The 57,671-nt window shown below is 63.1% G+C and carries 50 protein-coding genes (2 of these 50 only partly in view); 31 read left to right on the top strand and 19 right to left on the bottom strand.

Annotation, left to right across the window (positions count from 1 at the left end):
- From dnaA to FJ977_RS28455, 5 genes are all read right to left on the bottom strand, one after another.
- Positions 1-992, bottom strand: the 5' portion of a protein-coding gene (dnaA, locus tag FJ977_RS28475; protein WP_140775480.1) for a chromosomal replication initiator protein DnaA. The gene continues 553 nt to the left of window position 1, outside the view; the window shows 992 of its 1,545 coding nt (coding positions 1-992); it begins with the start codon at positions 990-992; the stop codon falls past the left edge of the window.
- Between the two features lie 852 nt (positions 993-1,844).
- On the bottom strand, positions 1,845-2,111 hold the full coding sequence (gene rpsT / locus FJ977_RS28470) for a 30S ribosomal protein S20 (RefSeq protein ID WP_056569958.1): 267 nt from the start codon (positions 2,109-2,111) through the stop codon (positions 1,845-1,847).
- Between the two features lie 181 nt (positions 2,112-2,292).
- Entirely contained in the window at positions 2,293-3,066 is a 774-nt protein-coding gene (locus FJ977_RS28465) for an enoyl-CoA hydratase (RefSeq protein WP_140775479.1), read from the bottom strand.
- Positions 3,067-3,160: 94 nt separating this feature from the next.
- Positions 3,161-4,051, bottom strand: coding sequence for a bifunctional DNA-formamidopyrimidine glycosylase/DNA-(apurinic or apyrimidinic site) lyase (mutM, locus tag FJ977_RS28460; RefSeq protein ID WP_140775478.1), 891 nt, complete (start codon positions 4,049-4,051; stop codon positions 3,161-3,163).
- Positions 4,044-5,285: a phosphopentomutase gene (locus FJ977_RS28455; protein WP_140775477.1), complete on the bottom strand. Its 1,242-nt coding sequence runs from the start codon at positions 5,283-5,285 to the stop codon at positions 4,044-4,046. Before FJ977_RS28455 ends, mutM begins: the two co-directional genes overlap by 8 nt.
- 393 nt (positions 5,286-5,678) lie before the next feature.
- Between FJ977_RS28455 and FJ977_RS28450 the strand changes: the two genes are divergently transcribed.
- Entirely contained in the window at positions 5,679-6,602 is a 924-nt protein-coding gene (locus FJ977_RS28450; protein ID WP_140775476.1) for a phosphate/phosphite/phosphonate ABC transporter substrate-binding protein, read from the top strand.
- Positions 6,603-6,608: 6 nt separating this feature from the next.
- Here FJ977_RS28450 and FJ977_RS28445 read toward each other — a convergent pair whose 3' ends face one another.
- The 3 genes from FJ977_RS28445 to FJ977_RS28435 all read right to left on the bottom strand — a co-directional run bounded on the left by FJ977_RS28445 (position 6,609) and on the right by FJ977_RS28435 (position 8,419).
- Positions 6,609-7,232 carry a TadE/TadG family type IV pilus assembly protein gene (locus FJ977_RS28445; protein WP_140775475.1) on the bottom strand — a complete coding sequence of 208 codons (624 nt, stop codon included), beginning with the start codon at positions 7,230-7,232 and terminating at the stop codon, positions 6,609-6,611.
- Positions 7,233-7,266: 34 nt separating this feature from the next.
- Positions 7,267-7,857, bottom strand: a complete 591-nt coding sequence (locus FJ977_RS28440) for a TadE/TadG family type IV pilus assembly protein (protein WP_140775474.1) — start codon at positions 7,855-7,857, stop codon at positions 7,267-7,269.
- 139 nt (positions 7,858-7,996) lie between these two features.
- A complete protein-coding gene (locus tag FJ977_RS28435; protein ID WP_140775473.1) occupies positions 7,997-8,419 on the bottom strand; it encodes a pilus assembly protein N-terminal domain-containing protein in 423 nt (140 codons plus the stop codon).
- Between the two features lie 358 nt (positions 8,420-8,777).
- On the opposite strand from FJ977_RS28435, the gene FJ977_RS28430 reads away from it, so the two are divergent.
- From FJ977_RS28430 to FJ977_RS28390, 9 genes are all read left to right on the top strand, one after another.
- Positions 8,778-8,954 carry a Flp family type IVb pilin gene (locus FJ977_RS28430; protein ID WP_056569967.1) on the top strand — a complete coding sequence of 59 codons (177 nt, stop codon included), beginning with the start codon at positions 8,778-8,780 and terminating at the stop codon, positions 8,952-8,954.
- A 186-nt stretch (positions 8,955-9,140) separates the two neighbouring features.
- Complete coding sequence (locus FJ977_RS28425; protein ID WP_140775472.1) at positions 9,141-9,659, top strand: prepilin peptidase; 519 nt, start codon at positions 9,141-9,143, stop codon at positions 9,657-9,659.
- Between the two features lie 222 nt (positions 9,660-9,881).
- Positions 9,882-10,697, top strand: a complete 816-nt coding sequence (gene cpaB / locus FJ977_RS28420; protein WP_140775471.1) for a Flp pilus assembly protein CpaB — start codon at positions 9,882-9,884, stop codon at positions 10,695-10,697.
- Positions 10,694-12,211 carry a type II and III secretion system protein family protein gene (locus FJ977_RS28415; protein WP_140775470.1) on the top strand — a complete coding sequence of 506 codons (1,518 nt, stop codon included), beginning with the start codon at positions 10,694-10,696 and terminating at the stop codon, positions 12,209-12,211. Before cpaB ends, FJ977_RS28415 begins: the two co-directional genes overlap by 4 nt.
- A gap of 14 nt (positions 12,212-12,225) precedes the next feature.
- A complete protein-coding gene (locus FJ977_RS28410) occupies positions 12,226-12,963 on the top strand; it encodes a CpaD family pilus assembly protein (RefSeq protein ID WP_140775469.1) in 738 nt (245 codons plus the stop codon).
- Positions 12,964-13,013: 50 nt separating this feature from the next.
- Positions 13,014-14,303, top strand: a complete 1,290-nt coding sequence (locus FJ977_RS28405) for a CpaE family protein (RefSeq protein ID WP_140775468.1) — start codon at positions 13,014-13,016, stop codon at positions 14,301-14,303.
- Positions 14,304-14,326: 23 nt separating this feature from the next.
- Positions 14,327-15,829, top strand: coding sequence for a CpaF family protein (locus tag FJ977_RS28400; protein ID WP_140775467.1), 1,503 nt, complete (start codon positions 14,327-14,329; stop codon positions 15,827-15,829).
- Between the two features lie 23 nt (positions 15,830-15,852).
- A complete protein-coding gene (locus FJ977_RS28395; protein WP_140775466.1) occupies positions 15,853-16,866 on the top strand; it encodes a type II secretion system F family protein in 1,014 nt (337 codons plus the stop codon).
- A 9-nt stretch (positions 16,867-16,875) separates the two neighbouring features.
- Positions 16,876-17,901: a type II secretion system F family protein gene (locus FJ977_RS28390; RefSeq protein WP_056569991.1), complete on the top strand. Its 1,026-nt coding sequence runs from the start codon at positions 16,876-16,878 to the stop codon at positions 17,899-17,901.
- 81 nt (positions 17,902-17,982) lie between these two features.
- On the opposite strand, the gene FJ977_RS28385 is transcribed toward FJ977_RS28390, so the two are convergent.
- Positions 17,983-18,804, bottom strand: coding sequence for a tetratricopeptide repeat protein (locus FJ977_RS28385; RefSeq protein WP_140775465.1), 822 nt, complete (start codon positions 18,802-18,804; stop codon positions 17,983-17,985).
- Between the two features lie 132 nt (positions 18,805-18,936).
- On the opposite strand from FJ977_RS28385, the gene FJ977_RS28380 reads away from it, so the two are divergent.
- From FJ977_RS28380 to pdeM, 5 genes are all read left to right on the top strand, one after another.
- The gene (locus FJ977_RS28380; protein WP_140775464.1) at positions 18,937-20,301 is read left to right on the top strand and encodes a M17 family metallopeptidase; all 1,365 of its coding nucleotides are present in this window, start codon (positions 18,937-18,939) and stop codon (positions 20,299-20,301) included.
- A 71-nt stretch (positions 20,302-20,372) separates the two neighbouring features.
- Positions 20,373-20,723, top strand: a complete 351-nt coding sequence (locus FJ977_RS28375; RefSeq protein WP_027054488.1) for a MarR family winged helix-turn-helix transcriptional regulator — start codon at positions 20,373-20,375, stop codon at positions 20,721-20,723.
- 27 nt (positions 20,724-20,750) lie between these two features.
- Entirely contained in the window at positions 20,751-21,611 is an 861-nt protein-coding gene (locus tag FJ977_RS28370; protein WP_140775463.1) for an NlpC/P60 family protein, read from the top strand.
- 226 nt (positions 21,612-21,837) lie between these two features.
- Positions 21,838-24,372 carry a ligase-associated DNA damage response DEXH box helicase gene (locus FJ977_RS28365; protein WP_140775462.1) on the top strand — a complete coding sequence of 845 codons (2,535 nt, stop codon included), beginning with the start codon at positions 21,838-21,840 and terminating at the stop codon, positions 24,370-24,372.
- A complete protein-coding gene (pdeM, locus tag FJ977_RS28360; protein ID WP_140775461.1) occupies positions 24,369-25,085 on the top strand; it encodes a ligase-associated DNA damage response endonuclease PdeM in 717 nt (238 codons plus the stop codon). Before FJ977_RS28365 ends, pdeM begins: the two co-directional genes overlap by 4 nt.
- Before the next feature lie 3 nt (positions 25,086-25,088).
- Here the strand turns inward: pdeM and FJ977_RS28355 are convergent, their stop codons facing one another.
- Genes FJ977_RS28355 through FJ977_RS28345 form a run of 3 tightly spaced genes read right to left on the bottom strand, consistent with a single transcriptional unit; the run spans position 25,089 to position 29,691 of the window.
- Entirely contained in the window at positions 25,089-26,024 is a 936-nt protein-coding gene (locus FJ977_RS28355; RefSeq protein ID WP_140775460.1) for a dimethyl sulfoxide reductase anchor subunit family protein, read from the bottom strand.
- 5 nt (positions 26,025-26,029) lie between these two features.
- A complete protein-coding gene (locus FJ977_RS28350; RefSeq protein WP_140775459.1) occupies positions 26,030-26,764 on the bottom strand; it encodes a 4Fe-4S dicluster domain-containing protein in 735 nt (244 codons plus the stop codon).
- Positions 26,761-29,691 carry a molybdopterin oxidoreductase family protein gene (locus FJ977_RS28345; RefSeq protein ID WP_140775458.1) on the bottom strand — a complete coding sequence of 977 codons (2,931 nt, stop codon included), beginning with the start codon at positions 29,689-29,691 and terminating at the stop codon, positions 26,761-26,763. The genes FJ977_RS28350 and FJ977_RS28345 overlap by 4 nt, the downstream gene beginning before the upstream one ends.
- Positions 29,692-29,960: 269 nt before the next feature.
- On the opposite strand from FJ977_RS28345, the gene FJ977_RS28340 reads away from it, so the two are divergent.
- Positions 29,961-30,863, top strand: coding sequence for a LysR family transcriptional regulator (locus tag FJ977_RS28340; RefSeq protein ID WP_140775457.1), 903 nt, complete (start codon positions 29,961-29,963; stop codon positions 30,861-30,863).
- Here the strand turns inward: FJ977_RS28340 and FJ977_RS28335 are convergent.
- From FJ977_RS28335 to FJ977_RS28320, 4 genes are all read right to left on the bottom strand, one after another.
- Positions 30,855-32,120 carry an Hsp70 family protein gene (locus FJ977_RS28335; RefSeq protein ID WP_140775456.1) on the bottom strand — a complete coding sequence of 422 codons (1,266 nt, stop codon included), beginning with the start codon at positions 32,118-32,120 and terminating at the stop codon, positions 30,855-30,857. The two genes, FJ977_RS28340 and FJ977_RS28335, sit on opposite strands and share 9 nt — an antisense overlap.
- Before the next feature lie 174 nt (positions 32,121-32,294).
- On the bottom strand, positions 32,295-33,086 hold the full coding sequence (locus tag FJ977_RS28330) for a TIGR02186 family protein (protein WP_056570014.1): 792 nt from the start codon (positions 33,084-33,086) through the stop codon (positions 32,295-32,297).
- The gene (locus FJ977_RS28325; protein WP_140775455.1) at positions 33,086-34,009 is read right to left on the bottom strand and encodes a sulfite exporter TauE/SafE family protein; all 924 of its coding nucleotides are present in this window, start codon (positions 34,007-34,009) and stop codon (positions 33,086-33,088) included. The genes FJ977_RS28330 and FJ977_RS28325 overlap by 1 nt, the downstream gene beginning before the upstream one ends.
- Before the next feature lie 192 nt (positions 34,010-34,201).
- The gene (locus FJ977_RS28320) at positions 34,202-38,275 is read right to left on the bottom strand and encodes a peptidoglycan-binding protein (protein ID WP_140775454.1); all 4,074 of its coding nucleotides are present in this window, start codon (positions 38,273-38,275) and stop codon (positions 34,202-34,204) included.
- A 458-nt stretch (positions 38,276-38,733) separates the two neighbouring features.
- Between FJ977_RS28320 and FJ977_RS28315 the strand changes: the two genes are divergently transcribed.
- The 8 genes from FJ977_RS28315 (at position 38,734) to FJ977_RS28280 (ending at position 48,253) form a co-directional block, all read left to right on the top strand.
- The gene (locus FJ977_RS28315) at positions 38,734-39,195 is read left to right on the top strand and encodes a MerR family DNA-binding transcriptional regulator (RefSeq protein ID WP_140775643.1); all 462 of its coding nucleotides are present in this window, start codon (positions 38,734-38,736) and stop codon (positions 39,193-39,195) included.
- Positions 39,196-39,469: 274 nt separating this feature from the next.
- Complete coding sequence (locus tag FJ977_RS28310) at positions 39,470-41,260, top strand: acyl-CoA dehydrogenase (RefSeq protein WP_140775453.1); 1,791 nt, start codon at positions 39,470-39,472, stop codon at positions 41,258-41,260.
- Between the two features lie 102 nt (positions 41,261-41,362).
- The gene (locus FJ977_RS28305) at positions 41,363-42,532 is read left to right on the top strand and encodes an acyl-CoA dehydrogenase family protein (protein WP_140775642.1); all 1,170 of its coding nucleotides are present in this window, start codon (positions 41,363-41,365) and stop codon (positions 42,530-42,532) included.
- A 33-nt stretch (positions 42,533-42,565) separates the two neighbouring features.
- Positions 42,566-43,774 carry an acetyl-CoA C-acetyltransferase gene (locus FJ977_RS28300; RefSeq protein WP_140775452.1) on the top strand — a complete coding sequence of 403 codons (1,209 nt, stop codon included), beginning with the start codon at positions 42,566-42,568 and terminating at the stop codon, positions 43,772-43,774.
- A gap of 13 nt (positions 43,775-43,787) precedes the next feature.
- A complete protein-coding gene (locus FJ977_RS28295; RefSeq protein WP_140775451.1) occupies positions 43,788-46,007 on the top strand; it encodes a 3-hydroxyacyl-CoA dehydrogenase NAD-binding domain-containing protein in 2,220 nt (739 codons plus the stop codon).
- Positions 46,008-46,072: 65 nt separating this feature from the next.
- Positions 46,073-46,618, top strand: coding sequence for a thioesterase family protein (locus tag FJ977_RS28290; RefSeq protein ID WP_140775450.1), 546 nt, complete (start codon positions 46,073-46,075; stop codon positions 46,616-46,618).
- A 125-nt stretch (positions 46,619-46,743) separates the two neighbouring features.
- Positions 46,744-47,382 (top strand): helix-turn-helix transcriptional regulator, encoded by a 639-nt coding sequence (locus FJ977_RS28285; protein ID WP_056570027.1) that lies wholly within the window; start codon positions 46,744-46,746, stop codon positions 47,380-47,382.
- Between the two features lie 10 nt (positions 47,383-47,392).
- Positions 47,393-48,253, top strand: a complete 861-nt coding sequence (locus FJ977_RS28280; protein WP_348643235.1) for a thermonuclease family protein — start codon at positions 47,393-47,395, stop codon at positions 48,251-48,253.
- Here FJ977_RS28280 and FJ977_RS28275 read toward each other — a convergent pair.
- A complete protein-coding gene (locus FJ977_RS28275; protein WP_140775448.1) occupies positions 48,219-49,865 on the bottom strand; it encodes a lysine--tRNA ligase in 1,647 nt (548 codons plus the stop codon). The genes FJ977_RS28280 and FJ977_RS28275 overlap by 35 nt on opposite strands.
- Positions 49,866-50,038: 173 nt before the next feature.
- Between FJ977_RS28275 and FJ977_RS28270 the strand changes: the two genes are divergently transcribed.
- Positions 50,039-50,452, top strand: coding sequence for a tellurite resistance TerB family protein (locus FJ977_RS28270; RefSeq protein WP_056570030.1), 414 nt, complete (start codon positions 50,039-50,041; stop codon positions 50,450-50,452).
- Positions 50,453-50,517: 65 nt separating this feature from the next.
- Here the strand turns inward: FJ977_RS28270 and FJ977_RS28265 are convergent, their stop codons facing one another.
- On the bottom strand, positions 50,518-51,369 hold the full coding sequence (locus tag FJ977_RS28265; RefSeq protein ID WP_140775447.1) for a transporter substrate-binding domain-containing protein: 852 nt from the start codon (positions 51,367-51,369) through the stop codon (positions 50,518-50,520).
- Positions 51,370-51,629: 260 nt separating this feature from the next.
- Between FJ977_RS28265 and FJ977_RS28260 the strand changes: the two genes are divergently transcribed.
- The 3 genes from FJ977_RS28260 (at position 51,630) to FJ977_RS28250 (ending at position 53,853) form a co-directional block, all read left to right on the top strand.
- Entirely contained in the window at positions 51,630-52,361 is a 732-nt protein-coding gene (locus FJ977_RS28260) for a LuxR family transcriptional regulator (protein ID WP_140775446.1), read from the top strand.
- Between the two features lie 98 nt (positions 52,362-52,459).
- Positions 52,460-53,098: an acyl-homoserine-lactone synthase gene (locus tag FJ977_RS28255; protein WP_056570040.1), complete on the top strand. Its 639-nt coding sequence runs from the start codon at positions 52,460-52,462 to the stop codon at positions 53,096-53,098.
- 8 nt (positions 53,099-53,106) lie between these two features.
- Entirely contained in the window at positions 53,107-53,853 is a 747-nt protein-coding gene (locus tag FJ977_RS28250; protein WP_140775641.1) for an enoyl-CoA hydratase-related protein, read from the top strand.
- Between the two features lie 49 nt (positions 53,854-53,902).
- On the opposite strand, the gene ppk2 is transcribed toward FJ977_RS28250, so the two are convergent.
- The gene (ppk2, locus tag FJ977_RS28245) at positions 53,903-54,811 is read right to left on the bottom strand and encodes a polyphosphate kinase 2 (RefSeq protein WP_140775445.1); all 909 of its coding nucleotides are present in this window, start codon (positions 54,809-54,811) and stop codon (positions 53,903-53,905) included.
- A gap of 221 nt (positions 54,812-55,032) precedes the next feature.
- On the opposite strand from ppk2, the gene FJ977_RS28240 reads away from it, so the two are divergent.
- The 3 genes from FJ977_RS28240 to FJ977_RS28230 all read left to right on the top strand — a co-directional run.
- A complete protein-coding gene (locus tag FJ977_RS28240; protein WP_140775444.1) occupies positions 55,033-56,298 on the top strand; it encodes an ATP-binding protein in 1,266 nt (421 codons plus the stop codon).
- A gap of 114 nt (positions 56,299-56,412) precedes the next feature.
- The gene (gene phoU / locus FJ977_RS28235; RefSeq protein ID WP_140775443.1) at positions 56,413-57,138 is read left to right on the top strand and encodes a phosphate signaling complex protein PhoU; all 726 of its coding nucleotides are present in this window, start codon (positions 56,413-56,415) and stop codon (positions 57,136-57,138) included.
- A gap of 97 nt (positions 57,139-57,235) precedes the next feature.
- On the top strand, positions 57,236-57,671 hold the beginning of the coding sequence (locus FJ977_RS28230) for a magnesium and cobalt transport protein CorA (protein ID WP_140775442.1). The gene runs 572 nt beyond the window's last position; 436 of the gene's 1,008 nt are visible here — the first part of the coding sequence; the start codon lies at positions 57,236-57,238; the stop codon falls past the right edge of the window.

Here is a 57,671-nt window from a genome sequence, read left to right as displayed (position 1 = left end):
GCGACGCCGCCATTGAGGCGCGAGCGGACTCGCGGCTCGAGCGATTCCAGCTCCGACGGCGGCCGGTCGGCGGCGACAACGACTTGCTTGGCGCTGTCGAGCAGCATGTTGATCAAATGGCAGAATTCATGCTGGATCGACTTGCCCTGCAGGAACTGCATGTCGTCGATGATCAACAGGTCGATGTCGCGCAGCTGTTCCTTGAGCGTCAGCGCATTGTTGTCGCGGATCGCCGTGGCGAAGCGCCACATGAAATATTCGGCGGTGAGATAGACGACGCGCGACTTGGGATTCTGCTTCAGCGATTCCGCCGCGATGGCCTGCAGCAGATGGGTCTTGCCGAGCCCGACAGTCGCGTGCAGGAAAAGCGGATTGAAGCGCACTGCGCTCGACTGCGATTCCGCCACGGCCTTGGCGGCGGCGAAAGCCACCCGGTTCGACGGGCCTTCGATGAAGGAACCGAACGTGTAGCGCGGGTCGAGCGGGGATCCCAGCACATTGTGGCGGAACTCGCTCTCTGTCGCGGCGCCCGGACGCGGCACCGGCGGGCGTTCCACCCTGCCGGGGCTCACGGTGCCGGCGGCCAATGCCGTTTGCGTCTGCCGTGTCATCTTGCGTGCCGGGGCCAATTCCGGTTCCGCATGGCTGCGTCCCTGGCGGGTGGCCGTGCGCACCACGATCTCGATCTTGAGGAGATCGGCATCCTCCTGCTTCCACAGCTCGGAGATGAGGTCGAGATAGTGGCCGTTGATCCACGAGCGCAGGAACGCGGTGGGCACCGAGATGCGGACAATGCCCTTGGATGCCTCCGCGACCTTCATCCGGCCGAACCAGCTCGAATAGACTTCAGCCCCCAGGCGCGCCTTCAACTGGGTCTTGACCCGGTCGAACTTCTGTTCCGCATCGCTGGAGACCGCCATCTCGTTTGCTCCGATCAAAGTTCCAGGAAATGGGAGGTCGCCCGTAAGCTCCCTTTCGATGCCGCTCTGCATGATCGAGTTCCTTGTTTTTGTACCTGTTTTTCCGCCGGGGATGCGCCTCCTGCATCCTTCTTCCAGCGACTGCGCTTTGCTACGACGTCCGCTGCCGCCGCTGGCAGTGAACATCGCCCATTGTCTGAGGGAACCGGTGCCGGCCCATGGAAGCCAGTCCGCGTTGGGTATCTCAGGGCAATACAACACCGTCCGGCGAAAACGCCGGCGCGCCGTCGACCTGCCATGTCTAGTTACGCCAGTCCCCTACCGTATCGAAAAAGAGCAAACCAAACCCATCCGCGGACTTGATCCGCGTCGCAAATCCCGCCAATTTAAGCTGGCCGCGTCAGGCTGGGTTAAGGGCCCAGAGGCCCGTCCCTTTCGATGGATCGACATTACCGAAATCGCTGTGGATAGGGCAAGGCCACGTCTAACGGATTTTTAAGGAATCTGGTTACCTCGGGCGCGTCGGAGCGCCATGCCACGGCGGTGTATTTTGACAAAGCCATTGTGATTCAAACCCTTTTCCGGCGAATATGAAAAAGACGGGCCGGCGCGAAATATTCTGAAATAATTTGCTTGACAGCCAGTTGTCCTCCCACCTCCCCGGGGTGCTGTGGACAAGCTGTGGACGACCGCAGGTAACTATTTGAAAAATAATGCTTATTTATGAGAATTAAGAATTCTTAAGCGGATGCTTTTCAAGCGTGCCAACCATCAGCGGACATGCATGTGCCGGCAAAGCATTTCGAAGCTTGGAATCCGCTTTGACCACCGTTTCCGAGTATTCTTTTTAAGTGCTTGCCGGCAAACGAAAAAACCCGGCGTGATCGGCCGGGTTTTACAGAAGATCAGTCTGAAAAGGCGATGTCAGGCAGACAACACCTTGAGGCGCTGGGCCAAGCGCGACACCTTGCGGGACGCTGTGTTCTTGTGGATGACGCCCTTGGTCGCGGCGCGCATCAATTCCGGCTCGGCGGCCTTGAAGGCGGCCTGTGCGGCGGCCTTGTCGCCGGAAGCGAGTGCTTCCTCGACCTGGCGGACATAGGTGCGCACGCGCGAGCGGCGGTTCTTGTTGATCGCTGCGCGGCGGACGATCTTGCGCGTTGCCTTTTTGGCCGAGGATGTGTTGGCCATGATGCCTCTCTTCTGATCTGGTCGGCGCACGCGGCATGCCGCAGGGCGCAAAAAACAAACGGGCAGCCACGGGGCCGCCTCGGTTGGTGCGGCTTATAGTTCAGCTTTTCCGGCGCGTCAACGCTGCCCGGCGTTCTTTTTGGTCGCCGCCCCAGGGTTTCGATCGTCGGCCGGCAACGCTTTACCGATTGGTGAAATTCGGCTTCCGCTTTTCGGCGAAAGCCGCCATGCCTTCCTTCTGGTCTTCGAGCGCGAAAAGCGAATGGAACAGACGGCGTTCGAACCGCAATCCCTCCGCCAGCGTCGTCTCGTAGGAGCGGTTGACGGCTTCCTTGGCCATCATCACCGACGGCAGCGAGAAATCGGCGATCTTGGCCGCCGCCTTGATCGCCTCCTCGAGGAGTTCGCCGGCAGGCACGACCCGCGACACCAGGCCTGAGCGCTCGGCTTCCGCTGCATCCATCATCCGTCCGGTCAGGCACATATCCATCGCCTTCGACTTGCCGACGAACCGGGTCAGGCGTTGCGACCCGCCCATGCCGGGAATGACGCCGAGCGTGATTTCGGGCTGGCCGAATTTTGCCGTGTCGGCGGCAATGATGAAATCGCACATCATCGCCAGTTCGCACCCGCCACCCAGGGCATAGCCGGCCACCGCCGCAATGATCGGCTTGCGCGCCCGCGTGAACTCTTCCCATCCGACGAAGAAGTCCTGGCTGTAGGCGTCCACATAGGAGATCGCCTGCATCTCCTTGATGTCGGCCCCGGCGGCAAAGGCCTTGTCGGAGCCGGTAACAACCATGGCGCCAATGCCGGGGTCGGCGCCGAAACCGTTCACGGCTGAGACGAGTTCGGCGAGGATCTGGGAATTCAGCGCATTGAGCGCCTTTGGCCGGTTCAGCGTGATCAGTCCGACCTTGCCGCGCGTCTCGGTGATGATCGTTTCATAGGCCATGGCTGCTTCTCCTCGCGATCCGGTCTATCTCTTTGTTTTGACGCAATTCCCAAGCGAAAGCGCCATGCGCCTCCCGGGAAAACTGTTCACTAACTCAGCTCTGGCACGTCCGGCAATAGAAGGTCGAGCGTCCGCTCTGCACGATACGCTCGATGTGACCGCCGCAGCCGGGTTTCGGGCAGGGCTGCCCCTCGCGGTCGTAGACGGCGAAGGAGTGCTGGAAGTAGCCCAGCGATCCGTCGGTGTGCACGTAGTCGCGCAGCGACGACCCTCCGGCGGCGATGGCATCGGATATGACCGAGCGGATCGCCTCGGCCAGGCGTTCGCTCTGTTCCCTGGCCTTCTTGCCCGGCTTGGCGATGGTGCCCGCCTCGCGCAAGGGCGACAGGCCGGCACGCCAAAGCGCCTCCGAGACATAGATATTGCCAAGTCCCGCGATCAGCCTCTGGTCGAGAAGTGCTGCCTTGAGCGGCGATCTGCGGCCTTTCAGCAACGAGGCGAGCAGCACTCCGTCCAGCGTATTGCCCGTGGGCTCGACCCCCAGCCCGGCCAGCATCGGATGCGTCTCCGGCGATCCTTCCGCAAACAGCATGAAACCGAAGCGGCGCGGGTCGTTGAAGATTACGCGCGACAGCGCACCGGCGGCGGAGACCACATGGAACACGACATGGTCGTGCACCGTGCTTTTCGAGCGTTCGTGGTGGAACACGCCTGGTGTGTCGCTGTCATCGTCTGTCTCGATACGAAAGGAGCCCGACATGCCGAGATGGCAGATCAGCAGCGGGCCGTCCTGCACGTGCATGGTCAGATATTTGGCGCGGCGGCCAAGCGCCGTGATCGTCCTGCCGGTCAGTCGTTCCGAAAACCGTTCGGGAAAGGGAAACCGCAGATCCGGCCGTCGCGCCTCGACCCGGGTCAGACGGGCACCTTCCAGGACAGGCTGCAGGCCGCGCCGGACCGTTTCGACTTCGGGCAATTCAGGCATGGCCGCCAATCATCGCATGGAAAGAGGTGCCGTGGCGGCCGGGCGTCAGCCCGAGGTGTTCGGCGACGGTCTCGCCGATATCGGCGAATGTTGTTCTCAGTCCGATGTCGCCCCCCCTCAAACCGGGTCCCGTGCCGATCACCGGTATACGTTCACGCGTATGATCGGTCCCACGCCAGGTCGGATCATTGCCGTGGTCGGCCGTCAGGATGAGAAGGTCGCCCTGCCGCAGCCTTGCGAGTGCTTCCGGCAGCCGCCGGTCGAAGGCCTCGAGCGCGGCGGCATAGCCGGCGACATCGCGGCGATGACCGAATTCTGTGTCGAAATCGACGAAATTGGCAAAAACGAGATCGCCATCGCCGGCATCGTCCATCGCGCCGAGCGCCTTGTCGAACATGGCCATGTTGCCGGCGGCCTTGCGCACCTCTGAAATCCCGCGATGCGCGAAGATGTCGCCGATCTTGCCGACGGCGATGACGCGACTCCCCCGCGCGGTCAGCCGGTCGAGCAAGGTCGGCTCCGGTGGCGGCACGGCATAGTCGTGGCGATTGTACGTCCGTTCGAAGGTCGCGGCGGTTTCACCGACGAACGGCCGTGCGATCACGCGCCCGATTCTGAGCGGATCAACCAGACGGCGCACGACCTGACAGAATTCATAAAGCCGCTCCAACCCGAAATGGACTTCATGCGCGGCGATCTGCAGGACCGAGTCGACGGAGGTGTAGCAGATCGGCTTGCCGGTGCGGATGTGCTCCTCGCCGAACCGTTCGATGATTTCGGTGCCCGGCGCATGGCAGTTGCCGAGGATCCCTGAAACCTCGCCCTCGCGGATCATCGCAGCGGTCAGATCAGCCGGAAAGGCTGGGACCGTATTCGGGAAATAACCCCAGTCGAAACGCACCGGCAGGCCCGCGATCTCCCAGTGGCCGGACGGGGTGTCCTTGCCGCTCGAAACTTCCTGCGCCGCGCCATGGAAGGCATTGGCGAGCAGATCCGTCCCGAAATGGGCGAAAGCCAGTCCTGTCGCCGTCTCGGCTGCCTTGCCAAGTCCGAGCGATGCCATGTGGGGGACAAACAGCGGCCCTTGTCGAAGCCGCTCGCGATCCGCGCGCCCTTCGGCGCAAGCTTCAGCGATATGCGCGAGCGTGTTGGCGCCGGCGTCGCCATAGCGTTCGGCATCGGCCGCGCCACCGATGCCGAAAGAATCCAGGACAAAGAGGAAAGCACGCGCCATCGGGTCATTATCGCCAGTTTTGACGCCCAGACATAGGGTTCCACGGCGGCATTGGCAATTCGGAAACCAAACGGCAACGGCTTGGCGCGATAGTCCAGTGAATGTCGCCCAAAAGTGCGCAGCGGTTTTGGGGCAACGACATGAACAGACTCAGAGTGAATGTCGCCCAAAAGTGCGTTGCGGTTTTGGGGTAACGACATGAACAGACTCAGAGTGAATGTCGCCCAAAAGTGCGTTGCGGTTTTGGGGTAACGACATGAACAAACCTAAGAGTCCATGTCGCCCAAAAGTGCGCAGCGGTTTTGGGGCAACGACAAGCTCAATCCAGAATGTAAAGTGTCGCGCGCAGCGGGCAGTGGATATGGATCGAAGAAAACGCAGGACGGTCTTGTCATGAATGCCATGCGGAAGGCATGCGCTGCCCTTGTAGCCGTGCACGGGGCGCTTTGGTGTGGTCCGGCGCGGGCCGACTGGCGCGATGATATCGGCACGTTTCGCATCGGTATCGTCGCCGAGCCTGGCGCCGGCAACACCGTTCCGGGGCTGGCGCTGTTGACGCAATCCTTTACCAATGCGCTTGGCATGAAGGTGGAGTTCGTCGTGGCGCACGATTATGCGGCACTGATCGAGGCGCAGGCCAATGCCCGGATCGAATATGCCATCTATTCGGCGACGGCCTACGCGACGGCGCTGCAGCGTTGTGGATGCATCGAGCCGCTTGTGGCTCCGGTCGATTCCGACGGCGCGGCCGGCATCCGCTCCGTGCTGCTGACCAGGGACGGCAAACTGCCCGACCTGGCGGCGATGGAGACGCACCGGATCGCCATGCCGCCGCCGGACAGCGTCGGAGGTTCGCTTTTGCCGCTGGCGGGGCTGGCTGCCGAACACGTCAAGGTCGCTGAAGATTCACCGTTTCTGGTCCATGCCGATTCGGCGTCCGCGGCGGAAAAAATGCTCTTCGATGGCCAGGCTGACGCTTTGTTCGGTTGGGTGACGGCGACGGCCGACGGCCAGCCATTGTTGTCTGACGGCACGCAGGCAAGGTTGGAAGAGGCCGGCCTTGCGCCGTCGGCATTTCAAGTCGTGTGGACGTCGGGCTTGCTGAGATACGGTCCCCATGCCGTACGCAGCGATCTCGACCCGGAAGCCAAGCGCCGGCTGACCGTCTTCCTCACCAACCTCAAATCGACGACGCCGGATGTCTACGATCTTCTGGAATCGAAACACTCCGGCGGCTTTTTGACCGTTGCCCCAAAGGACTATGCGACGGCGGAGGCCATCGTGCGCCTGGTGTCGGCTGATGGTGGGCAGCAGTAGAAGTCTTCAGCAATCGCTGCAGGGGATCGTCAGGCTCCTGCGCGGGCGCAGATAGTAGGTCTCGCCCATCGGGATCGTCGTGGTCAGGGATTGGGTCAGTCCAAGCTTTTGTTGGGTGTCCGGCTGCCAGTTGATAATTGGCGAATAGGCGAGGTTGCTCTCGACGCGGATGAGGAAGGTACCGGCGACCTTGAGCGTTGCCGGAACCGTAGTGGCCGTGCCTGCGGTGGCGCCGACGCTATTGACGCCATTGAGCACCTTGCGCGACCACACCACGTTCACCTTGGGTGGCGTATCGGTGGTGACCTGTATCGCGGTGATGGTGATGTTCGGCGTCGAGCGGTTGTAGGGCTGGATGGTCGAGGTGCCGATTTGCATGATGGCGTCGAGATCCGCCTTGACGATGGTCGGCTGCTGCGTGACGAGGTCGGCAACCATGCTGCCGATGCGGCTGACCTTCTTGCTGGTCTCGATGGCCTGCGAAGCCTCCATGGTCATGAAGTACATGACCAGCAGGATAGGCACGATAAGGGCGAATTCGACCGCCGCCACGCCCTTGCGATTGGACGAGAATCGAACCAGCTTTCCCCAGGCTCCCGCAAATCTCAGATGTGCCCCCGCACGCATCATGGCATTGCCTTTTTTCTTGTTGGCGTCTTCGAACTCAATTGTCGAACGGTTCGTTCTGCCAGGTGATCGACGCAAAATGCAGCGTCCTGCCACCGCTCAGATTGGCCATCGACTTGGCCATCAGATCGGTCACCACAGGCCATGCGTAGAAGACCCGCAGCATGTTTCTCGATTCCGCCGGACCTGGCGAGTTCGCGAAATCCTGCTGGGTGGTGCCTTGCATCAAAACGACTTTGCCGCCAGCGATCTTGAAGCTCGCCAGGGCCGCGTCGGCGAAAGTCGAATATTGGCGGAGGTCGACGAGCAACTGGTCGGGGCAATCCGTGGAGACGATGATCTGCAGTCTGCCGCAGATCAGGGTCGTCAATTTGGTTCCCGCGACATCGGCCGGCTTCAACTGCCCCGTGCGCAACTGGCGCGCGACATCGTCGGTGATGTTGGCCATCACCTCCTGGCCGGCAAAAGAGATGCAACTTTCAAGGATGGCGAACACAAGGAGGGCGAACGGCAATGCGAGCAGCGCGAATTCCAGCGCCGTGCTGCCACGCCGGTCGCGTACGAAGCGCCTGAAAGACCTGGCGCGCTCCACCTTGTGCTGACCTGTCGAGCCGAATTCGTTGCCCATGCCCTGTTCCTGCCATCCCTGGACGGTCCTGACAGGTGTATTAGCGCAAACCAATTGAGGTCCGGTTTGAATGATCGTTAAAGTCGGCGCTAGCGTCTTAACTGGCCGGTAACCTGGACGACCGCCGGGGCCGTGCAGCCTATCTGCTGACGTTCATTTCGGCTTCGGAGGATTTTTCGGCCTCGCTCTTGTAGGAGCTCTCGCAATAAGGCGTGCAAGACATGGTTTGGACCTCGGCACGCCGATAGATGCGAACCGACGAGGCTGCCTGCCGCACGACGGTAACCTGGGCGTCGACGATCGGGCTGCCGTCCTGGTCGAGAACGACGAGATTGGTGACACCGAAACCCTTGCCGGTGAGCACGATCGTCGAGGCATCCTGGACGGAGGCATCGGCGATTGCCGGATTGCCGACGACGATTGTGTCGGCGGGGCGCGACAGCTTCACGATCTTGGCCTGATTCATGGTGACTTCTATATCGGCGCCGGCTCTGGCTGGCGTGACCAGGCTCGTGGCGGCAAGAAGCACGGCAATCAGGATTGAGGATCTCTGCACGGCCATCGAGGCGCTCCAAGCAAGCAAACTGTTCAACGGAACATGAACGAGATTGGTGAACCAACGGTTAAGCCGGCTTGCTGGTGCCGGATATGGCGATCGGCACGGCTGCCCGCATGGTCAGATCCGCCCTGGGTCGCAAGATTCCTTAAGCCCTTGCCCTTTGCGGCGTTGGCCTGGGGAACGGTACTTTAGCCGGCGCTTAGCATGGAGTTAACCAAGCACTCCGTTCGAGCCGGGAAAGGAATCGGTAAGGCTGTTTATTAAGCCGATCGAAAGAGCTTCTCCCTAGATTGGCAAGCATCCGATCAACCACCACAGAAGTTGACGGAAGTGCTGTAACACGTGGAGTAGGAGCTCTCGAATGTCTAATCTTTTTGCACGTTTCGTGAAGGACGAATCCGGCGCGACCGCTATCGAATATGGTCTGATCGCCGCTCTCATCGCGCTCGCCATCATCACCGGCGCCGGCGCACTCGGCAATGCGATCAACGCCAAGTTCACTTCCATCGGAAGCACCCTGAACAGCAGCGGCAGCTGATCTGCTTATTGTTGAACGCTCCGATAGCGTTCCAGACAGGGGCCGCCACATGGCGGCCCCTGTTTTATTCTGTTCGTCCACGTCGCTGCCGATACCAGCCATCTTTTCGTTTCGGGCCTCATCAATCGTTAATCGAACGAGCCTAGATTGAGCCCCTTGGAATTCTGACAATAGGCATGAGCGCCGATGCTTGAAGCCCTGATCTTCGTCGTCTTTCCGTTCTGCATGCTGTTTGCCGCGATCTCCGACATGCTGTCGATGACAATTGCCAATCGCGTGTCAGTGCTGCTTGTCGTCGTCTTTGCGCTGGTTGCGCCGCTGACAGGTATGGAATGGGCAGCCTACGGTTGGCATTTCGCCGCCGGCGCCCTGGTCCTTGCCGTGACGTTCGGCCTGTTCGCAATGGGTGGCATGGGTGGAGGCGATGCCAAACTGCTCGCCGCCACGGCCGTGTGGATGGGGTTGAACATCCATCTCGTCGAATACCTTGTTGTCTCGACAATGATCGGCGGCCTGCTGACGCTTGCCATTCTCGTCTATCGGAAGTCGCCGCTGGCGGTGATTACCGGACGCAATCCATTCCTGCGTCATTTCGCGGATGATACGACCGGGGTGCCCTATGGGATCGCGCTCGGTCTGGGCGGACTGCTGACCTATCCGGATTCGCCCTTGATGGTGTGGGCGCTGGCAAGGCTGGCGAGCTGAACGCGATCTGAATTCCGTCACCTTGATCGGGTTGCCCGACCGGCTTTGGAAAGCTCCGGAGGGCCAGGGCCCTCTTTTGCATCCGTGGCGGGGCGATCCAGCTAATTTATGTAAACTTTAAATTAATCACGATCGTAAGCATTGCATTAACCTTGTTTTGACGATTGCCGCTGCAAAGTCCGGCTTGGCTAGGTGGTTTGCCAAGGGCGAGGGTTCGGACAGATGCCAGCATCCCGACTGATTATTCTGAGCGTGGCGGTGGCTGCGGCAGGTGGCGCTGGCTATGTCGCAAAAAACATGGTCGCCGCGCCGCCGCCCCAGATCGTCGTCGATTCGGGTCCCCAGGCTCCTGCCGTACCCCTGCAGGACGTGCTTGTGCTCTCTGGAGATGTCGCTATGGGCAACGCGCTTCAGAACAACATCTCCTGGCAATCCTGGCCGGCCGACGGCGTCAACGCGAATTTCATCACCAAGGCAACCGCTCCCGACGCCCTGGACAAATTGAAGGGGTCGATTGCCCGTGTGCCGATGTACGCGGGTGAGCCCGTGCGGCGTTCCAAGCTGATCGGCGAGGGGCAGAGCTTCATGTCGTCCATCCTGCCTTCCGGGATGCGGGCGGTCGCCACCACCATATCGGCCGATACGTCGGCAGGCGGCTTCATCCTTCCAAACGATTTTGTCGACGTCATCATGACGCGAAGGGCCGATGCGAACAGCGGCAGCACCGGTTTCAACACTGAAACCATCCTCAAGAACATCCGCGTCCTGGCAATCGACCAGACCATCCAGGAGGATGAGGAGGGCAAGAAGACCAGGGTCGGCCAGACCGCCACGCTGGAGCTCACGCCCAAACAGGCGGAGATCATCACCGTTGCCCAGCAGATGGCCGATCGCCTGACGCTGGCGCTGCGGGCGATCACGGACACCCAGGAAAAGAATGTGGACGAGGCCGACTATCTCGTTTCCGGCAATGGCCGCAAGGGAACGGTGAGATTGATCAAGTCGGGTGAAGTTTCCGAAGTAGGGGCAAGGAAATGAGGCTAAGCGGTAAACTGCCGGCAATCGCAGCCGCGGCATTCGGCCTGCTGCTCGTCGGAACGAATGTGCAGGGCGTTGTCGAGGCGAAGAGTACGCAGGTGACGGCTACGACAGCCACGCAGCGCGTCAAGCTGGGCCTCAACAAATCGGTGGTCATAGACTTGCCGAGCGATGCCTACGACATTCTTGTCGCCAACCCGAGCGTCGCCGATGCGGTGACCCGCACCGCAAGGCGTATCTACCTGTTCGGCAAGTCGGTCGGCGAGACCAACATCTTCGTCTTCGGTCCGAACGGCGAACAGATCGCCAGCCTGGATCTGGCCGTCGAACGCGACGTTGCCGGCCTGGAGGGCTACATCAAGCGCTTCCTTCCAACCTCGGCCATCAAGGTGGAACTGCTGAACGACAACGTCGTCCTGACTGGAACGGTCGATACGCCGCTGGATGCGAAGCGAGCGGTCGACCTGGCGACGATCTTCGTCTCGGGCGGTGAAGCGACGACGGGTCAATATTCGCAGACCGCTGCCGGCGGCTCGGCCCAGAGCGGTGTCGACATCAACAACCCAGATCAGGAACGACGCGTCTCGAAGATCGTCAATCTCCTGCAGATCATCGGTGACGACCAGGTCACGCTGAAAGTGACCGTCGCTGAAGTCAGCCGGTCCGTGATGAAACAGCTCGGCGTCAACATGGTCGGCAGTGGCGGCAGCAACGGCATCAGCTACGGCGCGCTCAGTGACCCTTTCGCGGGTCTCGGCAAGCCGCTGTCGAACGCGGGCCTCAGTATCAGTGCGTCGGGGCTGCAGTCCTATATCAACGCAATGGAGCAATCCGGGGTCATGAAGACCTTGGCCGAGCCAACCTTGACCGCCGTATCCGGCGAGAAGGCGACCTTCAAGGTCGGTGGCGAATACAACATGGTGAGCAGCGTCTCCCAGAACGTATCCAGTGACAACCAGACCGGTCTGAAGACCTATACGGTCGACAAGATCGAGTACGGCATCGGCCTGGAATTCCAGCCGGTGGTTCTGTCGCCCGGTCGCATAAGCCTGAAAGTCAGAACCTCGGTTTCCGAACCGACAACCGAGGGGTCCGTGTCGGCCTCCACGGACAATAAGAGTATCGGCATGAACGCACTGTCACTGCGCAAGCGCCTTGCCGATACGACGGTTGAACTGCCCTCGGGTGGCTCCATGATGATCGCCGGCCTGGTTCGCGACGATGTCAGGCAGGCCGTCAACGGCTTGCCTGGATTGACGAAGATCCCCGTGCTCGGCGCGCTTTTCCGCAGCAGAGATTTCGTGCGCAATGAGACCGAGCTGGTGATCATCATCACGCCCTATCTGGCGAAGCCGGTGGCACGCAACGATCTCGCCAAGCCGGACGACAATTTCAACCCTGCCAGCGATGGTGCCGCCATGTTCCTTGGCAAGGTCAATCGCGTCTACGGCACCATGCAGACCGACAAGCCCAACGGCCGGTACCACGGCGTTGTCGGCTTCATCTACAAGTGAATGGGGAAGCGGACATGTCTCAGTCAGCGTTGAACACAAGGAGCATCGCCACGACGATGCGCACCGGCCGTTCGCGGACCAGCCTGCGGGCGCTCCCGATCCTGGCGGTGGCGGTAACGGCCTTGCTGGCCGGCTGCGCCCAGCGCGACAGCATCACCGTCGGAGCCATTCCGGACGACTATCGCACCAATCATCCGATCGTGATCGCCGAAAAGAACCAGAAGATCGATCTTCCTGTCGGCGCCGGCGACCGTGGCATGACCGGTTCGCAGCGCGACACGCTGCTCGGTTTCCTCGACGGCTATGACAAGAGTGCCGCTCCGACATTGACGATCCAGATCCCCAGCGGATCGGCCAATCAGGTCGCCGCGTCGGCGGCGGGCCGCGATTTCGCCCGGCTGGCGGTCGCCAGCGGCGTCAAGCGCAACCGGATCGTCGTGGTTTCCTATCAGGTTGGATCGAGCGAGGCATCGGCACCGGTTCGCGTCTCCTATATCGCGGTGAGAGCCCAGACCGACAAATGCGGACGCTGGCCCGACAATCTGGTCGAGACATCGGAGAACAAGCACTATGCCGACTTCGGCTGCTCCTATCAGAACAATCTCGCCGCCCAGATGGCCAACCCGGCCGATCTGCTCGGGCCGCGCAAGCAGAGCACCATCGACGCGGAAAACCGCGGCGCGGTGATCGATGTCTACCGCAACAGGGGCATTTCGAATGAATTCCTCGGCAATTCGGAAGTGACCTACTAAGCCGCCCTTGGGAAAGAGAAGACACGGAAAGAACAGGCCACGGAAAGAGCATGACCATGAGCAACCTTGCCTATGACGCCACCGTGGACGGCGGTGACACCTCACCGCAGGACATCGCCGCGATGCAGGCGTTGCGGCCGGTCCCCCGCATCTCGATCCAGGCATTCTGCGAGACCGAGGGCGTTGCCAATCCGGTCGAGCGCGCCGGCGAGGACCGCCGCATGACCAAGGCGCATCTGAAGGTCCATATGGGCGGCGTTCCCACGGCCATCGAATTCTATCAGTCGGCACCAACGCCGAACCTGATCCTGCTGGAGTCGCGCAGCGAACCCAAGCAATTGCTGGAGCAGCTCGCCCAGCTCTCGGAACACTGCGATCCATCCTCGAAAGTGGTGGTTATCGGCCATTACAACGACGTCGGTCTCTATCGCGAACTGATCCGCTCCGGCATCTCCGAATATGTCATCGCTCCGGTGTCGATGGCCGACATCGTCAGTGTCGTGTCGTCGATTTTCGTCGACCCTGAGGCCGAACCGCTCGGCCGTTCGGTGGCCTTTGTCGGCGCCAAGGGCGGCGTCGGCTCTTCCACCATCGCCCACAATGTAGCCTGGGCAATGTCCTCCCTGTTCAAGTCCGAGGTCGTCGTTGCCGACCTCGACCTCGCCTTCGGCACGGCCAACATCAATTTCGACCAGGACCCGGCACAGGGCATCGCCGAAGCGGTGTTTTCGCCCGAACGCATCGACGAAGTCTATCTCGACCGGCTGCTGACCCAGTGCGCGGAGCATTTGTCGCTGCTCGCGGCGCCCTCGACGCTGGAACGCGTCTACGACTTCGATCCCGATGCCTTCGCGCAGCTTGTCGATACAGCGCAGCGCAGCGTACCGCTCCTGGTGCTGGACGTTCCCCATGTCTGGACGGGCTGGGCCAAGAACACGCTGGTCAAGGCCGACGAGATCGTCATCACGGCGACGCCGGAGCTGGCCAATCTGCGCAACACCAAGAACCTGATCGACATGCTCAAGCGGCTGCGCCCCAACGACCCGCCGCCGAAGCTCATCATCAACCAGGCCGGCGTGCCCAAGCGGCCGGAAATTTCGCCGTCCGATTTCGCCGAGCCGCTCAGCCTGACGCCGATGGCGGTCATCGGCTTCGATCCTTTGCTGTTCGGCAATGCCGCCAACAACGGGCGTATGCTGGGCGAAATGGATGCCAAGAACCAGATTGTCGCGACCATCAATGAGATTGCCCATGTGCTCACCGGGCGAAGCGAAATCCGGACGAAAAAGAAGGCTGGCCTGGGCAGCCTGCTCGGCAAGCTCTCGCGCAACAAGAAGTGATGCTTTGGAACCGGTAGTCGATCATGTTCGGTAAAAGAGGCAACGACGACGGCAACCGGTTCACACCGGAATTCCGCCAACCAGCACCGGCGCCGGCCGCGCCGCCGGCTGCGGGTTCGACGGATACGGCGGTTCTTGGCCGGGCCGCGGCACCGCCGCCAAGCGCGTCTGTCGCACCACCGGCTCGGCGCGCGGTAGAGGCGCCGCCCATCGCGCCGGAGGCGAGGCGGGGCCGCGAAAAGAGCGAGACCTACTACGACACCAAGAGCCAGGTTTTTTCGGCGCTCATCGACACGATCGACCTTTCGCAGCTCGCCAAGCTCGAACCCGAAAGCGCGCGCGAGGAAATCCGCGACATCGTCAACGACATCATCGCGATCAAGAACTTCGCGATGTCGATTGCCGAACAGGAGGAGCTGCTCGATGACATCTGCAACGATGTGCTTGGCTATGGACCGCTCGAGCCATTGCTTGCCCGCGACGACATCGCCGACATCATGGTCAACGGGTCCAAGAACGTCTATATCGAAGTCAACGGCAAGGTCGAACAGACTAGCATTCGCTTTCGCGACAACCAGCAGCTTCTCAACATCTGCCAGCGCATTGTCAGCCAGGTCGGCCGCCGTGTCGATGAATCCAGCCCGATCTGCGACGCACGCCTTCCCGACGGCTCCCGTGTCAACGTCATCGCGCCTCCGCTCTCCATCGATGGAGCGGCACTTACCATCCGAAAATTCAAGAAGGACAAGCTGACGCTCGATCAGCTGGTCAAGTTTGGCGCCATTTCTCCGCAGGGAGCCGAGGTCCTCAAGATCATCAGCCGCGTCCGCTGCAACATCGTCATCTCCGGCGGCACCGGCTCGGGCAAGACGACACTGCTCAATTGCCTGACCAATTATATCGACCGCGAGGAGCGCGTCATCACCTGCGAGGACTCGGCCGAACTGCAGCTGCAGCAGCCGCATGTCGTGCGCCTGGAAACCCGCCCGCCCAACCTCGAAGGCGAAGGCGAAGTGACGATGCGCGATCTGGTCAAGAACTGCCTGCGCATGCGGCCCGAACGCATCATCGTCGGCGAGGTGCGCGGACCCGAAGTGTTCGATCTTCTGCAGGCGATGAACACCGGCCATGACGGCTCGATGGGAACGATCCACTCGAACAGTCCGCGCGAATGCCTGAACCGTATCGAATCCATGATCGCCATGGGTGGTTATTCGCTGCCGCAGAAAACCGTGCGCGAAATCGTCGTCGGCTCCATCGACGTGATCATCCAGGCGGCACGTCTGCGCGACGGATCGCGCCGCATCACCCACATCACCGAGGTCATCGGGATGGAAGGTGACGTCATCATCACGCAGGATATCGTCCTCTACAACATCAAGGGCGAGGACGCCAACGGCAAGCTTCTGGGCGAGCACGTCTCGACCGGCATCGGCCGCCCGCATTTCTGGGACCGTGCCCGTTATTACGGCGAGGAGCAGCGCCTCGCCGTTGCGCTCGAGGCGATGGAGAAACGCGCTGACTGACGTAGCGTTGAGGGCTCTGCTCGATGTTTGGAATTGACGGCACCGTATTGGCGTTTGTCGTGCTCGCCGGCTTCAGCGCCGGCGCGGTCGCCTATGCATTCCTGTTCAACCAGATCAGCAACGAGAAACAGGCCGGCAAGCGGCTTGAAACGATCAAGTCCGCCGAGACGGACCGTTCCATCGTCAAGGCCACTCGCGACCGCGCGGCGGACGCGGCCAAGCGCCGTAAATCGGTGCAGGATTCGCTGAAGGAGCTCGACGAGAAGCAGAAAGCCAAGGACACCGCCGTCAAGAAGCCGCCGCTGAAGGCGCAAATCCGGCAGGCCGGGATGAAGGTTTCGATCGAGCGCTTCTACATTTATTCCGCCATATGCGGCCTCGCGCTGACCGTGGTCGCATTCATGGCCGGGGCGCCGATGTTTGCCCTGCCAGGCGTGCTGCTGGCCGGCGCGCTCGGCCTGCCGCGCTGGTTCGTCTCGTTTCGCCGCGCCCGGCGCGTCAAGGCATTCCTCAACGAATTTCCAAACGCCCTCGACATCATCGTGCGCGCGGTCAAGTCCGGCCTACCGCTGAATGATGCCGTGCGCCTGATCGCCAACGAATCCCCCGAGCCGGTGAAGACCGAGTTTCGCCGCATCGTCGATTCGCAGCAGATGGGCCTGTCGATCCCCGATGCGACCTTGCGGATGCCCGAAACCATGCCATGCACCGAGGCGAGTTTCTTCGGCATCGTCATCCAGATCCAGTCGCAGGCGGGCGGCAATCTGTCCGAGGCACTGGGCAACCTTTCGCGCGTGCTTCGTGATCGCAAGAAGATGAAAGCCAAGGTCCAGGCGCTGTCCATGGAGGCGAAGGCATCAGCCGCCATCATCGGCGCGCTGCCCTTCATCGTCGCCTTCCTGGTCTACCTTTCGAGCCCGCTCTACCTGATGCCGCTGTTCAACACCAGTGTTGGCAATCTGATCCTCGGCGTTTCCGCCGTCTGGATGTCGATTGGCATCTTCGTGATGCGCAAGATGATGAACTTTGATGTCTAGGGCCGCGGCATGAGTGAACAAGTCATCAAGTCACTGACGGATCCGGCGTTTCTGATCGCGGTGCTGGTCGCCATCGCCGTGTTCGCGACCGTCTTTACACTGCTGCCGGCCCTTGGCGGCAACCAACTCAAGGCGCGCATGAAGACGGTCGCGCTCGAGCGCGATGAGCTTCGCGCCAAGCAGCGCGCGCGGCTTGCCACCGAGGCCGATCGCCGCCGCAAAGGCCTGCGTGAACAACAGTCGATCGGCATGCGCAACATTGTCGACCGGCTAGACCTGCGGCGCGCGCTGGCCGACGAGAACACCTTGCAGAAACTCAAGGTGGCCGGCTTTCGCGGGCAGAACCCGCTGACGCGATTTCTCTTCTTCCGTCTCGTCTTGCCTTTTGTCGGCTTCGCGCTGGCCCTGGTCTACATATTCGTGCTTGGAGGCTTGCCGGACAAACCATTGGTCGTGCGGCTGTTCGTCTGCGTCCTCGTTGCCTATGGCGGCTTCTACGCACCGGTCGTTTATGTCAACAACCGCGCCACCAAGCGCAAGCAGTCGATCCAGATGGCGTGGCCTGATGCGCTCGACCTGATGCTGATCTGCGTGGAGTCGGGCATGTCGGTGGAAGCTGCGTTGCGCAAGGTTGCCGACGAGATCGGCGCGCAGTCGGTGGCTCTGGCGGAAGAGTTCATCCTCACCAACGCCGAGCTCTCCTATCTGCAGGAACGCAAGCAGGCCTATGAGAATCTTGCCAGCCGCACCGGCCTGGAATCGGTCAAATCGGTGTCGCAGGCGCTCGTCCAGGCCGAACGCTACGGCACGCCCGTGGCGCACGCGTTGCGCGTGCTTGCCGCCGAAAGCCGCGACATGCGCATGAACGCCGCCGAGAAGAAGGCCGCCGCCTTGCCGCCCAAGCTCACCGTGCCGATGATCCTGTTCTTCCTGCCGGTGCTTTTCGCCATCATCCTGGGCCCCGCCGGCATCCAGGTCAGCCAGCGCGGCATCTTCGGCGATCATTCCGGGGCGCCAGCGTCGACCAGCCAGTAAAGGCCACGGCAAATCCTCGCCCAAAGACAAAAGCCGCGCTGCATGCAGCGCGGCTTTCAACGTTTGTTGGCGAGATCGCCGTCAGTTGGTTGCCGGCTTCGCCTTGTCCTGATCCTTGAGCTGGGTCCAGGCATTCTGCTGGGCCAGCATCTGCCTGAGGTAGGCGACATTGGCCTGTGCCTGCTCGGGCGAGAGCTCCTGCGAGGCGATTTTCTCGGCTTCGTCGAAACGGCCCTGCAGGCCGACGACCAACGCCAGGTTCTGGCGCACACGGCTGTCGGCGCCAGGCTGCTGGGCGGCCGAGCGCATATAGGTCTCGGCGGTGCGCAGATCCCCTTCCAGTACGTAGGACATGCCGAGATTGGAGAGAACCGAGGGCTCGTTCGGCTTGAGTTCGAGGGCCTTGCGGTAGAGCTGGCGCGCATCGTCTTTCTGGCCGATCTGGTCAAGGATGGCCGCTTCCGCCGACACCAGCCTCCAGTCAGGATATTCCGGCGTCTGCGCGCGGCGCACGGCGTCAAGCGCTGCCTCTAACTGGCCATTGGCAGCCAGCGCCTTGCCATAGGCGGCGAGCACGTCGCGGTCCTTGGGGTAGGCGATCGCCAGCTTGCGCATCACGGCAAGCGACTGGTCGGCATCGCCGTCCATCTGTAACGCGGCCGCGAAGTTTGTCGCGATTCGCTTGTCGTTGGGGTTCCTGGCGTAGGACTGGCCAAGGGCGGCCGTGGCGCTGTGAAGTTCTCCCGCCGACATGGTCTCCAGCGGCTTGCCGCCGGTGCGGCCGATCGAGCCGGTGGTGAGCTTGTCGGTTCCACAGCCGGCGACGCCCGCCGCGAGCGCCAGCATGAGGGCCGTGGTGACGAGCCGTTTTCCCCTGGCATTCACTGTGCGGTCGGTCGGCATCGCTACCCAAGCCTCCATTTCATGCGCGCGGCCATTGCGAGGCCATCTTCCCTCCCGCAGAAATATTCTGTTAACCCTAACGGAGAGTTAAGAAACGCCGACTCGGTTTGGGTTCGGCATGGAGAACATCGAATGCCTGTCGAGCTCGTCGAGAAGAAATTGGACGGCGCGTTGCCGGTGCACCTGGTGGCTAGGGACGGTCTGGAAGCCGCGGGCCTTGCGCCGTCCACGATCGCCTGGGCCAGGGCCAACGGCTTTTCCGGCGAGGCAGGCAGGACGCTGGCCGTGCCCGGCCAAAACGGCGCGCTTGCCGGGGCCTTGTTCGGCATTGGAGACGGCGAGGGCGCGCTGGCACTCGGTGTATTGTCCAAAAACCTGCCGGAAGGCGACTGGCATTTCGCCGCGACGCCGGCCGAGCCGGAGCTCGCGGCAATCGCGCTGGCGCTCGGCGGCTATGTCTTTACCCGCTACGGCAAGAAGTCAGGCAAGGCGCTGCGCTTCGATCTGCCGGCCGGTGCCGATGCAGGGCGTGTTCGCCGCATCGCCGATGGCGTCTTCCTGACACGCGACCTGGTCAACACGCCGACCAGCGACATGGGACCGGAGGATCTGGAGATGGCGGTGCGGACCTTGGCCGGGGTTCATAAAGCCGAAGTCTTTGTCATCAAGGGTGACGACCTGCTCGCCCAGAATTTCCCGATGATCCATGCCGTCGGCCGTGCCTCGACCGGCGCGCCGCGCCTGATCGACATGACATGGGGATCGAAGGCTGCGCCGAAGGTGACGCTGGTCGGCAAGGGCGTCTGTTTCGACACTGGCGGCCTCGACATCAAGCCGTCATCCGGCATGCTGCTGATGAAGAAGGACATGGGCGGCGCGGCCAACGTGCTTGGCCTGGCCTCCATGATCATGGCTGCCGGATTGAACGTGCGGTTGCGGGTGCTGATCCCCGCGGTCGAGAATTCGATCGCCGGCAATGCTTTCCGACCGGGCGACGTGCTGGCAAGCCGCAAGGGCATCACGGTCGAGATCGGCAACACGGACGCCGAGGGGAGGCTCGTGCTGGGCGACGCGCTGGCGCTGGCCGACGACGAAGAGCCGCAGCTCCTGGTCGACATGGCGACGCTGACGGGAGCCGCCCGTGTCGCGCTTGGCCCCGATTTGCCGCCCTTCTACACCGGTGACGAGGCGCTGGCCTCGGATCTGGCCGCGGCTTCCGCCGCGGTCGAGGATCCACTGTGGCGCATGCCGCTGTGGCGGCCTTACGATGCGAAACTGTCATCGAAGATCGCCGACATCAACAATGTCACCACGGACGGGTTTGCCGGCTCGATCACCGCTGCCCTGTTCCTCAAGCGCTTTGTCGAGAAGACCGCGAGCTGGGCGCATTTCGACATCTTCGCCTGGAACCCCGCCGACCGTCCGCACGGCCCCGCCGGCGGCGAGGCGCAAGGCATTCGGGCATTGGAGCGGATCATTTCCAATCGTTTCGGCTGAGCCGGTCAACAGAGCCGGCAAATTGCCGAAACTGAAACGGAACCGAAACAATTTGGCGTCATGCTTGTGCGATGTCGATTGCGATGCGCCCGAGCCAGGCCTTGCGACTGTGGCAGCAAGTGATGCTGTCGCAGGTGCGCGACGACGAACCCGACCTGACCATGCGCCAGACGGCGATCCTGTTCACAATCTATCTCGATCCGCCGCCGCACACGGTGCGTGGGCTCGCTGCTCGCCTCAACGTCACCAAGCCGGTCATCACGCGCGCGCTCGACACGATGGGCGCGCTGAAGCTGGTCTCGCGCCATCGCGACGAACTCGACAAGCGCAATGTCCTGATCAAGCGAACGGTCGAGGGCGCGCTCTTTGTCGAGCGCTTTGGCGATGGTATCATTGCCAGGGCGCATGAACTGCCCATCTGACCACTAGCCATTTGCCGGATTGCCGATTTGACCGCCAGGGATGCCCGCCTTCATGCTTTCCGTTCCGACCTCGCCGACGCAAGGCTGAAGGGCGAGGTCGCCGCCGATCGCTTCGTCGCCGGCCGGCCGGCGCGGATTTCGGCCTCGGTGGCCGATATCCGCAAGGCGCCTAGGGCGGATGCGGGCATCAACACACAAGCCCTGTTTGGCGACGATGTGCTGGTTTTCGAGGATGCCGAAGGCTGGGCCTGGATCCAGGCCGAACGCGATGGCTATGTCGGCTACGTCGACGCAACCATGCTGGGCGGACGGGACCACGCGCCCACCCATATCGTCTCGGTGCCCCGCACCTTCCTCTACCCCGGTGCGGATCTGCGCTTTCCGATCGCGGGACGACTATCAATGGGATCGACGGTGACCGTGGCGGGGAGCGCCGAAACGCGCGGCACGCATTATGCCGTCCTGCCCTCTGGCGAGGCGATCATCGCGGGCCATTTGCGGCCAATCGGCGAAGTTGCGGCCGACTATGTCGCGGTGGCCGAGACCTTTCTTGGGACACCGTATCTTTGGGGTGGCGCGTCCGGCTTCGGCATTGATTGTTCGGGCCTCGTGCAACTGGCGATGCGCATGGCCGGCCGGGACGTGCTGCGCGATTCCGACATGCAGGCGGCAAGCATCGGCGAGCCGCTCGATCCGGGGCCGGACCATGCCGGATTGCGGCGGGGCGACCTCGTCTTCTGGAAAGGTCATGTCGCGCTCATGACCGATGCCGAGACCATGATCCATGCCAATGGCCACACCATGCTGGTCTCGCGCGAAGGGCTCAAGGATGCCATCGCTCGCATCGGTTATCTCTATGGCGGCCCGACGGGGTTTCGGCGGCCTTAGTGCGGGTTCTTCCTTCTCCCCTTGTGGGAGAAGGTGTCGCCGAAGGCGACGGATGAGGGGTGTTCCAGCGGAGTGAGACGTTGGCGATCCCTGGAACACCCCTCATCCGTCTCGGCGCTCCGCGCCGATCCACCTTACCCCACAAGGGGGGAAGGAAGAGTTGATGCGATCCCCTTTTGTTCCGATTTCCCTTGGCGATTGCCCGTGGCCGCGCTACCTCTGGCGCGTGACAGTTGAGCCGCGCCTTGCCGAACAGAATGCCACTGTGGCCCTGCCCGAGCCATTCCTCAGATGGTTCGCAGAGAAGGGCTGGTCGCCGCGCGCCCATCAGATCGAATTGTTGGCGAAGGCTCAAAGCGGGCAATCGGTGCTGCTGATCGCGCCGACCGGGGCTGGCAAGACGCTGGCCGGCTTCCTGCCCTCGCTGACCGAACTGGCCGTCAGGCCAAGGCGAAAGCCGGGGCAGGCGCATCGCGGCATACACACGCTCTACATCTCGCCGCTCAAGGCGCTGGCCGTCGACATCGAGCGCAATCTCGGCAAGCCGGTCGAGGAGATCGGGTTGCCGATCAGCATCGAGACACGCACCGGCGACACGCCGTCGCACAAGCGCCAGCGGCAGAAGCTGGTGCCGCCTGACATTCTGCTGACCACGCCCGAGCAACTCGCATTGCTGATCGCGGCCGGCGATGCCAGGCGCTTCTTCGAGGACCTGCGCTATGTCGTGCTCGACGAATTGCATTCGCTGGTGACGTCGAAACGCGGCCATCTGCTGGCGCTCGGCCTGGCGCGGCTGCGCAGCTTTGTGCCCGGGCTGCAGACAATCGGCCTGTCGGCGACGGTGGCCGAACCGGACGAACTGCGACGCTGGCTGGTCAGCCAGAATCCACCCGGCGACATGTCCGAATTGATCGTCGTCACGGGTGGCGCGAAACCTGAGATCTCCATCCTCGATTCCGAAGAGCGCGTGCCGTGGGCAGGGCATTCGGCCCGCTACGCCACGCCGGAGATTTATCGCGAGATCAAGCGCCACAAGACCACGCTGCTGTTCGTCAACACCCGCAGCCAGGCGGAACTGCTGTTCCAGGAATTGTGGCGTGTCAACGAGGACACCTTGCCGATCGCGCTTCATCACGGCTCACTCGATGTCGCCCAGCGCCGGCGCGTGGAGAAGGCGATGGGCGAGAACGCGCTGCGTGCCATCGTCGCCACCTCGACGCTCGATCTCGGCATCGACTGGGGTGATGTCGATCTGGTCGTGCATGTCGGCGCGCCGAAGGGGGCGAGCCGGCTGGCGCAGCGCATCGGCCGCGCCAACCACCGCATGGACGAACCGTCAAAGGCGATCCTCATTCCGGCCAATCGCTTCGAGGTGCTGGAATGCCGGGCCGCGCTCGACGCCAACTATCTCGGTGCGCAGGATACACCGCCGCTGGTCGATGGCGGCCTCGATGTGCTGGCCCAACATGTGCTCGGCTGCGCCTGCGGCGCACCCTTCCGCGCCGATGATCTGTTCGAGGAAGTGCGAATGGCGGCACCCTATGCCAGCCTCGATCGGCCGACCTTCGACCGCGTCATCGATTTCGTCGCCACCGGCGGCTACGCGCTGAAGAACTATGAGCGTTACGCCCGGATACGCCTGAACAAGGATGGCCTATGGCGGGTTTCCAACCCGCGCGTTGCCCAGCAATACAGGCTCAATGTCGGCACCATCATCGAAGTGCCGGCGCTCAACGTGCGCTACGTCAAGGCTGGCAGCAAAGGCTCGGCTACGCGCGGCGGCAGCGTCCTCGGCAAGATCGAGGAGGCCTTCCTCGAAACGCTGACGCATGGCGACACCTTCATGTTCGCCGGCAAGGTGCTGCGCTTCGAAGGCATTCGCGAGAACGAATGCTTCGTGTCGAACGCGCCCGGCAGCGATGCCAAGGTGCCCTACTATGGAGGTGGCAAGTTTCCGCTTTCGACCTATCTCGCCGAACAGGTCCGCATCATGCTGGACGATCCGCAGCGCTGGAAGAAGCTGCCCGAGCAGGTGGCCGACTGGCTGCGATTCCAGGCCGACAAGTCGGTGCTGCCCAAACGCGATGATCTGCTGATCGAGACCTTTCCGCGCGGCAACCGCCATTATCTGGTCGCCTATCCCTTCGAGGGCAGGCTGGCCCACCAGACGCTCGGCATGTTGCTCACCCGCCGCCTCGACAGGGCAGGCGCCAGGCCGCTCGGCTTCGTCGCCACCGACTATGCGCTGGCCATATGGTCGCTGGGTGACATGGGCGCGATGTTCAAAGCTCGAAAACCGTCGCTCGGTGCACTGTTCGACCAGGACATGCTGGGCGACGATCTCGAAGCCTGGCTGGCCGACAGCTGGCTTCTCAAGCGCACCTTCCGCAACTGCGCGCTGATTTCGGGACTGATCGAGAAACGCCATCCGGGTCAGGAGAAAAGCGGCCGCCAGGTCACCGTGTCGACTGACCTCATCTACGACGTGCTGCGCAGCCACGAACCGGACCATATACTGCTTCAGGCGACACGCGCCGATGCGGCGGCCGGTTTGCTCGATGTCAGCAGACTTGCCGACATGCTCTCGCGCATCCAGGGTCGAATCATGCATAAGAATCTGGAGCAGATTTCGCCACTCGCCGTGCCCATCATGCTCGAGATCGGCAAGATGCCGGTGAACGGCGAAGCCGACGAAACCCTGTTGATGGATGCGGCGACACTGGTCGAGGAGGCCATGGGGCCGGGAATGGTAGAGGAATGAACTTTTCGCTGGCGCGTACATCGCTGATTGGCGAGGCCGACCTTGTCGGTATCGCCGGCGAACGTGCGGTCTGCGATCCGCGTGGCGTGCTCTATTTTCCGGAACTCGGGCTTCTGGCCGTGTCCGACCTGCATCTGGAAAAAGGGTCGTCGCTGGCAAGGCGCGGCACGCTGATCCCGCCCTATGACACCGGCGCGACCTTGCTGCGGCTGCAGGCGGTCATATCGGACTACCAGCCGTCGATCGTCATCAGCCTGGGCGATAGCTTCCATGATGGCGGTGGCGCCGAGCGCATGCATGCAAGCTTTCGCGAGCGGCTGGAAGCGCTGATGGCAGGCCGCGACTGGTTCTGGGTCGCCGGTAATCATGATCCGGAAGCGCCGGCCGATCTACCTGGTGAAACCGTGCGGGAACTGGCCATAGGCTCGCTGCTGTTCCGGCATGAACCGTCCAAGCTGCGCGTCGAGGGCGAGGTATCAGGCCATCTCCACCCTTGCGCGCGGATCGTGCAACAAGGCCGCTCGGTGCGCAGGCGTTGCTTTGCCGGCGATGGCGGCCGCATGATCATGCCGGCCTTCGGCGCTTATACCGGTTCGCTCAATGTGCTCGACCGCGCCTATGCCGGACTGTTCCGGCTGGAAACGCTAATGGCTTACATGCTTGGCACCCAGCGCATCTTCGCCATTTCCGGTTCGATGTTGCGGCCGGGCTGACTGTCAACGTCCGTAGTAAAGGGTGACCGTGTGCTTCGCTTCGGCGAAGAACAGCCAGCGCTCGACCAGCATGCCGGTGAACTGGATGATTGCAGCGAGCCCTGAAGACACCGCCGCAAAGGGCCAGGGCAGGGCGAAGGTGGCGGTGAGCAGCAGGACCGGCAGGGCGAAGGCCAGCAACTGCGTGATCCGGCGCAGCTTCGCGCTGTGCTTGCGCGCGATACGAAAGCCCATTTCCTTGAGCAGGTAGTTTTCCTCGGTATGCGGCCATTCCAGTGACCGCACCGTCCCGCCGGCCAGACCGGTCGCGGTGTTGGCGGTGGTTGGGATCTCGAGCCGGTCATTGTAGCGCCAGGTCGCGAGCTTCCAGCCCCAGCCGGCAAGAGTGGCAAGCATCGACAGCGCAAGCATGGCTCTTGAGCCGACGCCGAAGCCTTGCAGCAGCGCGTTCAACAGAACGCTGCCGGTCATGGTCGCGAAGATCAGATAGGCCGGCAAGGTGTAGCGGCTGTGCCACTGGGCAATCGGCTTCAGCGACGCATAGATCATCCCAGTGGTGCAGACGGTGACGATCGCGCCGATGGCGGCCAGCAATCCGGCAATGGCCACCCAACCATCGGTGTGGCCCAAGAACACCCAGCCGATGCCGAACAGTCCCGCCGGGATGAAGGTGATGACCGACGACACGCCCTCGCGCGACAGCCAGGAACTGCGCCACTGCGAGAACGCCCGCCAGGCGCGCTCGGGTCTGCCGAGATGACCGGTCGAGGACAACAGTCCCGCCGCGACCAGGCCGAGCGCCAGCGCCAGGCCGACGAGGCCAAGCCAGAAATCGGGCGGGATGATCTGGAGCCCACCGAGCACGCCAAGCGGCGCGAGCAGGCCGTAGCCGGCACCCGTGGCGGTGGTGAAGAAGACAACGGAGACGGCTGGATGCATGGATGTCAGTTCGAAAGCATGCGGTCGACCCAGCCGAGGAAACCGCCTTCGGCCCGCACCGGCTCCAGCGCGGGAGCAGTGACCGATGCGGCGCGCTGCGTATGCGCGCGCGGGGGCAGGTACTTGTTGGTCGGGTGGTACCCCAACTCAGGCATCAGGTCGACCCCGCCGCGCTCCGCCACCAGCTGCGAGACGGCTGACTGGGGATCGCCGAGATCGCCGAAGTGCCGCGCGCTTGTCGGGCAGGCGGCGACGCAGGCCGGCACGCGGTCTTCCTCAGCCAGATTGTCGTTGTAGATGCGGTCGACGCAGAGCGTGCATTTCTTCATGACGCCGACATCGGTGTCGAACTCGCGCGCGCCATAGGGGCAGGCCCAGCTGCACAATTTGCAGCCGATGCACTTGTCCTCGTCGATCAGCACGATGCCGTCCGACGCCCGCTTGTAGGAGGCCCCGGTCGGGCAGACGGTGACACAGGCCGGCGTCTCGCAATGCAGGCAGGAGCGCGGAAAATTCACCGTGCGACCGCCCATCTCGGTGGTGTGCTCGTAGCTGTGCACACGGTTGAACCATACCCCGTCGACATGGCCGCCATAGGGGTCGATATCGGTCAGCGGCGCCATGTGGCCGCCGGTGTTCCATTCCTTGCAGGCAGTGACGCAGGCCTGGCAGCCGACACAGGTATCGAGATCGATGACGAGGCCGAGCTTCTTGTCCGTATGAGAGGGAAGGCAGGTCATTCCGCGGCCACTCTTGCCCGGCGAAATTCGGCGCCGAAAGTCAGCTTGTCGGACGAGGGCTCGAAATGCGGCGGCTGGTGGAATCGCTCGAATTGCGGCTCGGTGAAGCCGGCTTCCTCATCAGCGCATCTGGCGATGCGCACGCGCAGGTCGAACCACGCGGCCTGGCCGGTCACCGGATCGGAGTTGGAGTAGCGCTTGCCCTGCGCGTTGGCCGAGGTCTGGTCGCCGATGACATGATTGAGCAGGAAGCCGCGATTGCTCTCGGCCGCATCATCCCTGAGGCCCCAGCTGCCGCGCCGCTTGCCGATCGCGTTCCAGGTCCAGACCGTGCTTTCGTTCACCCCGTCGATCAGCTTGATCTGCCCCTTCACCCTGCCGTTGATGCTCTCGATCCAGACCCAGTCGTCATCGACGAGACCGAGGCCGGCGCCGGTCCGGTGATGCACGAACAGCCGGTTCTGGCTGGTGATCTGCCGCAGCCAGGCATTTTGCGAGCCCCAGGAATGATACATGTGCATCGGCCGCTGCGTCAGCGCATGCAGCGGATATTTCTCGAGGTCGACGGCCGCTTCCTCGAAGGGCATGTACCAGAACGGCAGCGGGTCCATGTAGGTCTCGATGCGCTGACGTTCGCCCTCCGGCGGCTGGACACGGCCATGGCCACGCGCGGCGAGGCGGAAGCGTTGCAACGGCTCGGAATAGAGCTGGAAAACGATCGGCTCGGCCTTGGGGATAAAACCCATCTGCACCGCGAAATCGAGATAGGAGCGGTTGGCCATCTTGTAGTAGCGCTGGTCGTCGGCAAAGTCGTGATGCCAGAAGCCGCCATTGTCGATGTAGCGCTGCAACTGGTCCGGATTGGCCTCGCCCCTGCCGATTGACGTCCCGTCCTTGCCGCGCCAGCCGGCCAGCGGACCGGTGCCGGGCGTGCGCTCGTGGTTGACGATGTAGTCGGCATAGTCGGCATATTTGGCCGCTCCGTCGTTATTGACGAAGCCGGGGAGTCCCAGCCGCGCACCCAACTCGATCAGCACCGACTGGAACGGCCTGACGTCGCGGTCCGGTTCGACGACGGGATGGCGGATGGCGTCGCCCGGCCCGTCGGCGTGGCTGATCGGCCGGTCGAGCAGGCTGATGCAGTCATGGCGTTCGAGATAGGTGGTGTCGGGCAGCACCAGATCCGCGAACGGCACGGTCTCGGAATAATAGGCGTCGGAATAGATGATGAAGGGGATCTTGTAGTTCCCGGCCCCGTCATGGTCGGTCAGCATGGCAATCGTCTCGACGGTGTTCATCGAGGAATTCCAGGCCATGTTCGACATGTACATCATCAGCGTGTCGATCGGATACGGGTCGCCGGTCCAGGCGTTGCGGATGACGGTGTGCATCAGTCCGTGTGCCGCCAGCGGAGCGTCCCAGGAATAGGCCTTGTCGATGCGAAGCGGCGTGCCGGCCTCATCGACCAGCAGATCGTCCGGCCCACAGACAAAGCCGAGCGGCATGCCGTCGAGCGGGGTCATCGGCTTGACGGTCTTGCCGGCGGGTTTCGGGCCAGGCGGCGCCGATTTGGGGTAGGGCGGCTTGAAGCGGAAGCCGCCGGGAACGTCCACCGTGCCCAGCAGCACTTGCAGCAGGTGGATGGCGCGGCAGGTGTGAAAACCGTTCGAATGGGCTGATATACCGCGCATGGCATGCATCGAAACCGGCCGACCCTTGATCGTTTCGTGCCGCCGCCCGGCCCAGTCGGTCCAGGCCACCGGCAGTTCGATCGTCTGTTCGAAGGCGACATGGGCGAGTTCGGCGGCGATCCGGCGGATCGTATCGGCGGCAATGCCGCAACGCTCGGCGACCGCATCGGGCGCATAGCTGTCATGGAGATAGCGGTCGGCAATCAGCTGGAACACCGGCGTACAGCGGCGGCCCCCGACCTCGAAGCTGCCTGTCAGCGCCGGCTTCGCCTCCGGGTCGGTTGCCCTGACGGAGGTATTCGCAACCCTGTCCCAGGCCAACGGATTGCCGTCGGCATCCCTGACGAACAGCCCGTCGTCGGCGACGCCGGGCTCCTGCACGACGAGGATATGGGCGTTGGTGTAGCGCAGCAAATAATCGAGATCGACGCGGCCAGCCTTCAGCAGTTCGTGGATGAGCGCGAAGACGAACAGTCCGTCGGTGCCGGGCCGGATGCCGATCCAGTCGTCGGCGATCGCATTGTAGCCGGTCCGGCACGGATTGATCGAAACCACCTTGGCGCCGCGCGCCTTGAGTTTGCCGAGGCCGATCTTGATCGGGTTGGAATCATGATCCTCGGCGACGCCGAACAGCATGAAATATCGCGTGTTGTCCCAGTCGGGCTCGCCGAACTCCCAGAACGAGCCGCCGATCGAGTAAAGGCCGCCTGCCGCCATGTTGACCGAACAGAATCCACCATGGGCGGCGAAATTCGGCGTGCCGAACTGGCTCGCCCACCAACCGGTCAAGGATTGCGACTGGTCGCGGCCGGTGAAGAAGGCGAGTTTTTTCGGATCGGTCCGGCGGATGGCGGACAGCCGTTCGGTGGCGATCGCGAACGCCTCTTCCCACTCGATCTCGCGAAACTCGCCGGAGCCGCGCGGGCCAGTGCGCAGCAATGGCTTCTTCAGCCGGGCCGGGCTGTAGTGCTGCATGATGCCGGAACTGCCCTTGCCGCAGATCACGCCGCGATTGACCGGATGGTCCTTGTTGCCGTTGATGTAGCGGACCTTGCCGTCCTTGATGTGCACGTCGATGCCGCAGCGGCAGGCGCACATGTAGCAGGTGGTCTTGGCGATGCTGTCGGAAATGCCAGGCGATGTGTCGACACCGTCACCTTCATCAGGCGCGCGTGTGTCGGCAAGCGGGCGTTGCGATGGTGCCGAATTCGCGCCGCGCGGCGGTCTGGGGCTCATGATCCGGCGGTATCCCCGGACTTGGCCCGCGTCTTCGGCCCGGGGCCGCGCATATAGTGTTCTTCCGGATGATAGCGATCGCCGGCCAGCCGCCGCCTTATGCCACGAGCCCAATGGGCAAGCAGGGATCTGAACCGCCCGATCATTTTATTCGCTGCGACCTGTAGGCCAATTTTTTCTAACTTCGCCCAAAAAAGTAGAATAAAGCTATCGATCCGTCTAATCAGTTGTTCTTGTAAATTCGATCGATATTGGTTCTTAATGCGTCCATGACCCTGGATCAGTTGCGCATTTTCGTCGCCGTCGCCGAGCGCGGCCACATGACCAAGGCGGCGGAGCTTTTGGGCATTTCCCAGTCGGCGGCATCGGCCGCCATTCGCGCGCTTGAAGAGCAGCACGGCGTCCATCTGTTCAACCGCGTCGGCCGCAACATCGAGCTTGCCCAGACTGGTCACCGGTTCCTGCCGGAGGCCAAGGCCGTGCTGGAGCGAGCCGCCGCCGCGCGCAATGTGCTGGAGCATGTCTCGCAGACGGTTGCCGGCAGTCTCTCGATCGCCGCCAGCCTGACCATCGCCAGCTACTGGCTGCCGCGCCGGCTGGCGTCTTTCCACGAGGCCTATCCGGCGGTGCGGCTGAGTGTCAGCATCGGCAACACAAGGCAGGTCGAGGCCAGTGTGCTGGATGGAACCGCAGATCTCGGCCTGGTCGAGGGGCGTACCGAGTCCGACATATTGCGCCGCGCCAAGGTCGATACCGACCGGCTGATGCTGGTGGTTGCCGCCTCACATCCAGAGATTACCGAAATCGCGCCGGGCCGTCCGGATATCAGGGGCTTGCGCTGGATCATTCGCGAGGGCGGTTCGGGCACGCGCGAGGTGCTGGAGGACCTGGCGCGGCGCGAGGGGATTTCGCTTGCCGATCTGCAGATATTCCTGGTGCTGCCCAGCAACGAAGCCGTCCGCCAGGCGGTGGAGGCGGGTGCCGGCGCCACCATCATTTCGGAACTCGTCGTCGGACGCGCCGTGGCTGAGGGCAGTCTGAGAGCCGTGCCGATTGAACTACCCAAGCGCGACTTCGCCATGATTACGCACCGCGATCGGCAGGCAAGCCTGGCCCAGATGGCGCTGAAGGCGCATCTCGGCGCCGAACCTGCGGGGAGCAGTTCAGCCTGATCCGCCGAACTTGCGCTGGGCGTCCAGAGCCAGGCCAAGCCCGACCGAGCCGAACATGTCGCCGTCGATGACGGAAGCGTGCGGCACCAGTGACAGGATTTCCCGTCTTGCCAGCGGGATCGCGGTCGAGCCGCCGGTCAGGAACACCGCCGTGATGTCGGACGGTCTGACCTGCGCGTCGCGGATGGTCTCAGCCACCGTTGCGGTAACGCGCTCGATGTCCCTGGCGATCGTGGCGTCCAGCCCGTTGCGCGTGATCTCGGCGGCGAACTCCACGTCGGATAGCCTCACCGCGACTTCCGCCGATGACCGGTCGGTCAGCTCGATCTTGGCCTTTTCGACCAATGCCGCCAGCGCGTGCCCGTAGCGGTGCTCGACGATGTGGATGAAGCGGTCGACCAGATCGGCGCGCGCGGCCTCGTAGCGGATCTGGCGCAGATGTGTCATCGCCTTGGCGGTGTAGACCAGGTTGATGCGCTGCCATGTCGCGAGATCGATGAAATAGCTGGCCGGCAGATTGCGTTTGCCGTCCTTGGTCGGGGAGAGATAGCCGAGCTGCGGCATGACATGGGCGATGCTGAGCAGCCGGTCGAAATCCGTACCGCCGATATGGACACCCCGGCTGGCCAGGATGTCGTCCTTGCGGTCCGGGGATCGGGCGCGCTCCGGCGAGACGCGCACGACCGAGAAATCCGACGTGCCGCCGCCCATGTCGATGATCAGCGCCAGCTCCTCGCGCATCACCCTCTGCTCATAGTCGAGCGCCGCCGCGATCGGCTCGAACTGGAAGGCGATGTGCTTGAAGCCCTGCGCGTGCGCGGCCTTTTCCAGGTCGCTCTGGGCATTGGCGTCGGCTTGCGCGTCGTCGTCGACGAACTGCACCGGGCGGCCGAGCACCACGGTTTCCACCTGGTCGCCGCCATCCTCCTCCAGCCTTTTCCTGAGATGTCCGAGGAACAGGCCGATGATCTCCATGAAGCCGATCGAGCGCGCCTTGATGCGTGTCTTTTCATGCGCCAGCGAGCTGCCGAGCACACTCTTCAGCGAACGCATCAGCCGGCCTTCCACGCTGTCGGTGTAGTTGGCGATCGCCTGGCGACCAAAGAAGATGCGGCCATCCTCGAAATTGAAGAACACGGCACTCGGCAGCGTGACCTGGCCGTCCTCAAGCGTGACGAGGCAAGGTTGCCCGTTGCGGACCACGCCGACAGTGGAGTTGGAAGTGCCGAAGTCGATACCGGCGAATGCTGGTCGCAAGGCGGCCTCCTGTCATTGGCGCCAGGCAGTGGATCGGCGCTCGCAGGAGAAGCGTGCGCTGCGGTTTCGGGCGACCGAACCACTTTGCCGAATTGAATTGTGCGTGCTTGCCCGGTGGGCGGGGAGGTGCGGTCTATAGCATGAGGCGGGAAAGGGAAACCCCCTTTGGGATGCTCAGTCCTTGCGGAAGACGAGCCTGCCGAGCCAGCCCGTCAGCATGGCCAGCGATATGGCGAAGACGCCATAGAGGAAGGAGTAGTCGTGGGCGACCCGGAAGATCGACTGCTCGAAGCCGGACTTGCGGATTTCGAGCTGGGCCGAGCTCTCCTTGATGAACAGGCCGCTCCTGAACAGGAAGGCGCGCGCCTTGTGGGTGCCGACCGGCACATTCGGCGCCAGCCTGACGGTGGCGCGGAACAGGTTCTGCGACAGGAACTGCACGCCGCCGACATTTTCGCTGTAGAGGCCGGTCGCGGCCTTGCGTTCGCGCAATGCCGCGGTGAATTCCTGGATCGTCGCCGGACTGTCGCCGGCGTCGGCGGGCTGCATATAGAGGTTGGAGGCGCCGAGCGACAGCTGCTTGTAGCTGTTCGGTTCGGTGATGTCCTGCAGCGGCCGCGTCGTCGCCACCGAATAGGACATCGGCACGTTTTCGAATGTTTCGGAATCGAGATTGACCCACACGCCAAGCACCCGGTCCTTGCGGCGCACCACCACCGGTCGCGGCGGGCCTTCGAGCACGACGATGACATCGTAGCGGTTCTGACGGGCTATAAGCGGGTCGGGATTTTCCAGCGAGCCGAAGATGGTCAGGTCGGCGCCGGAAAAGCCGGCGGTGATCGAGACATTGTCGGTGGAGAGCCCGATCTGGATGCCTTCCGGCAGCGGCGACTGCGCCTTCGCCGGTGCAGCGGCCGCAAGCAGTGACAGGAGGATGGCGGCTGCGAACGCTTTCGGGCCCGTCATCAGTTGAGGCCCACGCTGGACAGCGAATAGAGATTGGGCGGGGTGACGAAGAGATCGATGGCGAGCCTGATCGCCACGGCCAGCACCAGCAAGGCCAGCAATGCCCTGAGTTGCTCGCCGCGCAGCCTCTGGCCGGCCTTGGCGCCATATTGCGCGCCGGCCACGCCACCCGCCATCAGCAGGAAGGCCAGCACGACATCGACCGTCTGGTTGGTGGTGGCATGGACCAGCGTTGTATAGGCGGACGTGAAGATGATCTGGAACAGCGAGGTGCCGATAACGACATTGGTCGGCACCTTGAGCAGATAGATCAGCGCCGGCACCATGATGAAGCCGCCGCCGACGCCCATGATCGACGACAGGAAGCCGATACCGGCGCCAAGGCCAAGCACTGGAATGACGCTGACGAACAGCTTCGACGCCCTGAAGCGCATCTTCAGCGGCAGCCGGTGGATCCAGTTGTGCTGGCCGGATTTCTTCAGCACCGGGGCGGCGCCGCTGCGTGTGGCACGCAGTGCATTGATGCTTTCGACCAGCATCAGTCCGCCGACCGTGCCGAGCAGCACGACATAAAGCAGCGAGATGAACAGGTCGAGCTGGCCAAGCCGGCGCAGGAAGGCGAAGACGTAGATGCCGGCGGTGGAGCCGACGATGCCGCCGGCCAGAAGCACGCCGCCGAGCTTGAAGTCGAGCGTGCCTCGCTTCATGTGAGAAAGGACGCCGGAGACGGAAGAGGCGATGACCTGGTTGGCGCCCGTGGCAACCGCGATCGCCGGGGGAATGTTGTAGAAAATCAGGAGTGGCGTGATGAGGAACCCGCCACCGACGCCGAACATGCCCGACAGGAAGCCCACCGCCGCGCCCATGGCCAGCAGCACGAAGACGTTGACGGAAATTTCCGCAATCGGGAGATAGATGCCCACCCGTCAGTCTCGATCAGTTTGCCTGTCGGCGAATACAGCCGTTGTGAGCAGTCTCGCACCGAAAAGCCAATTTTTCCTTGCGCCGACGTGGCGGCAGGGTCAAACCCCGCCGCCACGCCGAAACAAAAAATATCTCAAGCAGTTAACAGGCAAATGTATGGCAAGAGCGTCGTGGAAACGACGCTTGTTCTGTTATTTGCGCGCCAGCAGCGCGCGGACCAGTTTCTCGTCGACGGCGCCGGTCGCCGGCAGCTTGTTGTCGGTCTGGAAAGCGATGATCGCGTTCTTGGTCTTGTCGCCCATGACGCCGTCGGCGCCGCCGGCATCATAGCCGTTCTTGTTGAGGATGAGCTGGATGTTCTTGACCGCCTTCTTCATGTCGATGCCGGCGGTCGTCTGCGGCGTAGCTTCCTGCCAGGACTCGGGAATGTCGGCCGAATTGGATGCCGCGTTGAGCGGCTTGGCCTTCCACAATTCGGTCGCGGCGCGCGCCCGCTCGAGCTGCTCGGGCCGCAGCGCGTTGGCAATCTCGTCGCGCTTGGCGGCCGCGTCCTTGTCGCCGGTCTTGGCGACGAGCGCGAACCATTTGTAGGATTCCTCGAGGTTCTGCTTCATGCCGACGCCCTTGGCGGCGAGGATGCCAAGATTGAACTGGCTGTCCTTGACGCCGAGGTCGGCTGCCTCCTGGAACCAGTGCGCGGCCGATTCATTGTCGGTCACGCCATCGGCGGCCATGGCGAACAGCACGGCCAGATTGTGCATGGCGCTGGCGTTGCCCTGTTCGGCGGCCAGTTGGTACCAGGTCTTCGACTTCTTGATGTCGCGCGCGACGCCGATGCCCTTCTCGTAGAAATTGCCGATGCGGTATTCGGCCGGCGCGAAGCCGAGTTCAGCCGACTTCTCGTACCATTTGGCCGCTGCCGCCATGTCTTCCTTGACGCCGCGCGACTCGGCGTAGCGCGAGCCGATCTCGAACAGCGCCTTGGCGTCGCCATTGGCGGCGGCATCGCGTAGTGCGACCGGGCCGGCATCGGCCGGAATGTCGAACTTGGTCGCGGCTGCCGGTGCATCCGTTGGCGCAACGGCACCGGTGGTGAGTTTGGACGTGGCCTCGTTGGCAGCCGTCGGGGCAGCCGCGGCCGGTTGGGCATCGCTATCCGTCGCTTGCGCGCCGCCGGTGATGGCGGTCGGCACTGACGCCGTCGCATCCGGGGTCACGGCAACGGGCGCGGCTGGTGCCGGAGCCATCGCGTCGGAGGCGGCAGCGCCGAGGCCGGAAGATGCGGCCGAAGCCGCGGGCGCCGCAACCGGCGCTGTATCCGCCATTGCATCCATGTCTGACGGCATCGCCAGGGCGGTCTGCGTCACCATGTCGTCCTTGGTCGCGGACGCGGATGGTTCGGCCTGCCTGACGGCGCGGGCCGGCGCGCTGTCCGTTGCGGTCGACCGGGCTTCCGCCTTCGGCTGGCTCGTCGTGTCGACGGACGCCGTTTGCACAGGCTTCGCGGCGACGATCGGTGCCGCGTCGTTGTTTGCCACCTGGGCGGGATCCGAGAAAAACGCCTTGCCGAGCTGCAGGCCGGCAAGCGCCAGCATGATCGCGGCCGCCGCCATCAGGATCGGCTTGCGCCGCGCCTTGAGCAGGTCGCCGATCCTGAGTGCCTTCACCGGTCCCTTCATCGTCGATTGGCGCTTCAATGCGTCGGCCTCGGCCGCGGCGGCCTGGGCCGCGCGCCGTGCTGCCGCGATGAAGTCCGATTTCGCGGCGTCGCCTTCGCTGAGCTTGGCCGGCTGACCACGCTCGTCGCGCACCCGCTTCATGATGGCATTGAGGTCAGGCGCACCGGAGCCGGGCTCCAGCGGGCGATTGGCCACTTTCGGGTCGAGGGGCTCGTCGAGATCGACACTCGGGATATCGCTGCTCGGCGCCGAGCCGGCCAGTGGCGGAATATCAGCCGCCTTCTTGCCCTTGAAGGCGCGTGCCAGCCCGCCGAACATCGATTTGCGGCCTGCCGGCTGGTCTTTCTCGGCGATGGTGTCGGACCCGAGGGCTGCGATGGCGGCAGCCGCGGCGGCCTCCGCCGGCGTGCGCGTACCCAGGTCGCCACGCGTACCCAGGTCGCCACGCGTGCCCAGGTCGCCGCGCGCACCGTGCTCGTTGCGCAATATGGCGGCGGCGCGGCCGTCGAGGTCGGCCATGTCGCCGGTCAGCGGCATCGGCTCGTCGATATCCAGGGACGGTGCCTCGACAGCCATCTTGGCGGTCCGCGTGCGGCGCTTGCCGACCGCTTCGTCCGATCGCGTGTCCAGAAGCTCGCTTACCGCCTCGGACGGTTCGCTGGTCTCCAGCGAACCAAGCCTGTCGACGATCTTGAGCAATGTGTCATGGATGGCTTCAAACGTTCTCGAATTGCGCTCGTCGGAACGCCGCGTCAGTGTTTCCAGCGTCTTCAGGTCCTGGGCGAGGCCGGAAACGGCAGTCGTGTTGGCGCTCGACCCGGCCAGCGAACGCACCGCGTTCTCGGCCGCTTCGCGTGCCGCGCCGAGGATGGAATCACGGGTGCCGGCCAGCGCCTTCTCGATTTCGTCGAGACGCGGGCTGATGTCCTCGAATTCCGGCAGCGGGGTGCTCGGCCTGGAAAGATGGGCGGACAGGCCGGCGACCTGCGCTTCCAGGCTGCGGATCAGCGCCGGATCGATGCCGGCCACCTGGGCCGCCGATGCGTCGAGCCGGCTGGAAATGTCCTCGAGCCGGCTTTCCAGACCACGGATCGCCGCTTCGCCGGCCGGATCGGGAACGCGCGTCTCCATGCGCGTGGCGAGCGCGGTGAAGCGTGCGTCGATGGCTTCCATGATGCCGGCGCTGTCGATTTGCGGCACGATGCGCTGGTCGAGCCGGTCGGCAACCTCGTCCAAGCGTCGCTCGAGATCGCGAAACAGCATGTTGCCCTGTTCGATGGCGTCGCCCTGCCGGCGTTCCATCATGCCGGACAGCACGTCGAAGCGCTGCTCGAGCCCCTGGAAGATGTAGTCGGCGTCGGGCATGGCCGGCGCCTGGTCGATCTTGTCGGCGATGAGCGTGATCTGCTTGGCCAGCCGTTCCATCGCCTGTTCGGGAAGGTTGGCGCGGCCGGCAAGTTCGTCGACCCGGCTCGATAGCGTGCCCAGCCGATCCATGACCGCGTCGCCTGGGCGATCCTGTGCCACTTCCTCGATCTGCCGGGCGAGCGAGTCGATGCGCTTCTCGATGCGGTCGAAGGCTTCGTGGTCGACCGAATTGGCCTGTGCCGCGACGGTCGAGGCAACGATGGCGCGGGAGATCTCGTCCAGCCGCTCGTCGATCATGGCAAGCGTGTCACCGCCGCGATTGTCCTGCTGCTGGCTGGCGAAGTGATCGACAGCGCCGGCCAGCGTACGGACCTTTTCCTCGAGCGAGCGCAACGACAGCGATTCCGGCAGGTTGTTGACGGCGTTGCTGATCTGCTCCAGCCGGTCGGTCAGCGCCGCAAGGGCGGGATCGTCGGAACGTTTGCGCTGGTCGGCGTCAACGCGGTCTTCGAAAGCCGTCCAACGGCGGTCGAACTCGTCCCAGCGGCGGTCGACCTTCTGCACGCTCTCTTCACGCGCCAGCGTGTCGAGCGCTGCCTTGACCTGCTCGAGCTCCAGCCGCAGCAGATTGACGCTTCTGTCGTCGCTCTTCTCCGACAGCGACTTGATGGCGCCGGAAAGCCGTTCGAACTCGACGCCGAGTTCGGCGCTGCCCTTGCCTGCCGCGCCGGGCTTGGCGTTCGCCTGGAAGGCGCGGTCGATATCCTTGCGCAGCGCATCGAATTCGCGCTGCAGGCCTGCCGTCATCTGGTGGCGCAGTTCCTCGCGCATGCCGCGCAGTTCGCCGGCGATCTTGCCGACCATGGCGACACTGTCTTCCTGGCCGCGCACACGGTCGATGTCGCGGGCGATGGCTTGGTAATTCTGGTCGAATGAAGGGGCTGGCGCCGGGCTCTGCGGGCGTGGTGCCGGTTGCGGATCCTCGTACCAGCGTTGCTGGCTCGTTGGCTGCGCGGCGGGGTAGCGGGGGTCCGTGGCGGGATAGCGCGGGTCGGCGCCGTATTGGCGCGGAGCCGGACGTGCCGTCACCTCCTCGCGGGTCTGCCCCAATCGCTGCTCCAGCGTCTCCAGCGAGCGGTTCAGCTGCTCGAGCGTGGTCTGCGGCCTGCGCTGCCTGCCGGCGTTGAGTGTATCGAGGTAGGACCGCTTGCTGTTCATCGGTGCGTCCGTCTTTCAGATTGGCCGGCTTGCGGCCAGCTCCCCAAGTCCCTGCCGGAACGAAGGCGACCGCGCTTCCATGCCACGGTGGAAGACAAGCTTCCCGGGGGTTCACCCGCGCTCCGAAAAACCGTGAAAAATTCGATACAGGATAAACACGGGTAGCCGACGCGCCCACATTTCCCTCAACGTGGTAAACAACGCGTTAACCAAGCTTAAGAAGTTGCAAGAAGTTGGCTGTCGCTGCCCGCGGTGCGGCAAAAAGCACCGTCATAGAACGCCCCTTGCGTCATGAGGCGGCTATCGGTATAGAATTGACGTAAACGTAAAAGGCGCATTTGAGTGTGCTGTTTGCGATTTTGTTTGTCGAAACCACGGCCGGAAGCACGCCCCCGCTTCCAGTCAGGCGACGCATGGTCCAGGACCGCGACGCCACCAGACGGGGAAAGCCAGTGACCATGAAGCTTATCTCGGCCGGCGAGACCGCCGCCAATACCAATAATATATCTGTCGAAGCCGGTGAGGATCTCGTCCGCATCGGCGAAATGGCCAAGAAATACGGCGTGACGCTGCGCACGCTGCGTTTCTACGAAGACAAGGGCCTGCTCAACCCGCAGCGCGACGGTTCGACCCGTCTCTACACACGCCGCGACAGGGCCCGGCTGAAGCTGATCCTGCTTGGCCGCAAGGTCGGGTTCTCGCTGCGCGACGTCAAGCAGATGATGGACCTCTATGATCCGACCGGTTCCAACACCAAGCAGCTGCGGCTGGCGCTGGACAAGTCGGAGAAGCAGCTTGCCCGCCTGCAGAAGCAGCGGGCGCTGATCGACGACGCCATCAACGAGCTCTCCGGCTCGATGTCGGCGGTGCGCCAGATGTTGACCGAGCGCACGCCGCCGCAGGCGAGCGTCGCGAGCTAGACAAAGCTGCCGGTTCCGGCACGATCAAGCCGCGTGGCTCTGCCACGCGGCTTTTTCGCTTTGTGCATCTGCCTCTCTTATCTCTCCGCTGGCCCGCACGATGTTGCGCCGCTAGGCTCACCAAGCTTGGCTAGGGCGGCAATCTTGTCGCATCGAAAAAATTGACGTTTACGCAAACGTCAATTTTTGCTATCCCGGCTTCAACACGGGTCCGCATGCTGCCTGACATGAATTCGGGAGCTTTCGGACCAGGTCCGCAGGGTGGAGAAGAAGCATGCCGACATACAGGGCTCCGGTTCAGGATACGCTGTTCGTACTCAACGAGGTGCTGGGCTATCAGCGCTATTCCAACCTTCCCGGATTTGCCGACGCCACGCCCGACGTTCTGGAGGCGATCCTCGCCGAGGGCGCCAAGCTCGCCGAAAATGTCATGCATCCGCTCAACCGCGTCGGCGACATGGAAGGCTGTGTGCGTCACGACGACGGCTCGGTGACGACGCCGAAAGGCTTCAAGGAGGCCTTCGACCAGTATCGCGAGGGTGGCTGGATGGGGCTGGCCGCACCGGTCGAGTTCGGCGGCCAGGGGCTGCCCTACATGGTGCACCAGGCGGTCTCCGAGTACATGGTCTCGGCCAACATGGCGCTGATGATGTATCCGGGCCTGACGCAAGGCGCGATCGCCGCGATCATCACCCACGGCACCGACGAGCAGAAGGCGACCTGGCTGCCCAGGATGGTCGAGGGTTCCTGGACCGGCACCATGAACCTCACCGAGCCGCATTGCGGCACCGATCTCGGCCTGCTGCGCACCAAGGCGGTGCCGAACGGCAATGGCACCTACAGGATATCAGGCCAGAAGATTTTCATCTCGGCCGGCGAGCACGACATGTCGGACAACATCGTCCATCTGGTGCTGGCCCGCATCGAGGGCGCGCCGGAAGGTGTGAAGGGCATTTCGCTGTTCATCGTGCCGAAGCTCAAGCTCGATGCTTCGGGCAATCCGGGCGAGAAGAACACGCTCTCCTGCGGCTCGATCGAGGAGAAGATGGGCATCCATGGCAATTCGACCTGCGTCATGAACTATGACGAGGCCGAAGGCACGCTGCTCGGCGAGGAGAATGGTGGCCTCAAGGCGATGTTCACGATGATGAACGAAGCCCGCCTCGGCGTCGGCCTGCAGGGCCTGTCGCTGTCGGAGATTGCCTACCAGAACGCCGTCGCCTACGCCAAGGACCGCTTGCAGGGCCGTTCGCTGTCAGGCGCCAAGGCGCCGGACAAGAAGGCCGACCCGATCATCGTCCATCCCGACATCCGCCGCTCGCTGATGACCATGAAGGCCTTCAACGAGGCTGGCCGCGCGCTGGCGTTGTGGACGGCGATCAAGTCCGACATCGCGCATCGCTCCGCCGACGACAAGGACCGCCAGGCCGCTGACGATTACACTGGGCTGATGACGCCGGTGGTCAAGGGCGTGCTCACCGACAAGGGTTTCGACCATGCGGTGATGGCCCAGCAGGTGTTCGGCGGTCACGGCTATATCGAAGAGCACGGCATGAGCCAGTTCGTGCGCGATGCCCGCATCGCCATGATCTATGAAGGCGCCAACGGCATCCAGGCGCTCGACCTCGTCGGCCGTAAGCTCCGCCTGAACGGCGGCCGCGCCATCCAGGCCTTCTTCAAGGAGGTCGGCGAATTCTGCGAGGAAAACCGCGCCGACGAGAAGATGGCGCCGTTCACCAAGGGACTGAAGAAGGGCCTCAACGACCTGCAGGCGGCAACCATGTGGCTGGTGCAGAACGGCATGGCCAAGCCCGACAATGCCGGTGCGGCCTCGACCGACTACATGCATCTCTTCGGCCTTGTCGCGCTGGGCTACATGTGGGCGCAGATGGCCAAGGTGGCACAGGGCAAGACCGGCGCCAACGGCACCCAGTCCTTCTATGACAACAAGGTGGTGACGGCGCGCTTCTTCATGGAGCGGATCATGCCGGAGACGTCGGCCCATCTCGCCCGTATTTCGAGTGGCGCGGACACGCTGATGGCCCTGCCCGCGGAAGCGTTCTAAAGATGGTCGCCCTCTCCCTTGAGGGGAGGGTCGGTTGAGGCCCGCGTGACGTGCGCCGACCTCAACTCTGACGATGCGCTCTGGGAGGAGTACCATATCCACATGACCAACCCCGCCGAAATACTTGGCCTTCCCAAGCCCACCTGGGCGGCGGACGAGGTCGGCATGCTCTACGACATGGCAACCCGCTTCATGGCGGAGGAGATCGCGCCGCGCTACGACGAGTTCGAGAAGAACGAAATGGTCGACCGCGAGAGCTGGCTGAAGGCGGGTGCCGCCGGCCTGCTTTGTGCCTCGATGCCGGAGGAATATGGCGGCTCCGGCGGCACCTTCGCGCATGAGAGCGCCATCATCGAGGCCATCGGCCATGTCGGCGTCGACGGTTTCGGCATCGGCCTGCACAATTCGATCGTCGCGCCCTACATCCTTCACTACGGCTCCGAGGAGCAGAAGAAGAAGTGGCTGCCGAAGCTCGCCACCGGCGAGCTGATCGGCGCCATCGCCATGACCGAGCCTGGCGCCGGCTCCGACCTGCAGGGCGTCAAGACGCGGGCGCAGAAAGACGGCAACCAGTACAGGATCAACGGCTCCAAGACCTTCATCACCAACGGCCAGCTCGCCAACTTCATCATCGTCGTCACCAAGACCGATCCGGAAAAGGGCGCCAAGGGCACCTCCCTGATCGTCGTCGAGACCGACGAGGTCGAGGGTTTCGAGCGCGGCCGCAACCTCGACAAGATCGGCCTGAAGGCCAACGACACGTCGGAACTGTTCTTCAACGACGTGCGCGTGCCGACCTCCAATTTGCTCGGCCACGAGGAAGGGCAGGGCTTCATCCAGCTGATGCAGCAATTGCCGCAGGAGCGGTTGCAGATCGGCACCGGCGCCATCGCCATGATCGAGCGGGCGCTGGCGTTGACCATCGATTACGTCAAGGAACGCAAGGCCTTCGGCAAGGCGATCATCGACTTCCAGAACACCCAGTTCAAGCTGGCCGAGCTCAAGACCGAGGCGACCATCGGCCGCGTCTTCTACAATGATTGCGTCACCCGCCACATCAATGGCGGTCTCGACCCGGTGACGGCCTCGATGGCGAAGTACTGGCTCTCCGACCTGCAGGGAAAAGTCGTCGACGAATGCCTTCAATTGCATGGCGGCTATGGCTACATGAATGAATATCCGATCGCCCGCATGTTCCGCGACGCTCGCGTCCAGCGCATCTACGGCGGCACCAACGAGATCATGAAATTGCTGATCGGACGCTCTCTCTGAGCGTGGCGACCGGCAAACCCAAGGAGCAAGATAATGGCTGAGGCTTATGTCTATGACGCCGTGCGCACGCCGCGCGGCAAGGGCAAGAAGGACGGATCGCTGCACGAAGTGCCGGCGGTGCGGCTTGCCGCCAAGACGCTCGAGGCGTTGCGCGACCGCAATGGGCTCGACACCGGTACGGTCGACGACATCATCTTCGGCTGCGTCGATCCGGTTGGCGAGGCGGGTTCGGTCATTCCGCGCGCCGCCGCCTTCGAGGCCGGCTACGACACCAAGGCGCCTGGCATGCAGATCTCGCGCTTCTGCGCCTCGGGTCTCGACGCGATCAATTTCGGCGCCGCCAAGATCGCGCAGGGCGCCGATGAGATCGTCATCGCCGGTGGTGTCGAATCCATGTCGCGCGTCGGCATGGGCGCCTCCGGCGGCGCCTGGTTCATGGACCCGTCGGTCGGCCTGCCCGGCTGGTTCGTGCCGCAAGGCATCTCGGCCGACCTGATCGCCACCAAATACGGTTTCTCGCGCGACGACGTCGACGCCTATGCGGTCGAGAGCCAGAAGCGCGCCGCCAAGTCCTGGGCCGACGGCCGCTTCAAGAATTCGGTCATCCCGATCAAGGACCAGAACGGCCTGACCATTCTCGACCATGACGAGCACATGCGGCCTTCGACCGACATGCAGTCGCTCGCATCGCTCAACCCGTCCTTCGTCATACCCGGCGAAATGGGTGGCTTCGACGCGGTCGCGGTGCAGAAGCACCCCGAGGTGGAAGAGGTCAACCACGTCCACCATGCCGGCAACTCGTCCGGCATCGTCGATGGTGCCGCCGCCGTGCTGCTCGGCTCGAAGAAGGCCGGGAAATCCATGGGCCTCAAGCCCCGCGCGCGCATCCGCACCTTCGCCAATATCGGTTCCGAGCCGGTGCTGATGCTGACCGGCCCGGTCGACGTCACCGAGAAGCTCCTGAAGCGCGCCAAGATGAAGCTGTCGGACATCGACCTCTTCGAGCTCAACGAGGCCTTCGCCTCGGTGGTGCTGCGCTACATGCAGGCCTTCGACATCCCGCACGACAAGATCAACGTCAATGGCGGCGCCATTGCCATGGGCCATCCGCTCGGCGCCACCGGCGCGATGATCTTGGGCACGGTGCTGGACGAACTCGAACGCCGCGATCTCAACACCGCGCTGGTGACGCTGTGCATCGGCGCCGGCATGGGCACCGCAACGATCATCGAACGCGTCTGACGGGGAGAGAACAATGAGCTACATCAATTTCACCCTCGACACCGACGCTGACGGCATTGCGCTCGTCACCTGGAACATGCCGGACCGCTCGATGAACGTGTTCACCGAGGAGGTGATGGGCGAACTGGACAAGATCATCGACCAGGTGGTGGCCGATGCCGGCATCAAGGGTGCGGTGATCACCTCGGGCAAGGACAGCTTCTCCGGCGGTGCCGATCTCACCATGCTCCAGAAGATGCTGGCGGTCTTTGCCAAGGAGAAAGACAAGGATCCGGAGAAGGCGGCAAAGCTGCTGTTCGACAATGCCGGCCGCATGGGCGGCCTGTGGCGCAAGCTCGAAACATCAGGCAAGCCCTGGGTATCGGCGATCAACGGCACCTGCATGGGCGGCGCTTTCGAATTGTCGCTGGCCTGCCACGGTCGCGTCGCCGCTGATTCAGACAAGGTCAGGATGGCCTTGCCGGAAGTCAAGGTCGGCATCTTCCCCGGTGCCGGCGGGACCCAGCGCGTGCCGCGGCTGACCGATCAGCAGCAGGCTTTGCAGATGCTGACCTCCGGCCAGAATCTGTCGCCGCAGAAGGCGAAGGCCATGGGCCTGATCCACGAGATCGCCGAGCCGGCCAAACTGGTCGAGACTGCAAAGGCCATGATCAGGAACGGACTGAAAGCCGTCCAGCCCTGGGACGAAAAGGGCTTCAAGCTGCCCGGCGGCCAGATCTATTCGCCGGCCGGCTTCAATCTCTGGCCGCCGGCCATCGCCATCCTGCGTCGCGAGACCTATGGCAACTACCCGGCCGCCGCCGCCATCCTGAAATGCGTCTATGAAGGCCTGCTGGTGCCGTTCGACACCGCGCTCAGGATCGAGCAGCGCTATTTCACCGAGATCATGCGGACCAGGGAAGCGGCGGCGATGATCCGCTCGCTGTTCGTGTCGCTGCAGGAACTGAACAAGGGCGCGCGCCGCCCGGCCGGCGTGCCGGAAACCAAATTCAAGAAGATCGGCATTCTCGGCGCCGGCTTCATGGGCGCCGGCATCGCCTATGTCACGGCCAAGGCCGGCATCCCGGTGGTGCTGCTCGACCGCGATATCGAGTCCGCTCAGAAGGGCAAGGCGCATTCCGACAGCCTGGTCTCGGATCAAGTCAAGAAGGGTCGCGCCAAGCCGGAGGAGAAGGACAAGCTCCTGTCGCTGATCACGCCCACGGCCGACTATGCCGACCTTGCCGGTTGCGACCTCGTCGTCGAGGCGGTGTTCGAGGATTCCGCCGTCAAGAAGGCTGCCACCGAACAGGCGGAGGCCGTGCTGAAGTCGTCGGCGATCTTCGCCTCCAACACCTCGACCATCCCGATCACCTCGCTGGCCAAGAATTCGGCGCGGCCGAAGAATTTCGTCGGCATCCACTTCTTCTCGCCGGTCGACAAGATGATGCTGGTCGAGATCATCTTGGGCAAGAAGACCGGTGACAAGGCGCTGGCGACAGCGATCGATTTCGTCCGTGCCATCAAGAAGACGCCGATCGTCGTCAACGATACGCGCGGCTTCTACGTCAATCGCTGCGTGCTGCGCTACATGTCGGAAGCCTACAAGATGCTGATCGAGGGCGTGCCCGCGCCGATGATCGAGAATGCGGCAAAGGCCGCCGGCATGCCGGTCGGTCCCCTGGCGCTGACCGACGAGACGGCGATCGACCTTGCCCAGAAGATCATGAAGCAGACCATCAGGGATCTCGGCGACAAGGCCGTCGACCACAAGCAGATGGCGCTGATCAACACCATGGTCGACGACCATGGCCGTTTCGGCCGCAAGAACGGCAAGGGCTTCTATGACTATCCGGCCAAGCCCGCCAAGAAGAAGCTGTGGCCGGGGTTGAAGGACCTCTATCCGCAGCTCGAGCCCGAGAAAGTCGATTACGAGGAACTGCAGCAGCGGCTGCTCGTCACCATCGCGCTGGAAGCGGCACGGGTGATGGAAGAGGGCATCGTCACAGACCCGCGCGAGGCCGATGTTGGGTCGATCCTGGCCTTCGGCTTCGCGCCCTATACCGGCGGCGCACTGTCCTATATCGACGACATCGGCGCCAAGCGTTTCGTCAAGATCGCCAAGGGACTGCAGAAGAAGTATGGCGCCGAATTCAAGGCGCCCAAGCTTCTCATCGACATGGCCGAGAAGGGCGAGACCTTCTACGAACGCTTCGACCCCTACGCAAAGGGTGACGTGAAGCAAGCCGCCTGACACATGGGTAGAGTCGAAGGTGTTACAGCGTCCTTTGCGCGTCCAACAGGACGCGCGGCGCTGTAATGTATGTCTGGGCGCGTATGGCGCGCATGCTGGCCACGGCGCGAAGCCGTGGCCCCTATGTGATGGGCGGTGAAGGCCGGCTGGCCTTTCGCTGCCTGCCGGCCGACATCGATTTCAACATCCATCTCAACAATGCGCGCTACATGATGCTGGCCGATCTCGGCCGCATCGATCTGTTCGTGCGCGCCGGACTGATCACGCTGGCGCGCAAGAACGGCTGGGCACCGATGATGGGCGGGCTGCAGGCGGTCTACGCCCGCGAGATCAGGCTGTGGCGCCGCTTCGAAGTGGTGTCGTCGATCGAAACCTGGGAAGGCAGCCAGGTCATCGGCAAGCATCGTTTCGTCCTCGACAATGGCGAGACGGCCGCTTTGATCCTGACGACCGCCGGCGTCTATGACCGCAAGGCTCGCCGCTTCCTCGACATTGCCGAGGTTGTTTCAGCTCTTGGTCGCACAGTCGATCCACGACAGCCAACGGAGGCGGAACGGATTTTCATGGCGTCGCACCAGGGTTTGCGTGCCCTGGCCAAGGCGGCCAGTTGACCCCGGGAATCCCAATGTCCAGGGTAGAAACGAATGTGTGCCGTGTGAGCGGTGCTGGTGGACAAAGCGACCGTAGCGGACTAGAACGAACAGGCATTTTTTCCTGTTTCGAAGGAGAGCACGACATGCTCTCGCACGACCGCGTCTGGGCCGCCATCGATGCTCTCGCCGAGCGCTATTCGCTTTCGGCTTCAGGTTTGGCAAGGCGCGCGGGGCTCGATTCGACTGCTTTCAACAAATCGAAACGCCTATCGTCCGACGGCCGACCACGCTGGCCTTCGACCGAATCGCTGGCCAAGATCATCGAGGCGACGGGGGCTTCACTCGACGAATTCACCGGGCTTATCGAAGGCCGCATGGGCGCCGCGCCCGCCTACCGGCGATCCGTGCCCTTGCTTGGTTTTGCCCAGGCCGGCGCCGGCGGCTTTTTCGACGATGCCGGTTTTCCGGCAGGGCAGGGCTGGGATCTGGTCGAACTGCCGGCGCAGTCGACCGAAAGCTCCTATGCGCTGCAGGTGCAAGGCGACTCCATGTTGCCGCTCTACCGCAATGGTGACGTCCTCATCGTCGAGCCGGGCGCGGCCACCCGCAAGGGCGATCGCGTCGTCGTCAAGACCACGTCAGGCGAGGTGATGGCCAAAGTGCTCGAGCGCCAGACCGTCAAGTCGATCGCGCTGGTCTCCCTCAATCCCGATCATCCCGACCGCGACATCCCCATGCGCGATGTCGAATGGGTGGCGCGGATTGTCTGGGCGAGTCAGTAGGTCCGAGCTGGTGCGGCTTCCTCATATTGCCCTGGCGGTTGTGATGGTTCCGGTGATGGCGGCCCTGGTCGTCGCCGGCGGCCGCACGCTGAAAGGAAATGAAGGCACCGTTACGGTGGACCAGATCGATCCTGGCGTTGATACGATCTCTCAGGCAGGCACCGATGCCGGGCCGGAGGAGCCGGCTACGTCAGCCATCCCAGCGCCTGCCGCTGCGCCACCGGCAAAGCCGGCGGTGCATTCGCGGGCGATCGATCCGCAGGTCGTCGCGCTGCCGGAACTGCCCGCCGGGGAAATCGAGCGGGTCGAGCCGCGCGAGCCGCTGAGCAAGCTGGCGCTGGCCATGCCGCCAAAGCCGAAGATGCCCGACGACTGGAACGGCACGAAGCTGTTCCAGCCGGTCGCGCCGGCCGCCGGCCTTATCGAGGCAAAAGGCTATTCAGTCGCGGTTTCCGGCATCGATGTCGTCGCGCAGGATGAAGCCTGCACCACCGACGGCAAATCCTGGCCGTGCGGCATTCGCGCGCGCAGCGCGTTCCGGGCCTTTCTGCGCGGCCGCGCGGTGGTTTGCACGGTGCCGCCCGAAGGTGGGCGCGACCGGATCGCGGCGGAATGCCGGATCGGCAAGCAGGACGTCGGCCAGTGGCTGGTCGAAAACGGCTGGGCGCGTGCCACCAAGGGCGGGCCCTATGTCGAGGCCGGCGAAAAGGCGCAAAGCGGCAAGAAGGGCATTTTCGGGCCGGCGCCGGATCTTGCCGGTATATCGGCGATGCCCGCCGCGCCCGCCCCGGCGCCTCAGGCGCCGGGCTCGATCCTGGAAGAGGTCGACGGCGCCCTCAAGCCAGCTGACCAGCCAGCGCCTGCTGAATGAGCGCGCGGGTCTCGGCGACGCCGTAGAGTGCGGCGAAAGATCCGAAGCGCGGGCCGCGCTCCTGCCCGATGAGCACCTGGTAGATCATCTGGAAAAAGGCGCCAGAAACGCCTGGGCCGCCTTCCGGGCTCTGCTTGGAATGATCCTGATAGCGTTCGATCTTGCGCGCCACGTTGAGCGAAGCGTTCTGGATCGCTTCGCCGCTGGCGTCCGCCGGCAGCGTGCCAAGCGCTGCGTCCAGCGCCTGCAGCGCCTCGCGCTCGACATCGTCGGCGGCGCGGAATGTTTTCGTCGGCTTTACGAAGTCGTCGAAATAGCGGATCGCATAGCCCGTCAGCCTGTCGAGTTCGGGATGGGTGGCCGGCGTCACGCCGGCGGCGTGGCGTGAGATGAAGCCCCACAGCACATCCTTGTTCTGCGCATTGGAAGCACTGACCAGGTTGAGCAGCAGCGAGAACGGCACCGGCATGTCGATGGCGGGCGGGTTGCCGTCATGCATATGCCAGACCGGGTTGCCCAGCCGCTCCTTCCAGTCCTGCCGTGGGTAGGCGGCGAGGAAGGTGTAATATTCGTCCACGGCGCGCGGGATGACGTCGAAATAGAGCTTCTTGGCCTGCCGCGGCCGTTGGTACATGTAGAGTCCCAAGCTCTCGGTCGGCGCGTAGGTCAGCCATTCGTCGATGGTCAGGCCGTTGCCCTTCGACTTCGAGATCTTCTGGCCGTTCTCGTCCAGGAACAGCTCATAGACGAAATGCTCCGGCGCGCGCCCGCCCAGTATGTCGCAGATGCGGTCGTAGACCACGGCATTGGTCTGGTGGTCCTTGCCGAACATCTCGAAATCGACGCCAAGAGCCGCCCAGCGCATGCCGAAGTCCGGCTTCCACTGCAGCTTCACCCTGCCGCCCGTGATCGAAAGCGTGGTCTCGGTGCCTTCGTCGTCGAAGGTGATGGTGCCGGCCTTGGCATCGACATGCTTCATCGGCACGTAAAGCACGCGGCCGCTCTTCGGAGAAATCGGCAGGAACGGGCTGTAGGTCGCCTGCCGCTCGGGTCCGAGCGTCGGCAGCATCACCGCCATGATCTTGTCGTAGCGCTCTGCGGCGCGAAGCAGCATCGCGTCGAAACGGCCCGACTTGTAGTACTGCGTCGCACTGGCGAATTCGTAGTCGAAGCCGAACGTGTCGAGGAAGCGGCAGAGCATCGCGTTGTTGTGATCGGCGAAGCTCGTATAGTCGCCGCCGAACGGATTGGGCACCGACGACAGCGGCATATGCAGATACGGCTCAAGCGCGGCGCGATCCGGCACGCTGTCGGGTATCTTGCGCATGCCGTCCATATCGTCGGAGAAGCACAAGAGCTTGGTCGCGACCTTGTCTTGCGTCAGGACGCGAAACGCGTGGCGTACCATCGATGTGCGCGCCACCTCGCCGAACGTGCCGATATGCGGCAGGCCGGACGGGCCGTATCCGGTCTCGAACAGGATCGTTTCGGGAAAGTCGGCGCCTTTGTAGCGCTCGATGATCTTTTTGGCTTCCTCGAACGGCCACGCTTTGCTCTCGGCGGCAGCCGTCAGCAGTTCGGGATTGAGATCGAGGATGTTTGATCCCGCCATGGTTCTGTTTTCCAAATTATTCGCCGGCCAGATCATTTCGCTGGTTTGGCCGCGGTGTCGATTTTCAACCGGTCTCTAGGCGCGCGGGGCCGGAGCGTCAACGATTGCGGCGCTTTTTCCTTGCGGCCCTTGGCGCCCGTTCCTACTTTCGGAGCCCGTTCATGGAGCAAAGAATGCCGTCGCCCACCCCGCATGAAGCCCTGATCTATCTGATGGTCATCACCTCGGCCTCCGATCGGGACATGACCGATGTCGAACTGGCCCGGATCGGCGACGTTGTCCGCTCATGGCCGGTCTTCGAGGATTTCAAGCAGGACCGGCTGGTTCCCGTCGCCCAGGCTTGCCAGAAGCTGCTGCATGAAAAGGACGGCCTGGAGGGTGTCCTGGCCCAAGTCGCCGAAGCCCTGCCGGAGCGCCTGCGCGACACCGCCTATGCCGCGGCCTTCGAAGTGGCGGCCGTCGATCTCGAAATGCGCATGGAGGAAGTGCGCGTGCTGCAGTTGATCCGCCGGCAGCTCGATCTCGACACACTGACCGTCGCCGCCATCGGCCGCGCCGCCAAGGCCCGGCTTCGCACGCTGACCTGACGGCGTTACGGGCGGATCAGAAACACCGACCAGGACCGGATCAGAAAAAACTGACCGGGATCGGATCAGAAAAAACTGACCGGGAAGTAGCGCAGGTAGAATTCGGCGAAAGTACCTTTCATCGAAATCTCCTGCAGCGCGTAGTCGATCGCGGCGGCCAGGGCCGGATTGTCCGCCCGTGTGGCGATGGCCATGCCCGTGCCCAGATATTCGGGCGCCAGATAGGGGCCGCCGGCAAAGCGGCAGCAGCCCGCGGCATCCGAGCCGCCCAGCCAGAAGGCGAAGCGCATGCCGTCGCCAAAGGCCGCATCGATCTTGCCTGCCTTGAGATCGGCGTAGAGGGCCTCCGGTCCGTCGAAAGAGACGATCTGGACCGTGTTGAAATAGTCGCGCAGCATGCGCTCATGCGCCGAGCCGGCGATCACGCCGACGCGCTTGCCGTGCAATTTGTCGAAGACCGGCTCCGTCAACGCCTTGCCCTTCGGCATGATGAAACGCGCCGGAAACTGCAGATAGGAGCGTGAGAAGGCATATGTCTGGCGCGCCTGCGGCGTTGCGGCGATGCCGGCGATGATGGCTTCGCCCTCGCCCTTCTCAAGCGCCCCTTCGAGCTCGGCCCACGGCAATGCCTGGATCTGGCATTTGTCGGTGATGCCGAGTTCGGCGCAGATGGCGCGTGCCAGGTCGATGTGGAAACCGGACAGCTTTCCCGCGCCGTCGAGGAAATTGAAGGGTGGAAAATCCGTGGTCGTCAGAAATCGCAGCCGTGGCAGGGCCGAAAGATCCGGCTTGGGCAACCGTTCCTTGGCGTCCCACAGCACCGGCACCTGCGGTTCCACCGCGCGCGCCCCAGAAGCCAGCGGCAGCGCCGCGATCAGCAGCGACGCCAGAACCAGGAACCGCCATTGGAACGCCACGATAGAACTCCGCCGCACTCGTTTTCGCACTGGTTTTGGTACGAAAATGATACAGGCACAATGGTTTTTGATTTCAACGCGCCGATTTCGGGATATGATTTAACACGTTTGCAAACAGCGGTGGCTGCCTTGGTTGGGGGGACCAGGGTCGAGAACCACAACCGGAAAAGTGCGATTGCAATCCGTGGTCGGTGGCAAAGTGCAGACAAGGCATGGACCATCGGTCTCAATGCATAAGGCAACATGGGGTTGATGTTGCGATGGGTCAATTCGATCGTACGCTGGAATATATAGACCAACTGCAGCACGCCGGAACGGCGGCGGCGGTTTGCGAGAAGCTGCTGGGCATAACGTCGGATTTCGGTCTGACCGCGCTTATGGCCGGAACCGTTCCGCAGCCGGGCACGCCGACCGGGCAGCAAAAGCAGCATGTGCTGCTGTGCGACTGGCCTGTCGAATGGCTGGAGCGCTACGTGTCGCGCAATTATGTCGATCACGATCCCGTGGTCAGCCACATGAAGCAGCTGCAGGCGCCGTTCCAGTGGCGGGAAGCCGCCGAGGGCATTCGCGTCGACAAGAGCAGCGGCGAAGTGATGGGCGATGCCGGCGCCTTCAAGCTGCGCGACGGCTTGGCTTTTCCGCTGATCACACTCGACGGCCAGATCGTCATGGTGTCGCTGGGTGGCGAGGCCGTGCAGCTGTCGGCGGACGAGTTCGGCCTGGTGTCGCTGGTCTCCACCTATGCCGTTGGCCGCGCCATGCAACTCCACACCATGGCGACCAAGACTATCGACCACATCGAGTTGACTCCGCGCGAGCGCGAATGCCTGCAATGGGCGGCTGTCGGCAAGTCCGAATGGGAGATTTCGCAGATCCTCGGCATCTCGGAGCACACCTCGGAGAAACATCTTCTTAACGCCAAAAGCAAACTCGGTGCCGTCAATCGGGTTCAGGCTGTCGCCGAAGCGATAAGGCGCGGCTACATTAGTTAGGTCGGCCGTGCCGACCTAGAAATTCTTGCCTACGTGATCACGCAATTTTCTCACTGAAGCACGGCCGTATCTTCCTCTTAAACCCAGGAGACGACGGCATGCTTTTTTGTCTTACAACTCAGGAATTGATGGAACGTCCCGACCTTTGGGAGGCCGTCCATCGGCTGCGCTACCAGATATTTGTCGAAGAAATGGGGTGGGAGGACCTGCGGCGCCCGGACGGATTCGAGGTCGACCAGTTCGACCACGACGAGGCGGTACATCAGATCGTCATCAGAGGCAACGAAATCGCAGGCTATCAAAGGATGTTGCCGACCACGCGGCCCCATCTGCTGACCGAAGTCCTGACCGACCTTTCCGAGGGAACGCCGCCATCGGGCCCAAACATCTGGGAACTGACCCGCTATGCGGTGGCTCCCGGTTTTCGCGATGGCCGTCGCGGCGTTTCGACAGTCGGTACCGAATTGATCGCCGGCTTCGTCGAGTGGGGGCTGAAGCGCGGCGTCGACAAGGTGATCATCGAGTTCGAGCCGATGTGGGTATTACGCGCCTTGCAACTGCATTTCCTGGCGACACCGCTGGGCTACCAGCGCACCTACGGAAATCAGCAGGTCGTGGCGACACTGCTCTCCTTCACCGAGCACACGCTGGACGTGGTGCGTTCGCGCCGCAATCATCATGCGCCTGTTCTGGCCAGGGGATATCCCGACATGTTCGGCCAAAGGAGGGCGTCATGAAATCGGAGATGGCCATGCACCCGCAACCAGAACTGCGCAACCACACGCTGATCGTCACCGTGTCGTCGAATGACGGCCGGCCGGTGCTCGACAGAAGGGCCTATGAAAGCCTTGCCAGGACGTTCCACGAAGCCGCCGACAATGATGAGGTTCGTGTCGTCGTGCTGCGTGGCCTGGCAGGCTGCTTCTGCCTCGGTGGCGACTTCTCCGAATTCCTCGACGCCACCAAGCATCAGAAGCTCATCGCCGCCGTCACCGACATGTTCCGCACGCTGGCGACGTTCCCGAAGCCTATCCTCGCCTGCGTCGACGGCGATGCCGTCGGCGTCGGCTGCACGATCCTGTTCCACTGCGACATGGTGATCGCCTCCAATGAAAGTACGTTCCGGGTGCCGTTCGTCGATTTCGGCCTTGTGCCGGACGCGGCGACCAGCATCCTGGCGCCGCAGAAGCTCGGCTATGCCGGCGCCTTCCGCTTCTTCTGCCTCGGCGACACGCTCCACGCCGAGGATGCAAGGGCGCTCGGCCTCGTCGCCGAGATCGTGCATGACGGCGTGGAGGAGGCGACGCTCGGCCGGGCCAGGCAGCTGGTCAAGAAGCCGGTCGCTGCCCTGCTGCAGACCCGTGGCCTGCTCAAGGGGAACACCGGCGCGCTGTGCGACCGCATCGATCAGGAGATATCGCTGTTCCAGCAGGCATTGCAGGACGACACCACGCTGCGGCGCCTGCAGCGCATTGCGAGGCTGGCGGCCTGAGGATCGCGAAGAATGCCGTGCCGCGTGGAGGCCACGCGGCACGGCGAACTCAGCCTTCCTTGCCGAGGAATGACGGCCCTTCGCCGATAATCTTCTTGTCTTCCTTGCCGATTATATCGAGATCGCGCCCCTCATAGGGCAGCGACAACAGGATGCGCCGCATCACTGCCAGCCGGGCGCGGCGCTTGTCATTGGCCCGCACGATGATCCATGGCGCGAACGCCTTGTGGGTGCGCTCGAACATGGTGTCGCGCACCTTGGTGTAATCATCCCATTTGGTGATGCCGGCGACATCGATCGGCGAGAACTTCCAGCTCTTCAGCGGACTGTAGCGACGGTCATGAAAACGCTCGAGCTGCGTTTCCCGTCCGATGTTCAGCCAGAATTTGAAGAAATGGATATCGTCATTGACGATCATCCGTTCGAAATGGGGCGTCTCGTCGAGAAACTTCTCGTGCTGTTCGGGCGTGCAGAAGCCCATCACCGGCTCGACGCCGGCGCGGTTGTACCAGGAGCGGTCGAAAGTGACGAACTCGCCCGACGTCGGGAAGTGGTCGACATAACGCTGGTAGTACCATTGTCCCAGCTCGGGCTGGGTCGGCTTGGTCAGCGCCACGTTGCGCGCCGTGCGTGGGTTGAGATACTGGTGCACCACGAAGATCGTGCCGCCCTTGCCGGCGGCGTCACGGCCCTCGAACAGCGCCATCACCCGCTTGCCGGTCGCCTGCAGCCATGCCTGCGCCTTGACGAGCTCGATCTGCAATTTTTCGAGCGTCTCGTCGTACTCGTCGCTTTTCATCTTCTTGTCGTAGGGGTAGCCGCCCGCGGTCAGCTTTTTGTCCTCGACCCAGTCCGGAAGCTCGGGATTCTCGATGTCGAACTCGCGTTCCTTGCCGTCGATCGTGATCTTCAGCGGACCCGAAGGTGGCGCGGCGGAACTTTCCTTGGCTTTTTTCATGCTGACGAACCCTTTCCAGCTTTCGGACTCATGCTATTGGGAGCCACTACAGACCGCGCGTCCGTCTGGACGCGCAAACGACGCTGCAGGACTTTTGATTTTGCGCATGATCCTTTCCGAGAATCGATTCCCGATTTACGGGATCATGCGCGGAGCGGTCCAGCGGAAGTTTCCGCTGCCGCACGACCGTTGGGACGGCATGGGGGCGGGCGCGCGAGGGAATGACTGATCTGGACGCAGGGCAGAAAGGCATGGCGCAAATCCTGGCCGCCCGGCTGTGGAACAGCCGCTGGCTGCTCGCTGCCGGTGTCGCCGCGGTTCTGATCGCCTTTGCCTTCGCGGGCATTTCCGCCTACGTGCTGATACCAGCGCTGCTCCTGTTGCTTGCGGCGGCTATGCTGCCGGCCGCGGGCCTGCGCCAGTCCGCCGAGGGTGCCGCCGCGATCGAGACGATCGGCCTGCAGCGCCTGTCTGGCGAATATCTGGCGGCGGCCGTCGCCGACCCGCTCATCATCTTCGACCATGCCGCCACCATCGTCCATGCCAACGCCGCCGCGTTTGCCGCCTTTGGCGGGATCGCACCGGGCATATCGCTGCCGCTGAAATTCCGGGCGCCGGAAATGCAGACCCTGCTCGACAGCGTGTTGTCGGGTGCCCTCGCCTCGGATGTCGTCGACTATACCGAGAAGCTGCCGGTCGAGCGGGCCTACCGGGTCAGCGCGTCCTCGGTCGGGCACCGCACCGATCTCTATGTGCTGGTGTTCAAGGATCAGAGCGAGACGCGGCGGATCGACCGCATGCGTGCCGACTTCATCGCCAATGCCAGCCACGAATTGCGCACTCCGCTGGCCTCGATCGCCGGTTTCATCGAGACGCTGCGCGGACCGGCCCGCAACGATCCGGCGGCGCGCGAGCAATTTCTGCAGATCATGCAGAACCAGACCGGCCGCATGGCGCGGCTGATCGACGACCTCCTGTCATTGTCTCGGCTTGAGATGAAACCCTATCTGAAGCCCGGGACGGAGGTCGACCTGCGCCAGACCGTCGACAGCGTCATCGATTCGCTGGCCCCGCTTGCCCGCGAAAACAGCGTTGCCATCGAGCGCGATTTCGCCAAGGGGCCTCTCAATGTGCCGGGCGATCGCGACGAGCTGTTCCAGGTTTTCGAGAATCTCCTGGAAAACGCCTGCAAATACGGGCAGTCGGGCGGCCGCGTCCTGGTGTCGATTGCGCGCGGCGACCTCGATTCCGAACCCGGCATCGACGTGACGATCCGGGATTTCGGCCCCGGCATTCCCGAGGAACACATTCCTCGCATCACCGAGCGCTTCTATCGCATCGATGCCGAGACCAGCCGGACCCAGAAAGGCACCGGGCTCGGCCTGTCGATCGTCAAGCATATTCTGACACGCCATAACGCCAGGCTGACGATCAAATCCGAAGTCGGCAAGGGCGCCGCCTTCTCGGTTCATTTGCCGACGCACTGATCTCGCCCTAGTTTTCCCCTGGACCGTTTCTTTTTTCTGTCATCCCGCTAGCGTATCAGCGGGGATTCGAGGAAACGACTCAAAGCAAAGAACCCGTGGGAAGGCATTTCATTCATGCAGTCCGTACACATCATGAGCGCCTATGACGAGGAGCTGAAATATCTGTCGAAGCGCATCGCCGCTATGGGCGGCCACGCCGAGCGCATGGTCGAGCAGGCGGTCGCCGCTCTGGTCAATGCCGATCCGGGACTGGCCCAGAAAGTCATTCGCGATGACGCCGTGCTCGATGATGGGCAGCGCGAGATCGACGACAAGGCGATCATCATCATCGCCAAGCGCCAGCCGATGGCGACGGACCTGCGCGAGATCGTCGGCGCCATCCGCATTTCCGCCGATCTCGAACGGGTCGGCGACCTCGGCAAGAACGTCGCCAAGCGCGTGGTCGCCGTCATCGACGGCCGCCAGCCAACCAGCTTGTTTCGCGGCCTGGAGGCCCTGGCAAACCTGGCGCTGACGCAGCTCAAGGAAGTGCTCGACGTCTATGCCTCGCGCTCGGTCGACAAGATCGGCTTCGTGCGCGATCGCGATGACCAGATCGATGCCATGTACACGTCGCTGTTTCGCGAATTGCTGACCTACATGATGGAGGATCCGCGCAACATCACGCCCTGCACGCATCTCCTGTTCTGCGCCAAAAACATCGAGCGCATCGGCGATCACGCCACCAACATCGCCGAAACCATCTATTACATCGTCACGGGCGACCAGATGCCGGCCGAGCGGCCGAAAGGCGACAAGACCGACAAGATAAGTCTTTCCGCGACGGTGACGGCGAAATGAACGCTCTTCCTCTCGAACGCTAGATCATATTGCGCTAAACTATCGCGGCGTTAAGCTTCTCAGGCCTTGATAAAGGTCCTGTCTTCAGGAGGCTGCGATGGAATATGTCCGAGAGTTCAAGCCCGCGGCGCCAACGTCAGGCATCATCGCCTCCAGTGTCTACACCGCCGGGCGGCGTATTGCCGATATTCCGATCGAGGAAGCCGGCGACTGGGCCAAGAAATCGGGACACGTCGTCTGGATCGGGCTGCTCGAACCGGACCGGGACCTTCTGCTGCGCGTCCAGGCACAGTTCCATCTGCACGAGCTGGCGATCGAGGATGCCGAGCATCCGCACCAGCGGCCCAAGCTCGAGCAATATGGTGACGCGCTGTTCATCGTCGCCCGCACCGCGCAGCTGATCGAAGGACGGGTGACCTTCGGCGAGACGCATCTGTTCGTTGGCTCGGGCTATATCGTCAGCGTCAGGCATGGCCCGTCGACTTCCTACGCCGCCGTTCGCCAGCATTGGGAAAGCTGCCCGCATTCACTGG

Source organism: Mesorhizobium sp. B2-1-3A (assembly GCF_006442655.1).
In the GTDB taxonomy this organism is placed as follows: Bacteria; Pseudomonadota; Alphaproteobacteria; order Rhizobiales; family Rhizobiaceae; genus Mesorhizobium.
Note: the sequence above shows the minus strand (reverse complement) of the source record. Positions and strands in the feature narration are given on the sequence as shown.

Bases quoted from the DNA above. Each gene is read 5' to 3' on its own strand.
- FJ977_RS28445 (WP_140775475.1), bottom strand. From the start codon at position 7,232: ATGATGCGTGCGGGGGCACATCTGAGATTTGCGGGAGCCTGGGGAAAG.
- FJ977_RS28355 (WP_140775460.1), bottom strand. From the start codon at position 26,024: ATGCATCCAGCCGTCTCCGTTGTCTTCTTCACCACCGCCACGGGTGCC.
- FJ977_RS28310 (WP_140775453.1), top strand. From the start codon at position 39,470: ATGCCGACATACAGGGCTCCGGTTCAGGATACGCTGTTCGTACTCAAC.
- FJ977_RS28390 (WP_056569991.1), top strand. From the start codon at position 16,876: ATGAGTGAACAAGTCATCAAGTCACTGACGGATCCGGCGTTTCTGATC.
- FJ977_RS28405 (WP_140775468.1), top strand. From the start codon at position 13,014: ATGACCATGAGCAACCTTGCCTATGACGCCACCGTGGACGGCGGTGAC.
- FJ977_RS28285 (WP_056570027.1), top strand. From the start codon at position 46,744: ATGCTCTCGCACGACCGCGTCTGGGCCGCCATCGATGCTCTCGCCGAG.
- FJ977_RS28410 (WP_140775469.1), top strand. From the start codon at position 12,226: ATGTCTCAGTCAGCGTTGAACACAAGGAGCATCGCCACGACGATGCGC.
- FJ977_RS28315 (WP_140775643.1), top strand. From the start codon at position 38,734: ATGAAGCTTATCTCGGCCGGCGAGACCGCCGCCAATACCAATAATATA.
- FJ977_RS28375 (WP_027054488.1), top strand. From the start codon at position 20,373: ATGTCGATTGCGATGCGCCCGAGCCAGGCCTTGCGACTGTGGCAGCAA.
- FJ977_RS28300 (WP_140775452.1), top strand. From the start codon at position 42,566: ATGGCTGAGGCTTATGTCTATGACGCCGTGCGCACGCCGCGCGGCAAG.
- ppk2 (WP_140775445.1), bottom strand. From the start codon at position 54,811: ATGAAAAAAGCCAAGGAAAGTTCCGCCGCGCCACCTTCGGGTCCGCTG.
- FJ977_RS28395 (WP_140775466.1), top strand. From the start codon at position 15,853: ATGTTTGGAATTGACGGCACCGTATTGGCGTTTGTCGTGCTCGCCGGC.
- mutM (WP_140775478.1), bottom strand. From the start codon at position 4,051: ATGCCTGAATTGCCCGAAGTCGAAACGGTCCGGCGCGGCCTGCAGCCT.
- FJ977_RS28415 (WP_140775470.1), top strand. From the start codon at position 10,694: ATGAGGCTAAGCGGTAAACTGCCGGCAATCGCAGCCGCGGCATTCGGC.
- phoU (WP_140775443.1), top strand. From the start codon at position 56,413: ATGCAGTCCGTACACATCATGAGCGCCTATGACGAGGAGCTGAAATAT.
- FJ977_RS28255 (WP_056570040.1), top strand. From the start codon at position 52,460: ATGCTTTTTTGTCTTACAACTCAGGAATTGATGGAACGTCCCGACCTT.
- FJ977_RS28330 (WP_056570014.1), bottom strand. From the start codon at position 33,086: ATGACGGGCCCGAAAGCGTTCGCAGCCGCCATCCTCCTGTCACTGCTT.
- FJ977_RS28385 (WP_140775465.1), bottom strand. From the start codon at position 18,804: ATGCCGACCGACCGCACAGTGAATGCCAGGGGAAAACGGCTCGTCACC.
- FJ977_RS28250 (WP_140775641.1), top strand. From the start codon at position 53,107: ATGGCCATGCACCCGCAACCAGAACTGCGCAACCACACGCTGATCGTC.
- FJ977_RS28260 (WP_140775446.1), top strand. From the start codon at position 51,630: ATGGGTCAATTCGATCGTACGCTGGAATATATAGACCAACTGCAGCAC.
- FJ977_RS28345 (WP_140775458.1), bottom strand. From the start codon at position 29,691: ATGAGCCCCAGACCGCCGCGCGGCGCGAATTCGGCACCATCGCAACGC.
- FJ977_RS28350 (WP_140775459.1), bottom strand. From the start codon at position 26,764: ATGACCTGCCTTCCCTCTCATACGGACAAGAAGCTCGGCCTCGTCATC.
- pdeM (WP_140775461.1), top strand. From the start codon at position 24,369: ATGAACTTTTCGCTGGCGCGTACATCGCTGATTGGCGAGGCCGACCTT.
- FJ977_RS28305 (WP_140775642.1), top strand. From the start codon at position 41,363: ATGACCAACCCCGCCGAAATACTTGGCCTTCCCAAGCCCACCTGGGCG.
- FJ977_RS28270 (WP_056570030.1), top strand. From the start codon at position 50,039: ATGCCGTCGCCCACCCCGCATGAAGCCCTGATCTATCTGATGGTCATC.
- FJ977_RS28465 (WP_140775479.1), bottom strand. From the start codon at position 3,066: ATGGCCTATGAAACGATCATCACCGAGACGCGCGGCAAGGTCGGACTG.
- FJ977_RS28340 (WP_140775457.1), top strand. From the start codon at position 29,961: ATGACCCTGGATCAGTTGCGCATTTTCGTCGCCGTCGCCGAGCGCGGC.
- FJ977_RS28455 (WP_140775477.1), bottom strand. From the start codon at position 5,285: ATGGCGCGTGCTTTCCTCTTTGTCCTGGATTCTTTCGGCATCGGTGGC.
- FJ977_RS28430 (WP_056569967.1), top strand. From the start codon at position 8,778: ATGTCTAATCTTTTTGCACGTTTCGTGAAGGACGAATCCGGCGCGACC.
- FJ977_RS28290 (WP_140775450.1), top strand. From the start codon at position 46,073: ATGTATGTCTGGGCGCGTATGGCGCGCATGCTGGCCACGGCGCGAAGC.
- FJ977_RS28400 (WP_140775467.1), top strand. From the start codon at position 14,327: ATGTTCGGTAAAAGAGGCAACGACGACGGCAACCGGTTCACACCGGAA.
- FJ977_RS28435 (WP_140775473.1), bottom strand. From the start codon at position 8,419: ATGGCCGTGCAGAGATCCTCAATCCTGATTGCCGTGCTTCTTGCCGCC.
- FJ977_RS28440 (WP_140775474.1), bottom strand. From the start codon at position 7,857: ATGGGCAACGAATTCGGCTCGACAGGTCAGCACAAGGTGGAGCGCGCC.
- cpaB (WP_140775471.1), top strand. From the start codon at position 9,882: ATGCCAGCATCCCGACTGATTATTCTGAGCGTGGCGGTGGCTGCGGCA.
- FJ977_RS28380 (WP_140775464.1), top strand. From the start codon at position 18,937: ATGCCTGTCGAGCTCGTCGAGAAGAAATTGGACGGCGCGTTGCCGGTG.
- FJ977_RS28295 (WP_140775451.1), top strand. From the start codon at position 43,788: ATGAGCTACATCAATTTCACCCTCGACACCGACGCTGACGGCATTGCG.
- FJ977_RS28320 (WP_140775454.1), bottom strand. From the start codon at position 38,275: ATGAACAGCAAGCGGTCCTACCTCGATACACTCAACGCCGGCAGGCAG.
- FJ977_RS28425 (WP_140775472.1), top strand. From the start codon at position 9,141: ATGCTTGAAGCCCTGATCTTCGTCGTCTTTCCGTTCTGCATGCTGTTT.
- FJ977_RS28275 (WP_140775448.1), bottom strand. From the start codon at position 49,865: ATGGCGGGATCAAACATCCTCGATCTCAATCCCGAACTGCTGACGGCT.
- rpsT (WP_056569958.1), bottom strand. From the start codon at position 2,111: ATGGCCAACACATCCTCGGCCAAAAAGGCAACGCGCAAGATCGTCCGC.
- FJ977_RS28450 (WP_140775476.1), top strand. From the start codon at position 5,679: ATGAATGCCATGCGGAAGGCATGCGCTGCCCTTGTAGCCGTGCACGGG.
- FJ977_RS28240 (WP_140775444.1), top strand. From the start codon at position 55,033: ATGACTGATCTGGACGCAGGGCAGAAAGGCATGGCGCAAATCCTGGCC.